This is a genomic window from Peptostreptococcus sp. D1 (genome assembly GCF_900112955.1).
Classification (GTDB): Bacteria; Bacillota; Clostridia; order Peptostreptococcales; family Peptostreptococcaceae; genus Peptostreptococcus.
In genome coordinates, this window is sequence record NZ_FONP01000006.1 from 57,672 (window position 1) to 112,398 (window position 54,727).

General features: G+C 33.4%; 66 protein-coding genes and 1 pseudogene (1 of these 67 running past the window's edge). 3 read left to right on the plus strand and 64 right to left on the minus strand.

The genetic code is table 11. From position 1 onward, the window contains the following. From BM120_RS05900 to BM120_RS05940, 9 genes are all read right to left on the minus strand, one after another. Window positions 1–849, minus strand: the 5' portion of a protein-coding gene (locus BM120_RS05900; protein ID WP_091994064.1) for a PTS system mannose/fructose/sorbose family transporter subunit IID. 69 nt of this gene lie to the left of the window's left edge; 849 of the gene's 918 nt are visible here — the first part of the coding sequence; it begins with the start codon at window positions 847–849; the stop codon falls past the left edge of the window. Window positions 850–869: 20 nt separating this feature from the next. Beyond that, window positions 870–1,682: a PTS mannose/fructose/sorbose transporter subunit IIC gene (locus tag BM120_RS05905; protein WP_091994065.1), complete on the minus strand. Its 813-nt coding sequence runs from the start codon at window positions 1,680–1,682 to the stop codon at window positions 870–872. 15 nt (window positions 1,683–1,697) lie between these two features. Then, window positions 1,698–2,684: a mannose/fructose/sorbose PTS transporter subunit IIA gene (locus BM120_RS05910; RefSeq protein WP_091994067.1), complete on the minus strand. Its 987-nt coding sequence runs from the start codon at window positions 2,682–2,684 to the stop codon at window positions 1,698–1,700. A gap of 284 nt (window positions 2,685–2,968) precedes the next feature. Further along, a complete protein-coding gene (locus tag BM120_RS05915; RefSeq protein WP_091994068.1) occupies window positions 2,969–3,625 on the minus strand; it encodes an HAD family hydrolase in 657 nt (218 codons plus the stop codon). Window positions 3,626–3,670: 45 nt separating this feature from the next. Continuing rightward, window positions 3,671–3,979 (minus strand): chorismate mutase, encoded by a 309-nt coding sequence (locus tag BM120_RS05920; protein WP_091994069.1) that lies wholly within the window; start codon window positions 3,977–3,979, stop codon window positions 3,671–3,673. A gap of 162 nt (window positions 3,980–4,141) precedes the next feature. After that, a complete protein-coding gene (gene aroC / locus BM120_RS05925) occupies window positions 4,142–5,215 on the minus strand; it encodes a chorismate synthase (protein ID WP_242941569.1) in 1,074 nt (357 codons plus the stop codon). Beyond that, window positions 5,187–6,548 carry a 3-phosphoshikimate 1-carboxyvinyltransferase gene (locus tag BM120_RS05930; RefSeq protein WP_091994072.1) on the minus strand — a complete coding sequence of 454 codons (1,362 nt, stop codon included), beginning with the start codon at window positions 6,546–6,548 and terminating at the stop codon, window positions 5,187–5,189. The genes aroC and BM120_RS05930 overlap by 29 nt, the downstream gene beginning before the upstream one ends. Continuing rightward, window positions 6,538–7,605, minus strand: coding sequence for a 3-dehydroquinate synthase (gene aroB / locus BM120_RS05935; protein WP_091994074.1), 1,068 nt, complete (start codon window positions 7,603–7,605; stop codon window positions 6,538–6,540). Before aroB ends, BM120_RS05930 begins: the two co-directional genes overlap by 11 nt. Before the next feature lie 162 nt (window positions 7,606–7,767). Continuing rightward, the gene (locus tag BM120_RS05940; RefSeq protein ID WP_091994075.1) at window positions 7,768–8,733 is read right to left on the minus strand and encodes a cell wall-binding repeat-containing protein; all 966 of its coding nucleotides are present in this window, start codon (window positions 8,731–8,733) and stop codon (window positions 7,768–7,770) included. A gap of 249 nt (window positions 8,734–8,982) precedes the next feature. Here BM120_RS05940 and BM120_RS05945 point away from each other — a divergent pair, with 249 nt between their 5' ends. The 3 genes from BM120_RS05945 to BM120_RS05955 are packed head-to-tail and all read left to right on the plus strand — an operon-like array spanning window position 8,983 to window position 11,517. Then, entirely contained in the window at window positions 8,983–9,819 is an 837-nt protein-coding gene (locus BM120_RS05945) for an energy-coupling factor transporter ATPase (RefSeq protein ID WP_091994077.1), read from the plus strand. Then, the gene (locus BM120_RS05950; protein ID WP_091994079.1) at window positions 9,804–10,721 is read left to right on the plus strand and encodes an energy-coupling factor transporter ATPase; all 918 of its coding nucleotides are present in this window, start codon (window positions 9,804–9,806) and stop codon (window positions 10,719–10,721) included. Before BM120_RS05945 ends, BM120_RS05950 begins: the two co-directional genes overlap by 16 nt. Next, a complete protein-coding gene (locus BM120_RS05955) occupies window positions 10,714–11,517 on the plus strand; it encodes an energy-coupling factor transporter transmembrane component T family protein (RefSeq protein WP_091994080.1) in 804 nt (267 codons plus the stop codon). Before BM120_RS05950 ends, BM120_RS05955 begins: the two co-directional genes overlap by 8 nt. 107 nt (window positions 11,518–11,624) lie before the next feature. Here BM120_RS05955 and BM120_RS05960 read toward each other — a convergent pair whose 3' ends face one another. From BM120_RS05960 to tuf, 55 genes and pseudogenes are all read right to left on the minus strand, one after another. Continuing rightward, window positions 11,625–12,596 (minus strand): phosphoglycerate dehydrogenase, encoded by a 972-nt coding sequence (locus tag BM120_RS05960; protein ID WP_091994082.1) that lies wholly within the window; start codon window positions 12,594–12,596, stop codon window positions 11,625–11,627. Window positions 12,597–12,735: 139 nt separating this feature from the next. Next, window positions 12,736–13,077 (minus strand): 50S ribosomal protein L17, encoded by a 342-nt coding sequence (rplQ, locus tag BM120_RS05965; RefSeq protein ID WP_091994083.1) that lies wholly within the window; start codon window positions 13,075–13,077, stop codon window positions 12,736–12,738. A 40-nt stretch (window positions 13,078–13,117) separates the two neighbouring features. After that, entirely contained in the window at window positions 13,118–14,065 is a 948-nt protein-coding gene (locus BM120_RS05970; RefSeq protein ID WP_091994085.1) for a DNA-directed RNA polymerase subunit alpha, read from the minus strand. 53 nt (window positions 14,066–14,118) lie between these two features. Continuing rightward, window positions 14,119–14,520 (minus strand): 30S ribosomal protein S11, encoded by a 402-nt coding sequence (gene rpsK, locus BM120_RS05975; RefSeq protein ID WP_091994086.1) that lies wholly within the window; start codon window positions 14,518–14,520, stop codon window positions 14,119–14,121. 32 nt (window positions 14,521–14,552) lie between these two features. Beyond that, on the minus strand, window positions 14,553–14,924 hold the full coding sequence (rpsM, locus tag BM120_RS05980) for a 30S ribosomal protein S13 (protein ID WP_091994088.1): 372 nt from the start codon (window positions 14,922–14,924) through the stop codon (window positions 14,553–14,555). A 55-nt stretch (window positions 14,925–14,979) separates the two neighbouring features. Continuing rightward, window positions 14,980–15,093, minus strand: a complete 114-nt coding sequence (gene rpmJ, locus BM120_RS05985; protein WP_002509257.1) for a 50S ribosomal protein L36 — start codon at window positions 15,091–15,093, stop codon at window positions 14,980–14,982. A 29-nt stretch (window positions 15,094–15,122) separates the two neighbouring features. Next, window positions 15,123–15,341, minus strand: coding sequence for a translation initiation factor IF-1 (gene infA, locus BM120_RS05990; RefSeq protein WP_002844171.1), 219 nt, complete (start codon window positions 15,339–15,341; stop codon window positions 15,123–15,125). Window positions 15,342–15,375: 34 nt separating this feature from the next. Further along, window positions 15,376–15,645, minus strand: a complete 270-nt coding sequence (locus tag BM120_RS05995) for a KOW domain-containing RNA-binding protein (protein ID WP_091994089.1) — start codon at window positions 15,643–15,645, stop codon at window positions 15,376–15,378. Between the two features lie 164 nt (window positions 15,646–15,809). Further along, window positions 15,810–16,451 (minus strand): adenylate kinase, encoded by a 642-nt coding sequence (locus BM120_RS06000; protein ID WP_091994091.1) that lies wholly within the window; start codon window positions 16,449–16,451, stop codon window positions 15,810–15,812. 16 nt (window positions 16,452–16,467) lie between these two features. Then, window positions 16,468–17,736: a preprotein translocase subunit SecY gene (gene secY / locus BM120_RS06005; protein WP_091994092.1), complete on the minus strand. Its 1,269-nt coding sequence runs from the start codon at window positions 17,734–17,736 to the stop codon at window positions 16,468–16,470. 29 nt (window positions 17,737–17,765) lie between these two features. Next, complete coding sequence (rplO, locus tag BM120_RS06010) at window positions 17,766–18,209, minus strand: 50S ribosomal protein L15 (RefSeq protein WP_091994094.1); 444 nt, start codon at window positions 18,207–18,209, stop codon at window positions 17,766–17,768. Between the two features lie 30 nt (window positions 18,210–18,239). Next, entirely contained in the window at window positions 18,240–18,425 is a 186-nt protein-coding gene (gene rpmD / locus BM120_RS06015) for a 50S ribosomal protein L30 (RefSeq protein WP_091994095.1), read from the minus strand. An 18-nt stretch (window positions 18,426–18,443) separates the two neighbouring features. Then, the gene (rpsE, locus tag BM120_RS06020; protein ID WP_091994097.1) at window positions 18,444–18,953 is read right to left on the minus strand and encodes a 30S ribosomal protein S5; all 510 of its coding nucleotides are present in this window, start codon (window positions 18,951–18,953) and stop codon (window positions 18,444–18,446) included. Between the two features lie 20 nt (window positions 18,954–18,973). Next, window positions 18,974–19,342, minus strand: a complete 369-nt coding sequence (gene rplR, locus BM120_RS06025; protein WP_091994098.1) for a 50S ribosomal protein L18 — start codon at window positions 19,340–19,342, stop codon at window positions 18,974–18,976. A 24-nt stretch (window positions 19,343–19,366) separates the two neighbouring features. Further along, the gene (rplF, locus tag BM120_RS06030; RefSeq protein WP_091994100.1) at window positions 19,367–19,909 is read right to left on the minus strand and encodes a 50S ribosomal protein L6; all 543 of its coding nucleotides are present in this window, start codon (window positions 19,907–19,909) and stop codon (window positions 19,367–19,369) included. A gap of 28 nt (window positions 19,910–19,937) precedes the next feature. Next, complete coding sequence (gene rpsH, locus BM120_RS06035; RefSeq protein WP_091994102.1) at window positions 19,938–20,336, minus strand: 30S ribosomal protein S8; 399 nt, start codon at window positions 20,334–20,336, stop codon at window positions 19,938–19,940. A 30-nt stretch (window positions 20,337–20,366) separates the two neighbouring features. Then, on the minus strand, window positions 20,367–20,552 hold the full coding sequence (locus tag BM120_RS06040; protein ID WP_091994103.1) for a type Z 30S ribosomal protein S14: 186 nt from the start codon (window positions 20,550–20,552) through the stop codon (window positions 20,367–20,369). Between the two features lie 17 nt (window positions 20,553–20,569). Next, complete coding sequence (gene rplE, locus BM120_RS06045; protein ID WP_091994105.1) at window positions 20,570–21,112, minus strand: 50S ribosomal protein L5; 543 nt, start codon at window positions 21,110–21,112, stop codon at window positions 20,570–20,572. A gap of 24 nt (window positions 21,113–21,136) precedes the next feature. Then, the gene (rplX, locus tag BM120_RS06050; RefSeq protein ID WP_091994170.1) at window positions 21,137–21,442 is read right to left on the minus strand and encodes a 50S ribosomal protein L24; all 306 of its coding nucleotides are present in this window, start codon (window positions 21,440–21,442) and stop codon (window positions 21,137–21,139) included. Between the two features lie 24 nt (window positions 21,443–21,466). Beyond that, window positions 21,467–21,835, minus strand: coding sequence for a 50S ribosomal protein L14 (rplN, locus tag BM120_RS06055; protein WP_091994106.1), 369 nt, complete (start codon window positions 21,833–21,835; stop codon window positions 21,467–21,469). Between the two features lie 22 nt (window positions 21,836–21,857). Beyond that, window positions 21,858–22,112: a 30S ribosomal protein S17 gene (rpsQ, locus tag BM120_RS06060; RefSeq protein ID WP_091994108.1), complete on the minus strand. Its 255-nt coding sequence runs from the start codon at window positions 22,110–22,112 to the stop codon at window positions 21,858–21,860. 26 nt (window positions 22,113–22,138) lie between these two features. Then, window positions 22,139–22,342: a 50S ribosomal protein L29 gene (gene rpmC, locus BM120_RS06065; protein WP_091994109.1), complete on the minus strand. Its 204-nt coding sequence runs from the start codon at window positions 22,340–22,342 to the stop codon at window positions 22,139–22,141. A 1-nt stretch (window position 22,343) separates the two neighbouring features. After that, a complete protein-coding gene (rplP, locus tag BM120_RS06070; protein ID WP_091994111.1) occupies window positions 22,344–22,772 on the minus strand; it encodes a 50S ribosomal protein L16 in 429 nt (142 codons plus the stop codon). A 25-nt stretch (window positions 22,773–22,797) separates the two neighbouring features. Further along, a complete protein-coding gene (rpsC, locus tag BM120_RS06075) occupies window positions 22,798–23,592 on the minus strand; it encodes a 30S ribosomal protein S3 (protein ID WP_091994113.1) in 795 nt (264 codons plus the stop codon). Between the two features lie 18 nt (window positions 23,593–23,610). Continuing rightward, window positions 23,611–23,949: a 50S ribosomal protein L22 gene (gene rplV, locus BM120_RS06080; RefSeq protein ID WP_091994116.1), complete on the minus strand. Its 339-nt coding sequence runs from the start codon at window positions 23,947–23,949 to the stop codon at window positions 23,611–23,613. A gap of 27 nt (window positions 23,950–23,976) precedes the next feature. Further along, a complete protein-coding gene (gene rpsS / locus BM120_RS06085) occupies window positions 23,977–24,258 on the minus strand; it encodes a 30S ribosomal protein S19 (protein WP_091994118.1) in 282 nt (93 codons plus the stop codon). A 33-nt stretch (window positions 24,259–24,291) separates the two neighbouring features. After that, on the minus strand, window positions 24,292–25,122 hold the full coding sequence (gene rplB, locus BM120_RS06090; RefSeq protein ID WP_091994120.1) for a 50S ribosomal protein L2: 831 nt from the start codon (window positions 25,120–25,122) through the stop codon (window positions 24,292–24,294). 24 nt (window positions 25,123–25,146) lie between these two features. Then, the gene (gene rplW, locus BM120_RS06095) at window positions 25,147–25,437 is read right to left on the minus strand and encodes a 50S ribosomal protein L23 (RefSeq protein WP_091994122.1); all 291 of its coding nucleotides are present in this window, start codon (window positions 25,435–25,437) and stop codon (window positions 25,147–25,149) included. Beyond that, complete coding sequence (rplD, locus tag BM120_RS06100; protein ID WP_091994124.1) at window positions 25,437–26,060, minus strand: 50S ribosomal protein L4; 624 nt, start codon at window positions 26,058–26,060, stop codon at window positions 25,437–25,439. Before rplD ends, rplW begins: the two co-directional genes overlap by 1 nt. 26 nt (window positions 26,061–26,086) lie before the next feature. Continuing rightward, window positions 26,087–26,713, minus strand: coding sequence for a 50S ribosomal protein L3 (gene rplC, locus BM120_RS06105; RefSeq protein ID WP_091994125.1), 627 nt, complete (start codon window positions 26,711–26,713; stop codon window positions 26,087–26,089). A 75-nt stretch (window positions 26,714–26,788) separates the two neighbouring features. Further along, window positions 26,789–27,100 (minus strand): 30S ribosomal protein S10, encoded by a 312-nt coding sequence (gene rpsJ, locus BM120_RS06110; protein ID WP_091994127.1) that lies wholly within the window; start codon window positions 27,098–27,100, stop codon window positions 26,789–26,791. A 223-nt stretch (window positions 27,101–27,323) separates the two neighbouring features. Then, window positions 27,324–28,400 (minus strand): restriction endonuclease, encoded by a 1,077-nt coding sequence (locus BM120_RS06115; protein WP_091994129.1) that lies wholly within the window; start codon window positions 28,398–28,400, stop codon window positions 27,324–27,326. An 11-nt stretch (window positions 28,401–28,411) separates the two neighbouring features. Further along, window positions 28,412–29,839 (minus strand): cell wall-binding repeat-containing protein, encoded by a 1,428-nt coding sequence (locus tag BM120_RS06120; protein ID WP_091994130.1) that lies wholly within the window; start codon window positions 29,837–29,839, stop codon window positions 28,412–28,414. 551 nt (window positions 29,840–30,390) lie between these two features. Continuing rightward, the gene (locus tag BM120_RS06125; RefSeq protein ID WP_091994132.1) at window positions 30,391–30,741 is read right to left on the minus strand and encodes a Spx/MgsR family RNA polymerase-binding regulatory protein; all 351 of its coding nucleotides are present in this window, start codon (window positions 30,739–30,741) and stop codon (window positions 30,391–30,393) included. Between the two features lie 23 nt (window positions 30,742–30,764). Then, on the minus strand, window positions 30,765–31,712 hold the full coding sequence (locus tag BM120_RS06130) for a nucleoside hydrolase (RefSeq protein ID WP_091994134.1): 948 nt from the start codon (window positions 31,710–31,712) through the stop codon (window positions 30,765–30,767). Between the two features lie 25 nt (window positions 31,713–31,737). Further along, window positions 31,738–32,772: an ABC transporter ATP-binding protein gene (locus BM120_RS06135; protein ID WP_091994135.1), complete on the minus strand. Its 1,035-nt coding sequence runs from the start codon at window positions 32,770–32,772 to the stop codon at window positions 31,738–31,740. Window positions 32,773–32,840: 68 nt separating this feature from the next. Beyond that, complete coding sequence (locus BM120_RS06140) at window positions 32,841–33,653, minus strand: ABC transporter permease (protein WP_091994137.1); 813 nt, start codon at window positions 33,651–33,653, stop codon at window positions 32,841–32,843. Continuing rightward, window positions 33,646–34,515, minus strand: coding sequence for an ABC transporter permease (locus BM120_RS06145; RefSeq protein ID WP_091994139.1), 870 nt, complete (start codon window positions 34,513–34,515; stop codon window positions 33,646–33,648). Before BM120_RS06145 ends, BM120_RS06140 begins: the two co-directional genes overlap by 8 nt. A gap of 9 nt (window positions 34,516–34,524) precedes the next feature. Continuing rightward, on the minus strand, window positions 34,525–35,775 hold the full coding sequence (locus BM120_RS06150) for an ABC transporter substrate-binding protein (RefSeq protein ID WP_091994141.1): 1,251 nt from the start codon (window positions 35,773–35,775) through the stop codon (window positions 34,525–34,527). Between the two features lie 327 nt (window positions 35,776–36,102). Further along, window positions 36,103–36,975: a M23 family metallopeptidase gene (locus BM120_RS06155; RefSeq protein ID WP_091994143.1), complete on the minus strand. Its 873-nt coding sequence runs from the start codon at window positions 36,973–36,975 to the stop codon at window positions 36,103–36,105. An 89-nt stretch (window positions 36,976–37,064) separates the two neighbouring features. Continuing rightward, the gene (locus BM120_RS06160) at window positions 37,065–37,550 is read right to left on the minus strand and encodes a GNAT family N-acetyltransferase (protein WP_091994145.1); all 486 of its coding nucleotides are present in this window, start codon (window positions 37,548–37,550) and stop codon (window positions 37,065–37,067) included. Between the two features lie 16 nt (window positions 37,551–37,566). Beyond that, window positions 37,567–38,358: an alpha/beta fold hydrolase gene (locus BM120_RS06165; RefSeq protein WP_091994146.1), complete on the minus strand. Its 792-nt coding sequence runs from the start codon at window positions 38,356–38,358 to the stop codon at window positions 37,567–37,569. A gap of 66 nt (window positions 38,359–38,424) precedes the next feature. Then, window positions 38,425–38,922 (minus strand): DNA-deoxyinosine glycosylase, encoded by a 498-nt coding sequence (locus tag BM120_RS06170; RefSeq protein ID WP_091994148.1) that lies wholly within the window; start codon window positions 38,920–38,922, stop codon window positions 38,425–38,427. 176 nt (window positions 38,923–39,098) lie between these two features. Then, the gene (locus BM120_RS06175) at window positions 39,099–39,698 is read right to left on the minus strand and encodes a helix-turn-helix domain-containing protein (RefSeq protein WP_091994150.1); all 600 of its coding nucleotides are present in this window, start codon (window positions 39,696–39,698) and stop codon (window positions 39,099–39,101) included. Window positions 39,699–39,895: 197 nt separating this feature from the next. Next, window positions 39,896–40,417, minus strand: a complete 522-nt coding sequence (locus tag BM120_RS06180) for a hypothetical protein (RefSeq protein ID WP_207645703.1) — start codon at window positions 40,415–40,417, stop codon at window positions 39,896–39,898. 382 nt (window positions 40,418–40,799) lie between these two features. Then, window positions 40,800–43,400 (minus strand): cell wall-binding repeat-containing protein, encoded by a 2,601-nt coding sequence (locus tag BM120_RS06185; RefSeq protein WP_091994152.1) that lies wholly within the window; start codon window positions 43,398–43,400, stop codon window positions 40,800–40,802. A gap of 12 nt (window positions 43,401–43,412) precedes the next feature. Further along, window positions 43,413–44,123 (minus strand): ABC transporter ATP-binding protein, encoded by a 711-nt coding sequence (locus tag BM120_RS06190; RefSeq protein WP_091994153.1) that lies wholly within the window; start codon window positions 44,121–44,123, stop codon window positions 43,413–43,415. Next, entirely contained in the window at window positions 44,120–45,760 is a 1,641-nt protein-coding gene (locus BM120_RS06195; protein WP_091994155.1) for a dipeptide/oligopeptide/nickel ABC transporter permease/ATP-binding protein, read from the minus strand. The genes BM120_RS06190 and BM120_RS06195 overlap by 4 nt, the downstream gene beginning before the upstream one ends. Window positions 45,761–45,769: 9 nt before the next feature. Continuing rightward, window positions 45,770–46,732, minus strand: a complete 963-nt coding sequence (locus BM120_RS06200) for an ABC transporter permease (protein WP_242941570.1) — start codon at window positions 46,730–46,732, stop codon at window positions 45,770–45,772. 146 nt (window positions 46,733–46,878) lie between these two features. After that, the gene (locus BM120_RS06205) at window positions 46,879–48,540 is read right to left on the minus strand and encodes an ABC transporter substrate-binding protein (protein ID WP_091994157.1); all 1,662 of its coding nucleotides are present in this window, start codon (window positions 48,538–48,540) and stop codon (window positions 46,879–46,881) included. Between the two features lie 159 nt (window positions 48,541–48,699). Further along, window positions 48,700–49,866 (minus strand): M20 metallopeptidase family protein, encoded by a 1,167-nt coding sequence (locus BM120_RS06210; RefSeq protein WP_091994158.1) that lies wholly within the window; start codon window positions 49,864–49,866, stop codon window positions 48,700–48,702. Window positions 49,867–49,889: 23 nt separating this feature from the next. Then, complete coding sequence (locus BM120_RS06215; protein WP_091994160.1) at window positions 49,890–51,179, minus strand: MFS transporter; 1,290 nt, start codon at window positions 51,177–51,179, stop codon at window positions 49,890–49,892. Window positions 51,180–51,439: 260 nt separating this feature from the next. Further along, window positions 51,440–53,050 (minus strand): PucR family transcriptional regulator, encoded by a 1,611-nt coding sequence (locus BM120_RS06220; protein WP_091994162.1) that lies wholly within the window; start codon window positions 53,048–53,050, stop codon window positions 51,440–51,442. A 114-nt stretch (window positions 53,051–53,164) separates the two neighbouring features. Then, complete coding sequence (locus BM120_RS06225; protein WP_091994164.1) at window positions 53,165–53,713, minus strand: hypothetical protein; 549 nt, start codon at window positions 53,711–53,713, stop codon at window positions 53,165–53,167. A gap of 621 nt (window positions 53,714–54,334) precedes the next feature. Further along, window positions 54,335–54,727 (minus strand): annotated as a pseudogene (tuf, locus tag BM120_RS06230) (elongation factor Tu); the annotation flags it as partial.

A 54,727-nucleotide genomic window follows, 5' to 3' on the forward strand; every position in this document is an offset into this window, starting at 1 on the left:
TACCTTCTTCTTCAATAACCAGCAGCAGAACAAAGTCAATAAAACTGCCGCAAATCCAGGAATCAATGAATCCAAGTTTTGTTGTAGCGTAGTAACCTTATCAGGGCTTAAACCAGTCGAACCTAGAGAACTATACTGTTCTAGAGCAGCTTTGATACCTTCTGTACCGGCTGGAAGGTTTGCCCAGTCAATATAAGCTCCTTCCGACTGTTTTACAGTTGAAACTACTGATGTGAAACTGATACTTACCCATCTTTGGACAAGAGCACCTATAATAAACATACCTAGAATTGATGCACCCTGAGTTATTTTACCTAGCAAACCACCTGACAAGTCCTTTGTGATTGTAGTACCAACCTTATAACCGAATTCCTGAGTGTACCACATAAATCCAAAACGCATGATATTCCATACAAAGAAAAATAAAAGCGGACCTGTAATACTACCACCTAATGCAAGTGATGCTCCTAATGCGCCAAGTATCGGACGAGCAGTGAACCAGAACACTGGATCCCCTACACCTGCCAAAGGTCCCATCATTCCTACTTTAACTCCCTGGATAGCAGCATCTTCTACTGGAACACCATTCGCTTTTTCTTCTTCAAGTGCTAGTGTTACCCCCATAACTGGTGAAGATACATATGGATGAGTATTATAGAATTCAAGATGACGCTGTAAAGCTGCCACTTGATCATCCTTATTTGGATAAAGCTTCTTTATGGCTGGTATTATTGAAAACGCCCAACCACCATTTTGCATACGTTCATAGTTCCAAGATCCTTGAAGATACTGGTGACGTAATGCAACTGAAAAACGTTCCTTTTTTGATAACTGAATTTTCTTTTCCATATTCACTTCCTCCTTCAAGTCTAATAATCGTTTAATATATCACCAAGTGGGTCACCCGAACCTGATCCTCCACCTGAAGAGCTAACTGAATCTTTTAATCCAAGGTAAATCAATGCTATACTTACACCTATCGCTCCAAGAGCTATTAATGTCAACTGGTTGATAGCTGCCAAAGCAAAGCCTAGTACAAAGAATGGCCACACTTCTTTTGTTGCCATCATATTTATAACCATTGCATAACCAACGGCGGCAATCATTCCACCACCTACAGCCATACCACCTGATAACCATTCTGGCATCTGCTTTAAAGCATTTGTTACTACTTCTGATGGAACAACACAAAGTGCAATTGCAGGTATAGCTATTCTTAAACCTTGCATACAAATTGCAGCGATATGCCACATTTCAATTCCTCTTATATTCCCTTTTTTGGCACTAGCATCCATAAAATGAACTATAGGAATTGACAAAGTACGACAAATCATTGTCAAGAAAAGACCTGCTACTGATAGTGGAACTGCAAGAGCTATTGATGTATTAATAACATTTTGAACATTTACATCTCCACCTTGCAACCCTAATACCATAATGATAGCTGATGCTACAGAAGCAAGAGCCGCATCTGGTGCAACTGCCGCACCAACATTTGCCCAACCAAGAGCAATCATCTGAAGTGATCCACCAAGGATAATTCCTTCTCTAAGATGTCCACTCACCAATCCAATTAATGTACAAGCCACTAGTGGTTGATGGAATTGGAACTCATCCAATACACCTTCAATACCAGCTAGAAAGGCAACTAAAACGATTAATACTATCGTAATTCCAGACATAATTACACCCTCCTATTATTTAGATAACTCATTTTTCGCTTTTTTTAATATATGCTCGATGCTTTCAGGTGAGTCTGAAGGCACCTTACGAACATCTATTTCCACACCTAATGAAATCAATTTTTCAATTGTCTTAACGTCTTCCATATCCATTGCAACAGATCTAGTTATTGCAACCTTTCCAGTAGCATGTGCTATTGAGCCCAGGTTCAATGTTTTGATGCTTACTCCACCTTCAATTGCCCTTAATGCATCCTGTGGATTTTCGAACAACAGCAATGCCTTCGTATTACCAAAACGAGGATCCTTATCAACCGCTATCATCTTGTCAATCGGAACGACATTTGCTTTAACACCTGGAGGTGCAGCCTGTTCAATCATGCTCTTTCTTAAATCATCCTTTGCAACAGCATCTGAAACAGCTATAATTCTATTTGGTCCAACTGATTTTGTCCATGCTGTGGCAACCTGTCCATGCAATAAACGAGTATCAATACGAGCCAATACATATTTAATCTTTCCATCTCCAATAACAGTTCCTTCTGGAATGGATCCCTGTGGTGCTACAGGTACGCTATTTTCTGCTTCTTCAACCTTCGGCTCTAACGAATCCGGTTTCACCCTTACACCATCTCTGCCAGCACCTAAAATATAACTCGCAATTTCGTGTGCTGTTCCCATCGAAAAACGAGCTCCATAAGCCTCGATCAACATAGGTAAATTCATACCTGAAACGATCGCCCACTTATCTTCCTTTCCTTCAAGAAGTGCACTTGCTTGATTAAAAGGTGTTCCTGACCATAAGTCAGTTAAAAATAACACTTCATCTTGATTCTCAAATGAAGCGATGGCTTCTTGCATTTTGACCTTGATATCCTCAGGACCTTCACTTGGCAACAAAGTGCAAGTCTTTACATTTTCCTGTTCTCCAAAAATCATTTTTGAAGTTTGATACAGTCCCTCTGCAAATTCACCATGACTAGCAATAATAATTCCTACCATAATCAACTACCCTTTCTAGAAAATTACTAAAAAACTGATAAAAATATATAAAAACAAATTCCACTTTAAAAATTAAACTTTTAAAAAATTACAGAAAAAATTTTAATTAATATTTTATCAATTTTACACATGCCTTGATACCTATAAAAATTTTTTCATAAGAATTACACTTGGCAAACACACTGTAATAAACATTTTCCCAAATATGTTTTAAAATGAAAAGGATAAATTTTTATATTTGTATCATAATTATTATATTACAACCTTGAAATTAAGTCAACAGGCTATTTTTTCTTTAAGAATAAAATTACATCATCCAAATTTTGTCCCACAAGCTCCACCATCGACAGAACAATCTCATTTGGTTGAATCATATCCGGAATCATTATCGATTTCATTCCTGCTCTATTGGCACCGATTACACCATTTATGGAATCTTCAAGAACCAGACAGTTTTTAGACTCAATATTCAGCTTTTTCGCCGCCAACAAAAATACATCTGGATTAGGCTTCCCTAATTCAACCTCTTCACCGCTCGCAATGGCATCAAAAAAATGCTCCATCTCATGCTTTTCCAAATTGTTATAAATATCTGAAATTCTTCCAGATGATGCCAAACCAATCTTATAGCCATTATCCTTCAAAAATAGTAATATTTCATCAACAAAGGGTTTTTTCTTCGGTCCTACAGTCTTCAATATATTTTCAACGTATTTTATTTGTTCGTCAACCAAGAGCCCTCCATCGATGCTAGGATTGTCCTTATAATATTCCGCATAAAATTCGCGTGCATCTTCCGTCGTTTTTCCAATAACATGATATGTTTCTTCAATTGACATATCAATTCCACATTTTGATGCAAAATGCATTAAGCCTTCGCTATACAATAACTCGGTATCAAAAAGTAATCCGTCCATATCAAATATAACTGCCTTTATCATATTTACCACCTCATAATCAAAGCTTCCTATAATAGTTGTTTCTGATTATTCACATAGAGATTCTTGTATATCTCTGGATTTTTGAATAATAAAGGAAATTATCTCTGTTATATAGTTCTCATACTCGCTATTTGTCACTGCTGATTTTACATTTTCCAGTACACATTTTTCTCTCTCGGGGTCATAAACATCAGTATCGTTCTTCATTTTTATCCTTCCAATTTGCACAGAATTATTCATTCTATCTTCAAGTAACGATACTATCTTTCTATCTATTTCTTCTATGTTTTTTCTACATTCCAATAATTCCTCTGATATATTAGTTTTATCGATTGCAGCTTTTATTTTCATCATATTTCATATCACTCCCATCTTTGTTTATATAAAATATGACGATTTATATCGCCATATTCAAAATACTATAGTCAAGACCCATTGTGTAAACATATTCAAATTTTTGGATATGCAACACATATTTATGTCATCATCTCCAAATTTATAGATTTTACAATACATTTACAATATCATATCCAAAATTGCGATTGCCGTCACTGCCTCAACAGCAGGTAACACTCTTGGAACAATCACAGTATCATGTCTTCCATTTATCGATAATTCAACATTTTCTTTTTTCAAAAAATCTATTGTCGACTGAGCCTTTGAAATCGATGGCGTTGGCTTTACTGCCACTCGGAAAACAATCGGCATACCGTTTGAAATTCCACCATTTATACCACCGTTATAGTTTGTTTTGGTTTTTACAGCTCCGTCTTCAATAAATATTTCATCATTTGCCTCTGAGCCCAACATTTTCGATATATCAAATCCGGCACCAAACTCTACTCCCTTTATTGAAGGAATTGAAAAAAGAATACTAGACAGCACCGACTCTATTGATTCAAAAAATGGTTCCCCCACTCCTGCACTTAAACCAATAACTGAACATTCTATCACACCACCCAAGGAATCTCCTATAGACCTCGCATTTTCGATTGCAGAAATCATTTCCGCTCTCAAATCCTCTCTCAATATCGGAAAATCAGACTTTGCCAATTGCTCAAATGAGGTTTTACACATATCCTCTGGAGTAAATCTTCTATCATCAAGGCTTCCAATACTATTGATATGAGCTCCAACGAAAATACCTCTCTCCATCAGTATTTGTTTTGCAATTGCTCCTGCAAAAACTATTGGAGCTGTCAATCGACCTGAAAAATGACCACCACCTCTATAATCATTAAATCCAGCATACTTTACAAATGCTGTAAAGTCTGCGTGACCAGGACGTGCAATCGACTTCATCATATCGTAATCCTTTGATATTTTATCAGTGTTTTTTATTATTACAGTCATCGGAGCTCCCGTTGTCTTGCCATTAAAAAGTCCTGTTACGATTTTAGTTCTATCAGGCTCCCTTCTCCCCGTTGACATACTTCCACCTTTTGAGGAGCGTCTTGACATTTCAAAAAATATCATTTCATCATCCAATTCGACACCACTGGGAATACCATCGATAACGATACCTATACACTCTCCATGCGATTCTCCAAATATTGTTATTTTAAAGTTTTTTCCCCAAGTCGCACTCACTGATATCACCTCCAAGCATTTTATAATCCTTCCAAAAATATGGGTAAGATTTAGAAACACATTGTGCATTTTTTATTATTACAGGACAATAATGCACTGTTGCAGCAATAGCCAACATCATTGCGATCCTATGATCGTTATGACTAGAAACCTGAATTAAATTATCGTCTATTTTACCATTATTTTTTCTTGAAAAACCTACATAATTTATTTCCATACAAAAGCTACCATCGAAAACACCAATCTCAATATCATATCCCAATTTTTTTAACTCCTCAGCAGTGCTTTGCAGTCTATCTGATTCCTTTATTTTCAATCTGTCAAGCTTCTCAATCCTGCACCTTATATTGGAGCTTGAAAACAACAGTGCAAGAATAGGAATAATATCTGGAATTTGACTGCCATCCAAAACAAACGTGTTATCAATGATATCAGAAAAAAACATACTATCATCCAAAGCCTGAAAATCTTTAATTATTCTCAAAATCGCTCTATCTCCCTGAATCGATGGCATATCAATTCCGTCTATTTCAATATGGCTACCTAATTCGTTAGATACAGCGAAAAAAGCAATTTGAGAAAAATCCGGCTCAATTACCAGCTGGCTAGGTTTATACTTTTGATTGCCAGTTATCCTAAAAATTTTATTCCCCTCATTTTCGATATCAATACCAAACTTCGCCAAAATATCAATGGTCAAATCAACATATGCTTTTGATTGAAGCTTTCCGAATACTTCTATTTCAGTATCAAAATCAAGCAATGGCAAATAAAATAAAAGTCCCGAAATAAATTGAGAGCTCACACCACCATCAATATAAAATTTTCTGTTTTTTAAGCCTTTATTTTCTCCAATAATAATGGAATTATTGTCAATTTTAAAATCAATACCTTCATCCTTAAAAATATTGAAATATACATCCATAGGTCTATTTATCAGGTTTCCATGAGTAATAAATTTTGTTTTTTTTCCAAAAAATAGGGAAATTGGCATCAAAAATCTCAAGGTTGAGCCTGACTCTCCGCAGAAGATACTATATATTTTTTCTTTCATATCGTCAACTATAGCATCAATTCTATCAATTTCTCCTGCACTTTTTTTCCTAGAAAAAATACCTTCAATTACCACTTTTCTTTTGAATCTTTCAATTTTCGCACCAAATTCTATCATTGCATCTATTGTAGCATTGATATCATCTGAAAAATCAACATTGGATATCTCACTTACCCCATCTGAGAGAGATGCACAAATTATCGCTCTGTGTCCTATGCTTTTTGACGAAGGAGGATAATAATATCCACTTAATTTTTTAGGATTTATTTTAATATCCACCTAAAAGCCCTCCTCTAAAAAAGTCCATCTCAACATCCATTATTTTTGATTTTCCAATATCATCTACCAACACAATTTTAATTTTACCATCAATATTTTTTTTATCATGCTTGATAAACTCTAAGAGCTCTTCATTTAATATATTTTCGTCGTATACTGGTAGTCCATAGTTCTTAATTACTGTATCAATTGAATCTAACAATTCTTTAGATATCATATTTTGACCTACTGCCAATTCCAGAATACGATGCATACCGATAGCCACACCTTCTCCATGGGTGTATTTTTCATAAGAATAGTATGATTCTATTGCATGCCCTAAGGTATGACCAAAATTTAAAAGCATTCTCTCTCCCTTGTCAAACTCGTCATTTTGAATAATATTTTTCTTTATATTACAGCACATGGCAATAACAGTCTCAATATAATTCCGTATAGAATCAATGTCGTTATTGGCTAATATTTCAAATAGCGTTCTATTCTTTATTAAAGCGTACTTTATCACTTCTGCCATACCATCTCTAAAAACTCTATCATTTAGAGATTTCAAAAAATCAGGATCTATCACAACCAATTTGGGTTGATAAAAAGTTCCGACAAGATTTTTTCCAAGCTCTAAATTTACACCAGTTTTTCCGCCGACACTGCTATCTACTTGAGAAAGCAATGTAGTTGGTATGTTTATAAAATCAACTCCTCTCATATATATTGAAGAAACAAAGCCCGACAAATCGCCAACAACTCCACCACCAATCGCAATTATCAAATCTCCTCTTCCAATGCTCTTTTCCACAAGCTGATTAATAATTGACTCAGCGGAAGAAATACTCTTTGATTCCTCACCAGGATCCACTACATTTATAAAATACTCTATATTCAATGCTTCGATTATTTTTTCGATTTTTGTTCCATATTCATTCCACACATTTTTATCTGTTATCACAAAAACCTTTTGTGGATTTAACCTATCCCTTATCAATTTATCCAAATTTAAAAAAATACCTTTTTCAATAATAATATCATAGCTCGATAATTTAGTTTGAACATTTATTTTCAAAATAACACCTCCTAGATAAACAGTTATTAACTACCATTTCAATCTATATATGTTATAATAAGCTATAAGACTATTTTTGTAAAGCTGGTATTAATTAAGACCTCAGATAAAAATCTTTCTGAGGTCTTTATAAAATATCTTTAATTTGGTAAGGTTCACTATCTATATATCGTAATTATCTAATTTTTCATCAACAACCATAGATACCGAATCTGGACCACCGACAATTACTACCCTATTAACCTTATTATCCTTCAAGAATTTATAAATAAATTCGTGTACATTATTTTTTGGAGTTAACATAAGAACTGCATCATTTGCTGACATATATCCACTGGCACATAGTGCATCTGGAAGCTTTTCCCCACCAACTAAATAAACTGTTTTTATATCACGATGAAGTTCATTTTTAATATAACTGGCTCTATAATTGGCACATTGTGCAGATACAGTATATTTGTCTTTCCCATCAAACCAGCTTGAATAAGTATTTCCATGAACATGACTAGCTCTTGGTCCACTACCAAAAGCATAGTCAGTACTTGCATCTAAATATTTTGTAAGTATCAAAAAGTGATCCTTTGGACTCATGACAGCTGCTGCACACAACGCCTCTGGATACAAATGTCCTGGAACTTGTCCAGTAACACCTGAACCACTACTAATACCAAACATATTTTCCTTGAATTTCTTGAGCTTTTGACTGGTTTCATATCGGTCCTTACCAGCTATTCTTATAACACTATACTTTTTCATTAATTTGTTTTCTACAGACTTTCCGACAGAATTTTCTCCACCTACTATATAAATATTTTTTACGTGAAGTATGTCAAGTGCTTCATTAATAGTGCTTGGAATCGAATTTTTTTGTACAATTAACACTGGAGCTTTCAATGGCACTGAAATCGTACCAGCTACCAAAGCATCCGGAAACGTTTCACCACTTGCTATTACAGCATATTCTGAAGCTTTAAATTGAGCTTGGGCAACAAATGCTGAGGTATAATATCTATCACTACCGTAAATTCTAAATGTTTCGACTGCATTTGAACTAACTGCTGTGACAGAAATTAACATAAATAAAAATAACGAAAATAACACAGTTTCCAACAAATTTTTTTTACTCATAAAAACACCACCTTTTTTTTATATTATCATGATAATACTTTTTTTACAAAGTGCTTCAACCTTATAAAACGTGTTGGAAGTAGCTATATGTTTGTGGTATAATATAGGTTAGCGAAGTTTAGATATTTATTTAAAATAGATATGAACTTCTGATAAATAATATAAAAAGTTTCCATAATTATCAAAATAAAAAATATTATGGAATTTTATTTGTGTAGATTTATGTAAAATGATTTGGTGGTGAAAAATATGAATAGTATAATCAAGGTTAATAATTTGACATTTGAATATATTAGCGAAGAAAAATCACACCGTGCTATAGATGATTTGAATTTAGATGTGAAGAGAGGCGAATTTGTGGCAATAATCGGTCACAATGGTTCTGGAAAGTCGACTCTATCAAAAAATCTAAACGCAATACTTTATCCAACCAGTGGTGATATTGTAATAGACGGTATGAACACCAAAGATCAAGAAAGTCTTTGGTATATAAGGCAGAAGGCCGGTATGGTATTCCAAAATCCTGATAATCAGATTGTTGCAACAATTGTTGAAGAAGATGTTGCATTTGGTTGTGAAAACCTGGGAATTGAGCCAACTGAAATAAGAAAAAGAGTTGACTCCGCTCTAAAAAATGTGGATATGTATGAGTTGAGAGAAAGACAGCCTCATTTATTATCTGGTGGTCAAAAACAAAGAGTTGCTATTGCTGGAATTATTGCAATGAGACCTGAATGCATAATATTTGACGAAGCTACTGCAATGCTTGATCCTTCAGGTAGACAAGAAGTTATGAAAACTATAAAACGCCTAAACAAAGAAAACAATATAACAGTGCTTTTGATTACTCATTTTATGGAAGAAGCAGTAGAAGCAGATAGAGTAATCGTAATGGAAAAAGGTAGAAAGGTCATCGAGGGTACTCCAAAAGAAGTATTTTCAAAGGTTGATGAATTAAAAAGAATAGGCTTAGACGTGCCATATATGACCGAATTAGCACAATTGCTAAAAAAAGATGATATAGAAATATCCGATGATATTCTGACTGTAGATGAAATGGTGGGTGAGCTATGTCAATTAAAGTAGAGAATTTAACATATATATATGACGAGGGAATGCCATTTGCACATAAAGCACTCGACAATGTGAGCTTTGAAATAGAAAATGGTGATTTTATCGGGCTGATTGGCCATACTGGATCTGGTAAATCAACCCTGATACAGCATTTGAATGGATTGATTAAACCTCATTCTGGAAAAATATTCATAAATGATTTTGATATTACTCAAAAAGATCAAAATTTAACAGAAATAAGGAAAAGAGTTGGAATAGTGTTTCAATATGCCGAATACCAGCTTTTTGAAGAAACTGTGGAAAGAGATATAGCATTCGGACCTTCAAATTTGGGCTTGAGTGAAGATGAAATAAGTAAAAGAGTTAAAAAGGCAATGTCTGATGTTGGTCTTGATTATGATATATATGCTGAAAAATCTCCCTTCGACTTATCTGGTGGTCAAAAAAGAAGAGTTGCTATTGCCGGTGTAATAGCAATGCATCCAGAGGTTTTGATATTAGATGAACCGACAGCAGGATTAGATCCGGGAGGTAGAGATGAAATTTTTGAATTAATCAAAAGCTTACACGACAGCAACGACATGACTATCATTCTTTCTTCCCACAGTATGGATGATATGGCAAAGCTTGTGAATACACTTATGGTCATGAATAAGGGCAGACTTGAATTTATAGGAAGCCCTAGAAATGTATTTAGAGATAATGCTGATAAATTAAAATCCATGGGACTAGATATTCCTCAGGTTTTGGAGCTTGCAATAAAGCTAAGAAAAAATGGATTTAATATAAAAAATGATGTCATAAATATTCAAGAGATTAGAGATGAAATCACTAGATGTATCAAAAACAAAGATTTTTTGCCTGAAGGTAACACGAAAAAAATAGTGGAAAGCGAGGAAACTGAAAATGCTTAAGGACATCACACTCGGTCAGTTTTACCCTACAAAATCTACCATTCATTCGTTGGATTCAAGAACAAAGCTGTTCGCAACACTAATATTTATGGTATCTATATTTGTTATTAATAACCTTTGGGCATATGGAGTAATGTTTATTGCAGTAATTGCAGCTACAAAAATTTCAAAAATTCCAGTAGGATATGTCGTAAGAGGTATAAAGCCTCTTAGATGGATAATTTTGTTTACTTTTGTTATAAATGTACTATTTCTAAGGGGAGATAATGTGTTATGGCAGCTTGGAGTGATAAAAATCACTGAACAAGGTCTAAATACTGCTATTTTTATGGCGATAAGGTTGATTTTGTTGGTGCTTGGAACATCTATTTTGACATTGACAACATCTCCAATTGCTTTGACAGATGGAATTGAAAATGCCTGTTTCCCTCTAAAAAGGATTGGCTTTCCGGCTCATGAGCTTGCAATGATGATGACCATTGCATTGAGATTTATTCCGACATTACTCGATGAAACAGATAAAATCATGAAGGCTCAAATGTCAAGAGGTGCGGATTTTGAAAGCAAAAATATTATAAGCAGGGCGAAAAACATGGTGCCACTTCTTATTCCATTGTTTGTGAGTGCATTTAGAAGAGCGGATGAATTGGCAATCGCCATGGAAGCCAGATGCTATAGAGGTGGAGAAAATAGAACAAAGATGAAGCAAAGTGTTATTGGAAAAAATGATAGAGTGGCAATATTTATCACAATATTATTCTTAGGATTTTCTATAGCAAGTAGATTTATTGTATAATTAAATGTTTTTAAAGAAAGCTACAGAGTCAGTTCAGAGACTAGACTCTGTAGCTTCTATAAAAATATACCATTATTGATTCTTATTAATACTTATAAAATTATTATTTAGTATCCCTTTTTGATATTTTTCAAATATTCTTTCGGCTTACCTGTCTTTATAAAGCTTTCCATATTTTCAATAACCCTATCTGCCAATCGTTCAATATTATTCTCAGAAACCCAACAATTATGTGGAGTAATTATGACGTTTTCATACTCCCAAAGCTTACTTTCGGTAGATAACGGTTCTTCCTCAACAACGTCTAATACTACACCTCTAAACTTCAATATATTTTTCTCCAAATCAGCTTCATTGATCAGATTACCTCTGCCAATATTTATTAGCGTTGACCCTTCCTTCATCAAAAGCATTTTCTCCTCGTCAATTAGACCTGTTGTACTTTCCGTCGCTGGCATTATTCCAACGATAACATCACATTCTCTAAAAAATTCATCGCAATTATTTATAGAAAAGCATCTATCAAAGCCATCAATAAATCTTCCATTTGTATTTACACCCCATAGCTCCACATCAAATACCCTTAATCGTTTAGCTGCTTCTCGTGCTATATTGCCCGTTCCCAAAAAACCAACTCTTTTTCCAGATAATTCAATCCAGCTCATATCGGTTTTCCAAGCTTTACTGTCCTGATATTTAAACATTTTGCGACTGTTCTTATATACCTCCAAAATATACATAACAACACTTTCTGCCATAGGAATAGCGTAGCCTGTAGTATTGTTTGATAAGATAATATCTTTTTTTATCAAATGCTCCACTGGAACTTGATTTATCCCTGCACTTGTTAAATGAATGTACTTTAAATTTTTCATCTTTGTAATATCAAATTGATCGAATCCCATATATGTAAACCACACATCAGCACTGTATATTTCATCTATATTATCCCAGGCTTCCACATCTTCTCGTTTCAAATTTCTAAAATCTCTTTCTGGCACATATATTATGTCATAGCCAATGTCTTCAAGCTCTTTCATTCGCTCTGTACCAAGATTTCTATTTATAAATATCTTCATAGCACCCTCCAAAAATAAAGAATAGTATTTCATTATTCTAATTCTATCATAAAAAAATAATAGCTGTACGAATTTATCAAAATAATTTATAAAAAAAGAGCTGAGTCTAAAAATAGCATCAGCTCTTATAATTAACCAACTATACTAATTCGATTATTGCCATTTCAGCACAATCGCCTCTTCTTGGTCCCTTCTTTATTATTCTTGTATATCCACCATTTCTTTCAGCATACTTTGGTGCTATATTTTCAAATAAATCACTTACTACTGTTTCATCTAGAACATATGCAAGCACTTGTCTTCTAGCGTGAAGATCTCCTCTCTTTGCAAGAGTTATCATCTTTTCAGCCATTCTTCTAGTTTCTTTAGCTCTAGTAACTGTAGTTTCTATTCTTCCTGCTCTCAATAAGCTTGTAACAAGGTTTCTAAGCATCAAGTTTCTGTGAGCAGTTTCACGTCCTAATTTACGGTAAATAGCCATCTTTTTCCCTCCTTTACATATTCAAGATTAAATAGAGATACTATTCTTCATTTGGTCTTAATTTCAAGTCAAGTTCATTCAATTTCTGAATAACTTCTTCAAGTGATTTTTTACCCAAATTTCTAACTTTCATCATATCTTCTTCTGACTTATTAGACAGTTCTTCAACTGTGTTTATTCCAGCTCTCTTTAAACAGTTATACGATCTAACTGATAAATCAAGTTCTTCTATAGTCATTTCAAGGACCTTCTCTTTCTTGTCCTCTTCTTTCTCAACCATTATTTCAACATTGCCAATATGCTCTGTTAAGTCAATGAATAACTTCAAATGCTCATCAAGAACTTTTGCAGCTAGAGATATTCCTTCCTGAGGATTAATACTTCCATTTGTCAAAACTTCAAGCGTAAGTTTATCAAAATCCGTTCTTTGACCAACTCTAGTATTCTCAACATGGTAGCTTACCTTTTCGACTGGCGTATAAATTGAGTCCACAGGCAGAACCCCTATCGGCATACTATCAGACTTGTTTTCTTCTGCAGAAATATATCCTCTACCTTTGTTAATATGTATTTCCATATTTAACTTAGCATTTTCATCCAATGTAGCAATATGTAAATTTTTACTGATTATCTCAACTTCAGGAGGACATATAATATCAGATCCCTTTACTTCACAAGGACCAACTGCCTGAATTCTTAAAACCTTAGGTTCTTCATCATCAATTGTAGCTGATAATTCCTTCAATGAAAGCATGATTTCTGTAACATCTTCTTTTACACCTGGAACTGTAGAGAATTCATGTAACACTCCATCAATTCTAATAGCATAAACAGCAACACCCGGTAATGAAGAAAGAAGAATTCTTCTAAGTGCATTTCCTACAGTAATACCAAAACCTCTTTCCAAAGGCTCAACAATAAATTTACCATATCTATAATCTTCGCTTAACTCGACAATATCAACTTTTGGCTTTTCAATTTCTATCATGGACAAACCCTCCTATAAAAATATTGATCCACTGAGGGTGAAATACCTCAATACTACACTCTTCTTCTCTTTGGTGGTCTACAACCATTGTGTGGTATTGGAGTAACATCCTTTATCATTGTAACTTCAAGACCAGTTGCCTGAAGAGCTCTAATAGCAGCTTCTCTACCTGAACCAGGACCTTTTACAAATACTTCAACAGTCTTTAGACCATGTTCCATTGCAGCCTTAGCTGCAGTTTCTGCTGCCATCTGAGAAGCAAATGGAGTAGCTTTTCTTGATCCTTTGAATCCTAACTGACCTGAAGATGCCCATGAAATTGCATTACCATGTACATCTGTCAATGTTACTATTGTATTATTAAAAGTAGACTGAATATGTGCATGTCCACGTTCTATATTCTTACGTTCTCTTCTTCTAACACGCTGAACTACTTTCTTCTTGCCTTTTGCCATTATTTTTTCCCTCCTTTATCTACTGTATTCTATTATTTCTTCTTCTTACGAGATACAGTTTTTCTAGGACCTTTTCTAGTTCTAGCATTAGTCTTAGTTCTCTGACCTCTTAGAGGTAATCCCTTAGCATGTCTCATACCTCTATAGCATTTTATATCTCTTAATCTCTTTATATTTAAGGCGATTTCTCTTCTCAAATCACCCTCTACAAGATAATCTTCATCAATTATTTTTCTAAGATCATTTACCTGGTCTTCTGAAAGATCTTTTATTCTAGTATCAGCATCAATCCCTGCCTTAGCTAGTATTTCATTTGAAGTAGCTCTACCTATACCATAAATGTATGTCAAGCCTATTTCAGCTCTTTTTTCTCTAGGTAAGTCTACACCAGCTATTCTTGCCATATTCGCACCTCCTACGTTTATTGCTTTATATCAATAATCTATTCCGTACTTGTTACTAACCCTGTTTTTGCTTGTGCTTAGGATTTTCACAAATAACCATTACTTTTCCTTTTCTCTTAATAACCTTACACTTTTCGCATATAGGTTTAACAGATGGTCTAACCTTCATTATTTATCCCTCCTCAGACTATAAATAGCCTACTTCTTACGCCAAGTGATTCTTCCTCTCGTAAGATCATAAGGGGAAAGCTCTATATTCACCTTATCTCCTTCGAGAATTCTTATGAAGTTCATTCTTAGCTTTCCTGAAATGTGACATAATACTTCATGTCCATTCTCTAGTTTTACTTTAAACATTGCATTTGGTAAGGTTTCAGAAACCGTACCCTCCAATTCAATTACATCTTTTTTGGCCATTAACTAACCAAACCTCCATTTCACAAGTTAAGACTTACTTTAACTTATTTATCTCAGTTCTTATATAAGAATCCGTTATTTCTTCTCCATTTGACAATTTGTTTTTAACTTTTTCATTTACAAAGTTACTAACATTTAAATGCTTTATTTTCTTTAGCTTCGGTTTATTAAGCTTTCTGCTTTTACCGTCGACAATTAGTACATATTCCTCATCGACTACTTTGACAATAAAGAATAATCTACCTTGATCTCGACCACACATAGCTTCAGCTAACTGACCTACATTTAAATTTTTTGATAGCATACAACTCCTCCTCATGTAGTCCTTGTTCTATCTCATTGTTTCTGGATTATGCTGTAAAAGCTTGACAAAGTTACTTTTCAGCAATCCTATTGACTTCAAACAGGGCCGACATTTGTTTCCCATGTCCTTTTGCAATAGAAAATTATAAGAACTATTGGCTTTAACTAAGCTAATGCAGCTTTTATATCTTCAAAAACCTTATTTATATCCTGATCGCCATTAATGTTTGCAATTATACCCTTTTCAGTATAATAATCAACTAGTGGTTTTGTTTCAGATAAATAAACTTGTATTCTTTGAGAAACTGTTTCTTCGTTGTCGTCTGGTCTTTGCGTAAGATTTGAACCACAAGCATTACAAATTCCTTCAACCTTACTTGGATTGAATTTCACATGGAAAGTAGCTCCACATGTTTTACAAATTCTTCTACCACAAGCTCTTTCAACAAGTAGTCCTGGATCAACTTCTATGTTGACTACCGTATCCAAGCTAAGATCATTTTCTGACAGATACCTATCTAGGTATTCAGCCTGAAAAATATTTCTTGGAAAACCATCTAGCATGAAGCCTTCTTTGCAATCAGGTTCTGATAATCTAGATGCTACTAAACTACAAGTCAATTCATCTGGGACTAGATTTCCCTGATTCATGTATTCTTGAGCTTTTTTACCAAGCTCTGTGCCTTCCTTGATATTTTTTCTAAATATGTCTCCTGTAGAGATATGTGGTATCTTATAGCTTTCTACTATGTTAGCTGCTTGAGTACCTTTCCCTGCACCAGGAGGTCCAAGTAATATTATCTTCATGTTTATCATCTCCAAACTATTTTAGGAATCCTTGATAATTTTTCATTACAAGATTTGATTCTAACTGTCTCTTTAGTTCTAATGCAACACCTACAACAATCAATAAAGATGTTCCACCAAAGTTTACTGGAACCTTCATATAGTGAGTAATCAACGCTGGTATCAACGCCATGATACCTAAAAATGCTGCACCAACAATTGTCAACTTTGAAAGTATTCCATTTAAGTATTTTTCTGTTGGATTCCCAGGTCTTACCCCAGGAATAAATCCGCCGCTATTCTTCATATTCTTTGAAATATCTTCAGTATTGAAAGATATTGTGTTATAAAAATATGAGAAAACTACTATCAACACAATTTCTATAGATCTATATGTCCAAAATCCTTGGTTTGTAGACAAATTGAAAAACGAGTTGACAGCTTGCTGCATTTTCGGTCCACCAAGTAAAGCTACTGTCTGAGGAAGAGCTAGAATTGAGCTCGCAAAAATTATAGGCATTACCCCAGATTGATTTACTTTCATAGGTATATGAGAGCTTTCTCCACCGTACATTTTTCTACCAACAACACGCTTCGCATATTGAACAGGTATCTTTCTAGTAGATTCACTAATAAATGTTACACCTATTATCGTAAATATCATTACGACAACAACAGCTACTATTGCAGGCCATTTTAACAAGCCTAGTGATGACTTTTCATAGATTGCTATTATATCGATAGGCAATCTAGAAATTATACCTACAAATATTATTACTGAGCTACCATTTCCTAATCCCTTTTCAGTAATTCTATCGCCCAACCACATTACCAGCATACTTCCGGCAACTAGGGTAATTATAACTGTAGTAATAAAGAATGGGCTATTTACCTTTAGTGCACTTCTAACAATTCCCAAAGTTATACCTATCGCTTGGATAATACCAAGAGCAAGGGCAGTAGTTCTAGTGTATTTACTGATTTTCTTTTTACCTTCTTCACCAGATTTTTGCAGTTCCTTCAAACTCTCAAATCCAGCCGTCAACAGCTGTATGATGATAGATGCTGTGATGTATGGTGAAATCCCAAGAGCAAATATAGTAAAATTACTAAATGCACCTCCAGAAAACATGTTATACAACCCTAGCAGTGAATTGTTTTCTACCATGTTTTTGATTACAGATGTATCAATTCCTGGTACTGGTATTGTAGTCCCAAGTCTGAAAACAATTACAATAAATAATGTAAACAGTATTTTTTTTCTTATTTCTTTTACTTTAAAAGCTTGACTTATTTTACTAAACAAAATTAATCACCTCTTTCGTAACTTAGTGATTAAACTTCTTCTACCTGACCACCAGCGTTTGTTATTTTTTCTCTAGCTGATGCAGTGAACTTAGCAGCCTTAACTGTAAGTGCTTTTTCTAAGCTTCCATTTCCTAATATCTTTAGACCGTCTTTTTCAATCTTAGATATTACTCTGTTTTTCTTTAATAATTCTGCATCAATAACTGTTCCAGCATCAAATCTATTTAAAGTTTCAACATTCACTTCAGAGTAAACTTTCTTGAATATGTTATTAAATCCTCTCTTAGGCAATCTTCTTGCAAGTGGCATCTGTCCACCTTCGAATCCTACTCTTACTCCTCCGCCTGATCTTGACCACTGACCCTTCTGTCCACGACCAGAAGTCTTACCTTGACCTGTAGCCGTACCTCTACCAAGTCTTCTTTTTCCTTTTACAGCACCTTTGGCAGGCTTTAACTCATGTAATTTCATCTTCGCACCTCCTTCTCTAACAAAACTTTATTATTCAGTTATCTCAGTTACTTCAACAAGGTGACTTACCTTATTGATCATACCTCTAATCTGAGCGTTATCTTCTTTTACAACAATAGATTCTCTTTTCTTAAGACCTAATGCTTCAACATTTTTTCTTTGATTAGGATTAGTTCCTATAACGCTTCTAACTAGCTTTATTTGTATTTTAGACATTTGAACCCTCCTATAATATTAACCAAGTAGTTCTTCTACTTTCTTACCTCTTAATCTTGCAATTGATTCTGCAGTTTTAAGCTCTTTTAATCCTTCCATAGTTGCATTAACCATGTTTCTTGGATTGTTTGAACCAGTAGATTTTGCTCTAACGTCCATAACTCCCGCAAGCTCAAGTACGGCTCTGACAGGTCCACCTGCTAGAACTCCTGTACCCTGCTTAGCTGGCATTATTAATATCTTTCCTGCACCGAAATGTCCGACTACTTCATGAGGAATTGTAGTTCCAACTCTTGGTACTACTATCAAGTTTTTCTTAGCATCTTCTACGGCTTTTCTTATAGCATCTGGCACTTCCATAGCTTTTCCAGACCCTATACCAACGTGTCCATTTCCGTCTCCTACTACGACTAAGGCTGCAAATCTAAAGTTTCTACCACCCTTAACAACCTTAGTAACACGTCTTACTTCTATAACTCTTTCTTCTAAATCGAATTGAGTTGCATCAATAGGTTTACTATGTAGCATATTTTTCCTCCTTCAATAAATTAGAACTTAAGACCAGCTTCTCTCGCACCTTCAGCTAGCTCTAAAACTCTACCATGATAAATGTATCCACCTCTATCGAATACAACTTCTGTTATACCCTTTTCAGCGGCTCTCTTTGCTACTAATTCTCCAACTTTTCTAGCAGCTTCCTTGTTTCCTGTATATGATACTGCGCTCTTTACAGCTTCGTCAAGTGATGAAGCAGCTGCAAGAGTTACTCTATTTGTATCGTCAATCAACTGAGCATAAATATTCTTAGAACTTCTAAACACGCAAAGTCTTGGTCTTTCAGCAGTTCCTATTACTTTCTTTCTAACTCTTTTATGTCTAGCAACTCTGTTTGCATTCTTATCTACTTTCTTAAACAAAGTAATCACTCCTTTCGTTAATTATTACTTCTTACCAGTTTTACCTTCCTTACGTATGATACGTTCGTCAGCATATTTAATACCTTTGCCCTTATATGGTTCAGGTTTTCTCCATGCTCTAATTTTAGAAGCGTAATTTCCTACTAATTGCTTATCAATACCTTTAACTAGTATTTCTGTCTGGTTAGGTACTTCAGTAGTTATACCTTCTGGATCTTCCATTTCTACTGGATGAGAATATCCCAAGTTCATAACTAAGGTCTTACCTTGCTTAGCACATCTATATCCAACACCCTTAACTTCAAGTTTCTTTTCATAACCTTCAGATACACCTACAACCATGTTGTTGATTAGTGTTCTTGTTAAACCATGAAGACTCTTGTGTTTCTTATTTTCAGTAGGTCTTTTAACAACTATAGCGTTGTCTTCCTTTTCTATTATCATATCAGCATTGAAGCTGCTTGTTAAAGTTCCCTTCGGTCCCTTTACAGTAACTTGATTTCCATCAGCTATTGTAATTTCAACACCTGCAGGAATTACTATTGGTTTTACACCTATTCTTGACATTTTTGCACCTCCTTACATTAAAGAAATCTTACCAAACGTAGCAGATTACTTCTCCACCAACGTTATTTTGTCTTGCCTGCTTATCAGTCAATATACCATTTGAAGTAGATACCATAGCAACACCTAATCCATTAAGTACCTTTGGTACCTCAGCTGCTGCTGCGTATATTCTCATTCCTGGCTTAGATATTCTCTTTAATCCAGAGATTACTCTTTCACCTGATTGTCCGTATTTTAACTGTATTCTTATTATTCCCTGTTTTCCATCTTCTATTACATCATAACCTCTTATGAATCCTTCTTCAAGAAGTATTCTAGCGATTTCTTTCTTTATGTTAGAAGCCGGAACATCAACAGTTTCATGCTTTACAGAATTTGCATTTCTTATTCTAGTAAGCATATCTGCGATTGGATCTGTCATTGTCATAATAAAATCCTCCTTCCGAATTTATCTATCTTACCAACTTGATTTTCTAACACCAGGTATTACACCCTTGTATGCCAATTCTCTAAAGCATATACGGCAAATACCGAAGTCCTTTAATACTGAATGTGGTCTACCACATATAGAACATCTTGTATATTCTCTTGTTTTATATTTCTGCTTTTTCTGCTGTTTTACAACCATTGCTTTTCTAGCCACGTGAATCCCTCCTTTACCTACTTAGAAAATGGCATTCCTAACAATTTTATTAGTTCACGAGCTTCTTCGTCAGTTTTTGCACTTGTAACGAAGACAATATCCATACCTCTTACTTTATCTACCATATCGTACTCAATTTCCGGGAAGATAATTTGTTCTTTAACGCCTAGAGTATAATTTCCTCTTCCATCAAAAGAATTAGGATTTACACCTCTAAAGTCTCTAACTCTTGGTAGAGATACTGAAACTAATTTATCCATGAAATAGTACATCTTGTCACCTCTCAAAGTAACTTTTGTACCTATTGGCATTCCTTCTCTTAATTTGAAGTTCGCTACTGATTTCTTAGCCTTAGTTATAACTGGTTTTTGACCAGATATTATCTGTAGCTCTTCAACAGCTTTTTCCAACGCCTTGGCATTATCCTTTGAATCACCAGCACCCATGTTGATTACTATCTTTTCTAGCTTTGGTAATTCCATTATATTCTTATATCCAAACTTTTCTGTCAAAGCTGGAATAATTTCTTTTACATATTTTTCTTCTAATCTTGAAGCCATTCTATTCCCTCCTTTCGATTATTTTTATAATTGCTTACCGCTCTTCTGAGATACTCTAACTTTCTTTCCATCAACAACTTTGTATCTTACTCTAACACCTTTTCCAGCTTCTGGATCAAAAGGCATTACATTTGATATATGAATAGGAGCTTCTTTAGTAGTTATTCCACCCTGAGGGTTAGTCTGAGATGGCTTGTTGTGCTTTGTTACAACATTTATACCTTCTACTAGAACTCTGTTTTTCTTAGCATCAACGCTTAATACTAGTCCCTTTTTACCTTTATCTTTTCCGGCAATAACAACTACTGTGTCACCTTTTTTAACACGCATCATATGTTCTTACACCTCCTCTAATTATAGTACTTCTGGAGCAAGAGAAACTATCTTCATGTAATCGTGGTCTCTTAACTCTCTTGCAACAGGTCCAAATATACGAGTACCTACTGGTGTCTTATCGTCCTTTATTATAACTGCAGCATTTTCATCAAATGAAATATAGCTACCATCATTACGTCTCATTCCCTGCTTGCTTCTAACTACAACAGCTTTTACTACTTTACCTTTTTTTACAACTCCACCTGGTGTTGCGCTTTTTACTGTTGCAACTATTACGTCACCTACATTGGCGTACTTTCTTCTAGTTCCGCCAAGAACACGTATGCACAAAAGTTCCTTAGCACCTGAATTATCAGCTACTTTTAAACGTGTTTCCTGCTGTATCATCGCAATTCCTCCTTCTTGTAAACTATTTAACCTTTTCTACTACTTCAACTAATCTGAATCTCTTGTCTTTTGATAAAGGTCTAGTTTCCATTATTCTTACTCTATCTCCAATGCTACAAACATTCAATTCATCATGAGCTTTGTATTTTTTAGTTCTTTTTACACGCTTGTTGTATAGTGGATGTTTTACGAAATCTTCACAAGCAACTACAATAGTTTTATCCATCTTATCACTTACAACACGGCCAACTCTAACTTTTCTTCTGTTTCTTTCCATGTCTTAAAAAGCCTCCTTTTCCAATATTAAGCTCTAGCTTCGTTTAACTTTCTTTCAACAAGAACAGTCTTAACCTTTGCTATGTCTCTCTTTACAGTTTTAATTCTAGCTGTATTCTGTAACTGACCAGTAGCTAATTGGAATCTCAAGCTAAATAATTCACTTTTAAATTCATCTAATTTTGACAATAGTTCTTCTGAAGTTAAATTTCTAAGTTCTTTAGCTTTCATCCTATTCACCTACCTTTTCTAAATCTTCTTTCTTAACAAATTTGCACTTAACAGGCAATTTGTGTGCAGCAAGTCTCATAGCTTCTCTAGCCTTGCTTTCTGATACCCCAGCTAGTTCAAACATAACTCTACCTGGCTTAACTATTGCTACCCAATATTCCGGAGAACCCTTACCAGCACCCATACGAGTTTCTGCAGGCTTTCTTGTAATTGGTTTATGAGGGAAGATTTTGATCCAAACCTGTCCACCTCTTTTTATATATCTTGTCATCGCAATTCTGGCTGCTTCTATCTGGTTTGAAGTTATCCAAGATGGTTCTAATGCAACTAGACCGAACTCACCATAAGTAACTTTATTACCTTTGTTTGCCTTACCAGCCAAGTTCCCTCTATGAACTCTACGACGCTTTACTCTCTTTGGCATTAACATGAGTTGTTTCCTCCTTCCGAACTAATTAGTCCTGCTTTGCTTCTTTTTTTGAAGCTCTAGGACCTCTATTGTTACCTCTTCTATCGTTGCTTCTTCCTTTTCTTTCGCCGCCTCTGCCGCTACTCTTCTTATCTCTACCGTTCTTCTTTTCTAATTTCTTTTCTTCTCTTTCAGTTGAAAGATTTCTTCCTGGTAGTATTTCACCGTTACAGATCCAAACCTTAATACCTATCTTTCCGTAAGTAGTATTAGCTTCAGCAAATCCATATTCGATGTCAGATCTTAGTGTCTGTAGTGGAACATTACCTTCACTATATCCTTCTGTTCTAGCCATTTCAGCTCCACCCAATCTACCAGATGCGCTAACCTTTATTCCCTTAGCTCCTGATTTCATAGTTCTACCAACTGCCTGCTTCATCGCTCTTCTGAACGCAATTCTTCTTTCGATTGCCTGAGCAATATTTTCAGCAACTAGCTGCGCGTCTCTGTCTATATTTCTAACTTCTATTATATTCAAGATAACTGATTTTCCAGTTAACTTTTCTAATTTAGATTTAAGAGCTTCTATTTCAGCTCCACCCTTACCTATTACAACACCTGGTTTTGCAACGTGTAAGTCCATTTTAACCTTGTTGGCTGATCTTTCTATTTCTACCTTAGCTAGCCCAGCTGAGTATAATTCTTTCTTTAGGTATGTTCTTAGTACGTGATCTTCTTTTAGGAACTCACCAAATTCTTTTCTATCATTAGCGAACCATCTTGAGTCCCAATCTTTAATAACACCAACTCTTAAGCCGTGTGGATTTACCTTCTGACCCATTTGTGTCCCTCCTTCTTATTAGTTTTCTCTTTCCTTAACAACTACCTCAATATGAGATGTTCTTTTTCTGATTGCTGTTGCTCTACCCTGTGCTCTAGGCATGAATCTCTTCATTGTAGGACCTTGATTAGCAACTATTTTAGCGATATATAATTTATCTGGATCCATTTCATGGTTATTTTCAGCATTTGCAGCAGCTGACTTTACTACCTTTGCAACTATTTCAGATGCATATCTTGGTGTAAACTTTAGTATAGCCAATGCTTCTTTTACGTCTTTTCCTCTAACTAGGTCGCATATCTGTCCTGCTTTTCTTGATGATACACGAACTGTCTTTGCAATAGCTCTTGCTTCCATTTATATTCCTCCTTTCACCTTCATTTATTATTTTCTCTTTGAAGATTTTTCATCGTCCTTGTGACCTTTAAAAGTTCTTGTAGGAACAAATTCTCCTAATTTATGTCCAACCATATCTTCTGTGATATATACTGGTATATGTCTTCTTCCATCATGAACTGCTATTGTGTGTTCAACGAACTGAGGGAATATTGTAGAAGTTCTTGACCAAGTCTTTATAACTTCTTTATTTCCACTAGCGTTCATAGCTTCAACCTTCTTAAATAATCCTGCATGGACAAAAGGTCCCTTTTTAGTTGATCTTGACATTAATATTCCTCCTTCCTGAGTAAATTAAATCTATTACTTAGTTCTTCTAGATACTATTAGCTTATTAGAAGCTTTCTTTTTCTTTCTTGTCTTGTATCCAAGAGCTGGTTTACCCCATGGAGTAACTGGAGATGGTCTACCTATTGGAGATCTACCTTCACCACCACCGTGTGGATGGTCATTAGGATTCATTACAGAACCTCTTACTGTAGGTCTGATTCCCATATGTCTTTTTCTACCAGCCTTACCTATTACTATATTTCCATATTCCAGGTTACCAACCTGACCAACTGTTGCTCTACAGTTGTTGTTTACATATCTCATTTCACCAGATGGTAATCTAAGAAGTGCTTTTGTACCTTCCTTAGCCATCAACTGAGCTGAAACACCAGCAGATCTAACTAGCTGCCCACCTTTACCAGCTTTTAATTCAATGTTGTGAATCAATGTACCAACTGGCATATTCTTTAATTCTAAACAGTTACCCGGCTTGATATCTGCTCCCAATCCTGAAAGAACAGTATCTCCAACTTGAAGTCCAAGTGGTGCTAATATGTATCTCTTTTCACCATCTACATAGTGAAGAAGTGCTATATTAGCTGATCTGTTTGGATCGTATTCGATAGTAGCAACCTTAGCAGGTATACCATCTTTGTTTCTCTTGAAATCTATTAATCTATATTTTCTCTTATTTCCGCCACCTTTATGACGAACAGTTATTTTACCATGAACATTTCTACCAGCATTCTTCTTTAGATTAACTAAAAGAGATTTCTCTGGCTGGTTGCATGTTATTTCGTCTGACTTTAAAACTGTCATCTGTCTTAAGGCAGGAGAAGTTGGTTTAAACTTTTTAATAGCCATTTTTTATTTCCTCCTTAATTCGAATTACATTCCTGTGAAGAATTCTATGTCCTTACTATCAGCAGTCAATTTAACTACAGCTTTCTTGAAGCTAGCAGTCTTTCCAGCTGTTCTTCCCATTCTCTTCATTTTTCCGTCGTAGTTTAATACATTTACTTTTTCAACCTCAACGTCAAATATCTTTTCTACTGCTTTCTTAACTTCTGTCTTGTTCGCACTCTTTGCTACAACAAAAGTGTATTTCTTGTTACCCATTTCAGCCATTGACTGTTCTGTAACGACTGGTTTTATGATTATATCATGTGGATTTGTCATTATGCGTACACCTCCTCCACTTTCTTAACTGCATCTGTAGTTATGATGAATGAATCACAGTTTAGTATATCGTAAACATTTAATGTACTTACGTGACAAACATTAGCACCTTCTATGTTTCTAACTGATTTTACAACATTCACATCGTTGTCAGCAGTTACTACTAAAGTTTTCTTTGCTGCATTTACATTCTTAAATACATTTACTATATCCTTTGTTTTTGGAGCATCTAATTTTAATTCGTCCAAAACTATTATTTCATTTCCTAAAACCTTTGAGGTTAAAGCAGACTTCATTGCAAGTCTTCTAACCTTCTTTGGTAGTGAGTAGCTATAATCTCTTGGCTTTGGTGCAAATGCAACTCCACCACCTACCCATTGTACTGATCTAATAGAACCTTGTCTAGCTCTACCAGTACCTTTTTGTCTCCATGGCTTTCTTCCGCCGCCTCTAACCTCTGCTCTTGTCTTGGCAGACTGAGTACCTTGTCTTCTGTTAGCTAACTGACACTTTACTGCTTCGTAAAGAACGTGCTCGTTAACTTCTATATTAAATATTGAATCATTTAATTCAATTTCACCAACATTCTGGCCTGATACGTTTAATACGTTAATCTTTGACATTTCGTTAATCCTCCTTTCCCTTATGATTAGTTAGCACTAAGAGCTTCCTTAACAGTTACTACTGACCCCTTAGCACCAGGGATAGCACCCTTTATTAATAAAAGATTCTTTTCAGCATCTACTTTTACTACTTCAAGATTCTTAACAGTAACCTTTACGCTACCCATGTGACCAGCTAGCTTCTTGTTTTTGAATACTCTACCCGGATATGAACAAGCACCCATTGAGCCTGGTCTTCTGTGATATCTAGAGCCGTGAGATTCTGGACCTCTACTCTGTCCATGTCTCTTTATTGGCCCCTGGAATCCCTTACCTTTTGATATTCCAGATACATCTATCTTTTCACCTTCAGCAAATAAATCAGCCTTGATTTCCTGGCCAACCTCGAAACCATCTATAGAATCAACTCTGAATTCTTTTAAGCTTCTCTTTAATACTCCTGCCTTAGCAAGATGACCTTTTTTAGGCTTGTTAAGAGCTTTTTCTTTAACATCTCCATAACCTACCTGAATTGCCTGATAACCATCATTTTCCATTGTCTTAATCTGAGTGATTACTACAGGACCTGCTTCTACAACTGTAACTGGCACTACTGAACCTTCTGCAGTAAATACCTGAGTCATACCTAATTTCTTTCCTAAAATCCCTTTCATTTCTACCTCCTACATTCTTACAGCGGATTATCCGTTTTCGGATAATCATTCTAAGATATTACTATCTTAGGCGGCTTATAGCTTGATTTCTATATCTACACCAGCTGGCAAGTCAAGCTTCATTAATGAGTCAACTGTCTTTGGTGTTGGATTAGCTATATCAATTAGTCTCTTATGAGTTCTAATTTCGAACTGTTCTCTAGAGTCTTTGTACTTGTGTACAGCTCTTAGTATTGTCACAACCTTCTTCTCTGTTGGAAGTGGTATTGGACCTGCTACCTGAGAACCTGCTTTTTTAGCAGTTTCAACTAATTTGCTAGCTGAATAATCTAACAACTTATGATCATATGATTTTAATCTTATTCTTATCTTTTCGTTCTTAGCCATTTTAGTCCCTCCTTCTGATTTATTTACCTGGCCAGATAAATCAAACACCGATACACTGTTCCGGGTGTGTCGTAATTTCTTAACCGATTTTTGAATTTATCCACCCAAAACTTGCCCATTCACATGAGCGTACTAGAATATTTTAACAAAAAAAACCTGCTAATGCAAGCTTTTTTGAATATTTTTTTAATTATTTCTTTGTTTTTTATCTACTTGTTTTTACCTATTTATCACCAAATACAAGAGGTGAATATTTTATTAGTAATTTAGTAAGCAACAGTTTATCTATAATTATAATATTATTTTTATTGGCTTCACTTAATGCCTCACTACTAATCTCGTCTGCTGTCGTAATCAACATTTGATAATCGGTAGGATAATCTGATTTCATCTTTATTAGTTGCTTTACCCCTTCAATATCATTTCTATCTACGCCAGATTTACTTTTAACCTGTACTCCAATCAACGGCAATTTGATTTCACAATCATATTTTTCATTATATGATATACTATCTAATATATCATAAAAAATGCCTTTTTGTGGAACTTGAAATACCATATCGTAATCTCCACCACTGCCATTGTATTTTTTTATATCGATAACTTCGTACCCATTTTCTTGAAATAATTTTTTTACTATTTCTTCTAATATTTCGGGATTCCATTTTGATACATCTCCAAATAACTCATCTGAAACATTTTTAAGCACTTTATCACTCAGATCACGTAGTATCTCTATATTATCCTCTGGTTGATCTAGGTTTTTAACGCCTCTTTCGATACAACCAATATTTCCTTCAAGCGCATCTATAAAATCATTATTCCATACCATATTAATAGCACTACGGTAAGCTCTAAACTTGTTAGAGACTATCCTACTATTATTATCTCTGGCATAATTATATTCACCAAGAGTCTTTACACCAATACAACTTCTGAAATCATACTCTCCAGACCACACTTCCGGACTTTTGTCAAAATAATATTTACCTGTGGCTTCAAATATCGTATATTTATCATCATCAGGAAGTTTTGGTACGACAATAATATCCCCTTCCTCAATTTTTGTGATTTTCTGTAACTGATTATATTTGTTTCTAATATATTTTTCATCATCTTCCCAATGTTGTTTCCATGCTGATAAATATTCATCATAATCATTTGCTACATCAATCCCTTTTTTATTGGGTTCCATTATTGACCATCCCTGACGTAAACGACCATTTTGTGCTTCACTTAAAAGTTTTTTTCTTTTTTTATAATTTATCCTAAAAACAAAATATTTTCTATTACTTTCCATTGCTTGTACCCCTATCTAATGTATTCAGTCTGTCTAAAAGTTGATCCATTTATCGCTTTAACATTCTTATTAACTATCTCATAAACAATTCTAAGATTGTCTTGCATTACCTTCTTCGAGGCTTGAGACTCATCTGATGATGGATAATCTGTAGGGAAAAAATACCCCACTTTCTTCACTACATTTCCTTTTTTAATAGTCCCCAACATCAGTTGTCCTATATTCGATTTTTCACTACTATTTACCAAGTCAAAAAATGCTATACCACCTTCATACACTTCCAAATCAGGATTATACTTGTAATGGTATTTAGAATATATTGCGATTTCAGTAGAATTACTCCAACTATTATATTGTTCTTTTACAACCAATCTATCCATATATTTAACTGGTATTTCCAATCTAAACATACCACTCTTATGATTTACATTCACATATTTAGGCTGTGGTTTTGGTTGTGGCTTTGGTTTCGGTTTATTCTTATTATTTAACTCTTCTCTCAACGCCGGACCATAGTACTCATTATCCAGACCATCTATCGCTATACTCACATCTTTTCCAGTAAGAGACTTCGGTCCTCCAACTGCAAATTTTTCTTTGGCATTTTTCGATAAGCTTACAGTTTCATTATTTAATGACTTCGGCGTCAATAAAATATCTGCATTTTTTGCATTTGTGATATTAATTGCCGACATTGCATCTGCATAATTTTCGCCTGATACAAAAGCTAGATTGCTATACTTTGTCTTTTTTGCAATATTTATTGATGTAGAGTATCTATCATTCCCAGATATTCTCTCTCCTCCATCCTGCTTAATAGTATTCTTGCCACCAAAAGTATACTTTATATTGTAGCCATGATTATTGTAGCTTGATTTTCCGTCAACAAGCATAATTCCAAGACCATTCTCTCTTAACAGCAAGTATGAGCTTAATGCATCGGCATAAATTTTTGAACTAGCAACTCCAACATCCTTATATCCTGCAATCTTTAGCGTTTCCAAGTTGGTTTCATATATATTTTCTCCACCAACTCTGATTACCTCTATATTTTGATTAAATGATCTTTGAAACTGCCAAACTATGAAGGTATCGTTTTCTGGATATCCGCCGACGATATACACCTTTTTGATACTTAAATCATCTTCATATCCTGTTTCACTACCATCTGTTAACATAAACTTCGCATTGAATTTATTCACAAGATTCATCGCACTGATTTGATCCTCAAAGGAATACGCTGGTGCAACTACAAGTACGTCAGATTTTTGATAATTAGAAGCCTCTTTTGATGTTATAATCCTATTTTCACCACAAATTCTTTCAAAATCTGCTCGATCTCCATACGTATCTGCTTTTACTGCAGAAACATTCGTAAACGTACAACTGAATAATAAAACCGTTAACAATACACCCATTTTACTTTTAACTAACCTCATGCTTTATACCTCCAAAAATTGCAATTAGTGTAATTCTATATACAATTTTAGTATATATATATATATTGTCAATGATTAAAACTATTTTAAAAATCCGATAATTCCTATATTAATTTGAAAGTGAATAATGTCAATATATTAAAAATCATTTAATATTTTATTGAAATATATTTAAATATTTATTGAAATTTCCTCATACTATTAAATTTATATGTTTAATGATGTTAATATAATTCTGATAAAATACTGTTTTCAATCATGCAGGTAACAGCCTATATAGCTTATATAATAAAGAAAATAGTATATAAAAAAAAGAAAATTTAATCAAAAATAAATAAAAATTAGCCTTCTATGGCAATTGCATCTTAAAGCATAGAAGGCTTTATAATATTATAATTTTTTTCTGCCTTTCAAAAAATTAAGTTCAAGTCATCAACAATCATAATTGCTATATAAAACAGTTTTTATTACCATATTTGGTATAATACAGCAAAACGTGAAAACCAACTGCGTCGAATAATTCAAACCAAACAATTTGACCTATTTTTATATTATTTACCCTCTAAATATTTTTTCACATCGGCTCCCACCAAAACGTCTCCGTTTTCCAATATCAAGATCGGTCTCTTTACAATCATTCCATCACTAGCAAGTAATTGATACTGTTCTTCCTCGTTCATATCTGGAAGTTTTTTTGACAATTCCAATTCTCTATATATTTTCCCACTTGTATTAAAGAATTTCTTCAATGGTAGCCCCGATTTTTCTTTCCACTCTTTTAATTCTTTAATTGTAGGATTGTCCTCACTGATTTCTCTATATTCAAAATCAATATTCTTGTCCTTCATCAATTTCACAACACCCTTGCAAGTTGAACAGTTCTTATAGCATATTATTTTCATTCCTTCCACCTCCATCCTTGACCTTAAAATATGGTCAATATCAAATTTTCGTTTACATTACTACCATTAATAATTTCAGGTATATTTATAATGTTTTCATCCCTAGTAATGTTATAACACATTTTCTTTGATTCTTCAAATTCTTTCAGATCATCGACTATCAGTCGTCCTTCGCTTAGAGATTTTACATTCGACTTATTCAAAAACAGCCTTTTCTTAAATAACTCTGGCTCAAGTAGATATATAGCGGCTATCACATCCCAAAGAACAATCGCTTCATATCCATATAGCTCCTTAAACTCGCCCATCCACTTTTCTATTTTTTCAATAATAAAGGCGTTTTTTCCATATTTTTCAACAGATTTGAACTTTGATTTTTCTAATTCCCCAGTACCAAACTGACTTTTCATACAGTTGTTCCCAGTCAAAATGGATATATTTTTAAAATTTTTTAATACGATATATGCACCTTCATTACAAACGGTGAAATTCAATTCATTCATCATTTTATTACCAAAGTACAATGGCTCTGTCACACCACCCATTATGACAATTTCCTTTATATTATCTACAATATTATTGTCTATCATATATGCATCATATATATTTTGGAGAGAGCCTGTCGCCAAAATCGATATTTCCTTTGGATTTTTATTCACTTGCTCAACTATGAATTTAGCTGCATCATTTTCACACTCATCGACTACCTTATCAAATGACAAATTTACATAGTTTTTCATTTCAAAAGCACCAGAGCCACATACAAGTGGAATTTCTGAACGATTAATTTCAACCAAAAGTTCTCTTGTTTTCAGAAACACATTTTTCACACTGTCGTTTCCATATGTACAAGTGATGCCAAGTAAATCTACGTCATTTCTATTCAAAAGATAAATCAGTGCCAATCCATCGTCTATATCTCTATTATTAATACCCATGGTATTATCACAGTCAAAAATCACCCTTTTCATCTTTATGCCCTTTCTTATTAATCTCTTATTTAAAGAAGCAATATTTTTTAAATGTCATATATACAGCAGCTCCTAATGCATACTTTTCTTCGATGTCATACGAATCAACCTTTATTTTCACACCATTAAAATCTGCCAAATATTGTATCTTTGCCCCAAGATACAGTATTTTGTTAATACTTCCACTTATAACGATATCTTTTTCAAGTCTTGCATTCTCAAATACTTCATACAAGGATTTGCAAATGACCTCTGATTTATCTTTTGGAGTAGCTTTTTCACACTCTATATCCTCTGGCTTTACAAATATAGTTTCAGTCGTTTCTCCTAAGCTATGCTCTAAAAAATTATCTCTCATTAAAAAGCTTGCAGTCTCTCTATCCTTAGGCTTATCATAAATATTTTGAGGTGTATCAAATCCATGTATTCTACCATTTAGAACAATTGCCATTTTATCCCCAAACATCATCGCCTCTTCTTTGTCATGGGTTACCAATATCGTTGTTATTTGATGCTTTTTTTGAAGCTCTATCGTCAGCTCTCTCATCTTTTCTCTCAGGTTTGTATCCAAGCTGGAATATGCTTCATCCAATAGCAATACCTCCGGCTCTGCTGCCAAGGCTCTTGCCAATGCAATTCTCTGTTTTTCTCCACCTGAAAGCTGACTAACCTTCTTGTTTTCATACCCCTGCAAATTGATTTCCTTTAATAGCTTACCTACCATACTATCAATTTGATCCTTGCTCTTTTTTTTCACCTTCATGGAGAATGCTATGTTATCATAGACATTCATATGTGGAAACAACAAATTTTCTTGACTTACTATAACGATATTTCTTTTGTTTGGTGCAAGACTACTAATATCACACCCATTTAGAATAACACTCCCCTGATAGTCATCAATAATCCCAGCTATTATACTTAGTACTGTGCTTTTTCCGCATCCAGATGGACCTAACAGACTAACTCTTTCTCCTGTATTGACAGAAATATTAAAGTCATTCAAAACTAATTTATTCCCATATTTTTTTGTAATATTTCTTACTTCCAATTTATACATAAAAAACCTCTATCTCATTTTACAAAAAACAGCTTATTAAATAATAAATGCTATTAAATAATATCAAATTAAATATAGTTGTAATTTTCCATCTCATTTTTATAGATTTTTTTCAATATGTATTCCATCACAACCAAGGTAAAAAATGTACTTAACACAAATATTATCGCATAAACCGATCCCAGCATTCTGTCACCAGATTGAATAAATGGAAACATATCCATAGTAAAAGTATTTATTCTTCCACCACCAATTAGATACACCAAGAAATATTGGCTAAAAGAAACGATATAACACATCATACCTGCAGATATAATACCGGGTAACAGCATCGGGAATAACACGTGTCTGTATATATAAAGTGTCCCTGCACCCAAAGTATAAGCTTGCTCTATGTGTTTTTTTCCAATTATTAAAAACACCTCTTTTAACATTCTAACCGCATATGGAATACATGGAACTATACTCACCAAAATGACACCCAAATACGTTCTCGCTAAACCCATTCTAATAAATTCCACGCTCAATCCCATTCCTATCGAAACCGGTGGAATGATTATAGGTGAAAACACCAGACTTTCTATAATTTTCTTTCCCTTTATATCATCAAGTGCCAAAGCCTTTGCACATGGAATAGAAATCAACACTGTAATTAATGTAGTCATGCTAGAAATAAATATACTATTTCCTAGAGATGCTAGAACTCTTCCCCTATTTTCAAACACATAATTCCATCCTCTTAGCCCAAAGTCGCTTGGAATCACACTAGGCCATGAATAATTTTTTGAAAAAGATAAAATTATTATCATAGCTATTGGAGCGATAATTGTCAACATTGAAATAGCAACCATAAATACATAAAAAAATCTCTTGTTATTCATCCCTGACACCTCCAAGAACAATTCTTTTAATAAGCAAATTCAACACAGAAACTGAAATGATACAAAAAAGAATTATAATTATGTTTATTGCCATTGCATATGGTCTATTACTAAGCATTGGATTTTGATATTCCACGAAGGCTTGAACTGATAACGCCTTTGGAAAAGTCGATCCCAATAGCATTGGAATTTCATAAGAACCAAAAGAGAATGCGAATATAATAGTAAATGTCGAGATAATTGTTGGCAATAGCATTGGAACAGTTATTCTCCAAAAAGCATAAAGCTTGCTGGCACCAAGATTAATTGCGATCATCTCATGCTTTCCACTCATATTTCTCAATATCGCTAAAACTGACAACAAAACATATGGCATTTCCTTCCATATATAGGAAATAATTATTCCTAGACCATTTTTATTGTACAAAAAATATGCAAAATATTCTTCTGAATTACTCACTCCTATAAAATAGGTCAGCCTTGACAAAAATCCTGTATCCGACAGAAATATTATCGCAAATAAAGCCACTATAATATGTGGAATTATTATAGGTAATTTATATATAAATTCTCTTTTTATTTTTGATTCTACTAGAATTTTCGCTATTATTACCCCTAAAACCACTGACAAAAAAGAAGATACTAATGTTGTGTAAATGGTAAATCCGAAGCTTTTTATAAACTCACTATTGTGAATTATATCAATATAATACTTTAAGCTTATTTCATTCATTCCCGCAATAGGAAAAAATCCGAGGCTTTGTAAAAAAGCCCCGAATATCCCAACTGCCAAAACAAATATAATCAGTATCATAACTGGTAAAACACCAAGATATGATTTTATTTTTTTTATACTTGTCATTATATTCTCCTATTTGTTTGGAATTTCCTCTGCCCATATTTTTTCGATAACTGGTACTAATGCGGAAGGAAGCTCTGGCTGTCTCTTTTTCAACAGCTCAGCCTGTGGTAGAGTTGCTGATCCGATTTTTACACCTGCAATCTCCTTCTTTTGGTCATCTGACAGCTTACTATTATCTATTACAGGTAAATCGCCCCACACTTCTGGCTTGTATTTTTCAAGCTGAGAATCAAAGCTTAAAATTTCATTGATTACCACCATAGCACCCTCCTTATTCGGTGCGTTCTTTGCAATTGCCAAGAAATGTGTATTTCCTATTGTTCCTTTGTCGAAAATACTAGTTTTTGTAGATTTTGGGAAAGTTCCATTTTCTATCATATTTGACGCGAAATTTGGATTGTAGCTTACATCAAATATCACGGTACCATCTGCAAACATATTATCTAACTGAGTAGATTCTGCCGGATACGTCTTTCCATCTTTCCAAAGGTATGGCTTTAATTCCTTTAAATAGTCTAATGCCGGCTTTATTGCAGATCTCACAGCCTCAACATCCTTAGGATCCAAGCCCTTGACCTTATCATACCCAACCTTTTCGTAAATAATATTTCTTACAAACGCAGATCCAGTAAAGTCCGGAGGTGCCGGATAAGTTATTTTTCCTGGATTTGCCTTTGCAGCTTTCATCAAATCATCTGCACTCTTTATTGGTCCCAATACATCTGAATTGTAAACCATCACAACCTGTGCCTTTCCAAACGGAGACTCGTAGCCCTTTGTTTCAAATCCAAAGTCATATTTTACTTCATCAGAATTTATATCTACGTATTTTTCCATATTTGGCAATTTATCTACAAATGGTCCAAATAGTAGATTATTATTCATAGCAGTGTAGAAGTTTTCTCCATTTATCCATATAATATCGATATTACCCTTTTCTTCACCAGCCTGAACACTATTTTGTAGGTTATTCAGTATTTCATCAATGTTCATTCCTGTTCTCTTTAAGGTTATTCCATATTCCTTCTTAACTTTATCTGCCAAATAGTGATCTATCCAATTGTTTGTCAGATCAGAACCACCCCAACCATAGATAGTTACAGTGGTATCTTTAGCTGATTTCTGATAATCCTCATATTTTTTTGCCAAAATAGCCTCGTCACTACTCTTATCTGAAGCCTTATCTCCAGTTGAAGCACAGCCCGAAAGTACAAGCGTTGAAGCCAATAATAATGCCGAAATTTTTGATAATAGTTTCATTTTTCCTCCTTTTTTAATCAAGTTTTTTTCGTGTTACAATTAAATCAATATTAAAATAAATTTCTTCACATAATTATATCATAGGAAGATAACGAGTATTACTTCTTACTGTATAAAATTTTTCTATATTAATATTGATAAAAATCGAGGTTATCTATAATAAATTTGAAATTGCTTATAGCACTCGCTTGATAAGCTACTACTAATACTACTTCATATTTATAATTTGATTCACATAAAAAGTTTGGACAAAATTAATTCCACCTAAGACAAATATATTTTTTTGCTTTTGTTGCAATCAATCTTGTATTAAAAATTTAAAGCTTATTATTGTGGTCTATTTGCATACGCATGACCTCGTGTTACTCTTTGCTTTGGTATTTCCTCAAAATTCATATACTTTCTATTATCATATCTTTTATATCCATTTATCTTAAAGCTATATATATCTCTAAACAAAATAGGTACACCTAAGCTATTATAAAAACTTTCTCCATTTTGAATTTGAAAATGAAGATGGGGCTCTGATGAATTTCCACTATTTCCACACAAAGCTACGACTTGCCCTCTTGATACACATTCCCCCTCCTTAACAGTGAATGAATCTTTTTTCAAATGAGCCAGCAAACTATATTCATTTTCAAAATGCTTAATTATTATATAATTACCTGCAATATTATTCGCATGAACTATAAATTTCGCTCTTTTTAATATACTCGAATCGTCGGATTTATTCATTATCTTAATGACAGTTCCATCCGCAGGTGCAAGAATTTCACGATTATAACAGTAATAGCTATCCATTTTTTGTATATCACCTCTATGTGATTCGTTATTTTCATCCAATATTATAAAATCATATGCATATCTTTGAGCTGGAATATTCCAAGAATGTGAATATTCTTTACTTACACATCCATTTACACATACCCAGGCTCCATCAAAGGGAAGTGAATATAAGCCTTTTGTTTTATATAATTCTAAATTCGGAATCTTACCGTACGTCAATTTAATTTTTAATATTCCTATAATTTGTAGTATTGAATCCTTTATAGTAACGAAGTTAAATGCTAAGTTTAGGAATGCAAAAACTCCACAAAAACATAAATATTTGAAAATTACCGAATCACTAAAATATGTTCCTATCAAACCAACCAATCCAAGCCAAAAAATATTTGACAAATAATAGATAACTTTCAATTAGTACCTCCATTAAATTACATTTTTTATTTCAAACAACATCTACTAATCTCTATATAAATTCAAAATTATATTGTCACATATATGATTTAAAGTATTATTTCAAGCTCTAAACATTTCCATTCTTCACCAAGAATAGTATACTTTTCTGTTTCATCTAAGACTATGTCTTTAAATCCAACAGATTTATAACAGTAATATGCAGACTCGTTATTTTCAAACACACCCAAAGAAAGCTTTTTAACACCAATAATTTCCTTTGCATATTTTATTCCCAGCTGTAGCATTCTTTTTCCGTACCCATTACCACGCTTTTGAGGGTCTACTATTATAAATCCAAATCTCAACTCATCAAAGTTCTCTGAAAGTTTTCTCATTGTAAAAAAACCTACTAGCTCATCATTATTAACAGCTGTAAATGCCATAAGATTATTGACAAGCTCGAACTGCTCTTTATTAATTGGATAATCACCCAAAACACCCGCAGACCACCTATAAAAAGCTCTTTCGTCACTGATCCAAGAAAGGATTGTATCTGCATCATTTTCATTATAAGATCTTAATCTAAATTCCATTTCTTCTCCTTTAAGTTCAAAAATTAGCCGTTTCTATCAAACTCAGATCTGATAGACATCTTTTTATAACTTGTGCAAATCCATTGGAATTTTCCCAAGCCATTGAATGCCCAGCATTTGGAACGATTTCAACTTTAACACCTTGTTCTTGTAGTTCTTCATAATCGACACTAGGTAATGAATTCTCTCCAAAAACAAAATATTTTGGAAATTCAAATTGATACAAAAGATTTCTCCATGATAATTTTCCTCCAGTAACTGCATTAGTAGAAATATCAAAAGCAGCTTTCGGTAACCAGTTTCTTAAAGTGGATGCCCACATTGTATTTCCAGATTTCTCATACTCTATAAGCTTTCTTTTAAAATTATTATCTAAATCATTTTTATCAAGACTAGCAATTTCAAAGCTTGCCGATCCCTGTTTACTTGGATCTAAATTAGACTCACTAAGTATCAAAGCGTGAGCCTTATCCTTTAACAAGCTGCACAATTCTATTGCTATAGATCCACCCAAGCTATGACCAAAAATAATAATTTTTTCTAATTTTAAATCCTCAACAAATTCATTTAAATACTTTGCATGTGACGAAACTGTATATTTAAAAGATAGTGGCTTATCACTATATCCTGCTCCCAATAAATCAATAAGAATTATTCGATGCATAGTTCCTAAAATTGATGCCACTTCCACATAATCAAAAGAACCAGCACATCCTAATCCATGTATAAAAATAATAGGTGTAAGTTCTCCATAAAAATCATTGTAACGAATCTTATAATTACTTCCCCTAATTGTATACTCTTTCATTCTTGCACCTCCACAACGTCTATATTTATTTACGCTTTCTCTATTTTAAAGCAAGGCAAGAGCAGCCTATATATTGTCTTTAATTACCTTCCATTGCTCATATAAATCATCAATTGAAAATCTAGCATTAGCAGGACTTGTAGATGGAAGCTGCATACTCTCAACACCTATTTTCTTTTCATGATATTTTCGATAGTAACGGTAGGATGTCCCTCCATTACAAAAAATATTTTTTATATCCGCCATCTTAAATATAGGGCTTAAATCTGACGCAACTACATTTTGAATACTGGAATCACTTGAGCCGATGATGTCACACTGATAGATTACATCATAGACTGCAATACGATGTCTAAGAAGAAATTCCCGTCTTTCTTCTATATCTGTTCCCAATGACTCTTCGAAAATACGTTCAAGCAAAGTCCAAAAACGATTTTGAGGATGTCCGTAAAAAAATCCGTATTCTCGAGTTTTAATAGATGGAAATGATCCCAAAATTAAAATTTTCGAGTCAGCTTGAAAAAAAGGTCGAAGTGGATGCACTATGGTCTGATGCCCTCTCACTTTTCAATCCCTCCTGCATATTTCATTTGATGTACACTAACAGCTTCAAATTCTAGATACATTTTAATTACTTTCATTCCTCCACCTCAGCTTCAACCTACAATTAAAATCTAAACTCTTTCTTTATTATATTTTAACACTTTGGCACTATATTAATCAACTTCAAAGAATTCTTTTTACAATTGTCCTTTCCTGTCTATTTTTCTTCTAAACAAACCATGCCTATTACAATAATAATAAATCAAGCCTCCACCTCCAATAAAAAACCTAGCTTCAGCATTTCCCTCAGGATATAGCTTTATCATCTCAAATTTACTTGAATTTATATATATGATAAAGCTTATATAGTGATTTTTTTTCATCGGATGATCTATTTTTATGTAAACTTCATTGTCAATTTTTTCAGCAACGACCTCGTGCTTATCGTCAATATTCTCAGCATCCAACGCTGGTAGAGTTACACCACAACAGCTTATCAATACATCTCCCATTGAATTTACCGTATTTCCACATATAGGACAAACATATAGCTTTGATTTCATAATATTACTTGATCTATTTTTATTTGTGATATTCTCTCCAGACAATAATTCGATTATCGAAATATTTAACACCTTTGATATTGGCTCGATTAAAGATATATCTGGAAGACCTTTACCTGTTTCCCATTTTGAAACAGCTTTATCACTTACACCTAGAGCTTCTGCTAATTCTAATTGTGTCATATTTTTTTGCTTTCTTAATTTCTTTATAGTTTCACCAGCTACATAACTCATTACTTTCACTCCTCTTTATTGATATTATCATTTTTAGTGCTGTTAACTTATAAGACTATACTAAGCTTAGCATTAAAAATGTTTAATTACAACCTACGTAAAGTAGAGTAAAAAAGAACAGCCTATTTAGGCTGCTCTTTTTTACTCTAATAATATGTAATACAAAAATTAACAAAATATCACATACTATACTCTCTTTAGTTACTTTCCATATTCTTAATATGCTTTCTAACCTTATTGCCAAATTCTTTAAATCGCTTTTTCTCCTCTGGCCAAATCTTCGTGACTCTATCAACTGCGATAATAAAAATAATCACAGCTGCATAGTCCTTGGCTTTTTCTATCATACCAATACTTTCAAGTATAATCAACAACAAATAAAAAGTAAAAAGAATAGTACGCTTTGGAAGTGCAATCAAAAACTCTATGCCAGCCTTGTAACCGATATAAATTTGACGATTAATACCATTAGACTTTTTCAATCGTCTATTAATAAGTCCGGATATTCTAGCATAAAACCAATCCGAAGTAAAAAACAAAGACTGAATAGCAATAGCTAATAGTCCAATATTACTGGCATATTTTTCCTCATAGCCAAAAGCACGTGCCAATGCGTAAGCCCAATCACCATTATCAATACATATCAGAACAGAAATGTACACAACGGCTAAAGCTATGGCAATAAGCAATAAAGAACGAAAAAATTTCATTATATTCATATTCCCTCACACTCTATTTATTTCACTTTATTATAATATGTTAACTAAGGCAAGTCAAGAAAAGTTCTTTTCTTAATATTTTAGATATATTTACATTTCCATCATCTATAATATACTACACATCTTAATCATTTAATTTGACCAATCCAATTTTTGCTGGACTCTGTATGTAGTAGCAATTTTCTGTTATCTGTTATTTGAATCAATTCGTACACAATATCATCTCAAATCACGATATATTATATCAAAAAACAAATTATCAATAAATTATACCATAATTATATGTGTAATTATCAGAAATTATGTGTTTAATCATTATACAAAAATTTCGTAAATATTTATAAAGCTTCCACTACATTCTAGATATTTCTTCAATCTCAATCTACTTAAAATATAATTTTACACAAGCGTTGATATTCTCATTCATATTGTTTATATCCACAAACTCGTAATATGAATCCATTAAATTTGTCAAAACAAAAGTTTCTCCCTTACCAATCTTTGCATTTTTACCATGATTGACATTTGGATTGCTTTTATCATTTTTTTCAACAACCATATCCCACTCATGCTTCGGATCTTCCTTGTCATCATTTTTAACATATATTCCCAAAGCTATTTTATCACCCTTTTTCAACTCCTTAATGTACTCCTGAGGTATTTTTAAAGTATGATATCCAGCCTTTTCCATTTTTCCTGATAAAATCTTCGTTTTATCTTCCTCTAGCTTATTATCTATATCTTCTACATCTTCAAGTTGCTCTTCATTAAATTCTCTACTATACTTGTCAAAATTATTTATATAATATACCTCATACTCTGCATTTGGCTTTGTTGTATAAAATCCCACTGAATCCATAATTTGATTATTTTCAGAAATTGAATATTTATTAAAAAGTATTGTCTTATCTCCATACTTATCTGGACTTACAAATCCTGTAAATGCGTAGTCATCATATTGATAAACCCCTTTAAACTCATCTGTATTCCTTACATCTGTAAAAACATATGCATCACTACATATTCCACTACTTTTATATGACACAAAGAAATACCCTTTATCACCAAAATATTCTGTCTGAGAGTCTTTTACAATCCATGCGCCATCAATGTCTGGTCTATTTCCAGCTGGAAAATTTTCTTTACTAAAATTATCGTCCCATCCAACTATTGCAATAGCATGATTTGGATTCGCATTATAATCCAATGAAGAATATGCCTTCTTTTCACTATTATATGTACTGCTATTAGAATAAGGGAATGTTTTATTTCCGTCATGAGCCATATATATGTTAGAAACTACTGCACCATTATTTTTTATTGCTTCTTTTATCTGTTTCATTAAAATATCGTCATTTGATGCAATTTTACTATTATCAACGGTTTTTAAAAATTCAAATCCTAACACCTGTCTAACCGGCTTTTTCACGACAGGATTCTTGGCTTCATTTCTCACTGCAATTTCTGTTTTATACTCTCTACTCATATCTTCTATTAAAGATTTTTCCTTGTCATTCAAATAAGGAGCTGGAACAAAATCATGTCTTATCGGAATATACTTATCATCAGCTTCAAGAATTGGACCTCTTCCAGAAATAAAGTACGAAAGATCTGATTCTCTATTTCTTCCTTCTCTAACGTTTAACTCACGTCCCTTGTCCTTAAAAGAAAATCCATGTCTATTTTCCATATTATTTTCAGATAAGTCTAGCTCCACACCCTCTTTCATCTTTATGTGAGATTCTAAAGCTGCCATGCTTGCAAAGCTTCTACATCCACCATCGTAAAATTGATTTTTAACTGTAGTCACATATGAGTTACCATTAACGTTTCTCAAATCAAATCTTACAGGTAATCCAGTCGTCTTTTCTAATTCAGTATCTTTATTTCCAATGCTCTCCTTATCTTCATCATTCTTTACTTCAGCCTTATTATCATTTTTATCATTATCTATCCTATTATTGTCACTAGGTTTTACAGCATAAAACTTTGACACAGCATTTTGAGCAAATCCAGCTTTCTCATCATTATTCTCAGCATTTTTTCCAGTTATTTCAGATTTAGTTCCATTATTTATCACTCGTTTTCCAACAAATACTATCTCCAAATTTGATGATTTTTTTGCTCTAATGTATACATCATAGGATTTTTTGCCAAATATTATAGGAGATTTTGATTTAGATGCGTATGGACCCGCTACCAAACCATCAACTAAATACGAATCCTCAGATGATGCAATAAATACCTTATTTCCATCAAAAGAATTTAAATACGTGCTTATTATTTTTCTGTTTGTGTCATTTCTATCCACTCCACTTACTCTTACATAATTCATTGCTTTCAAATCATTATTAGAAACCGAGCTTTCACCACCAATTACAGTTATTTTGTTACTGTCTATTCCCGAGTTCTTTATTTTTTTATCAAAAACAAGTATTGCGTAATTTTCTATGCATGAAACAGGTGATATTGATATTGCATCTGATATAGAATTTCTACCTACAACAAATATTCCTTTCACATTTCCTAGCTTTTCCCTTACCCTTATTGATGTATCAACTCTGTCTTCTCCGTAAATTCTTTCAACAGACACTCCTTTTTGGATAATAGAATTTTCAATTTTTTTTGATATGGAATTTGTTCCACCCGCAATAATTACTTTCTTTACTCCACTTTGTTCAAAAAACGCTTCCACCTTTTTAGAAAGTGAAACTCCTGTGTTTAAAACAATTGGTGCGTTTAACTTATTAGATAATGGTCCAAATACGAGCGAATCAATAATTTTATCTTGTTCGCCTGATGCCAAAATTACAGTATCAATATTTTTATACTTCTCAGCTATTTTTATAGATGTTTCTATTCTATCAGCTCCACCTATCAATGTTTCTGTTATAGCGTAGCTTCTAAAATTAATTGCACTAGCTACCATAAACAATGATACAAAAAAATAAATAAAATTTCTTTTCAGCTTTATTCTTCTCATAAATACTACCCCCTACATAAATATTTTTCTATCACAAATACAATCTAATACATCTTTATCATGTGAAATGAAAATATACGTCAAATTCAATTTATCCTTCAAATCCAACATTAAATTTAATATGCTTGCTTGAACGGATACATCCAATGCAGACGTAATCTCATCGCAAACTACTATCTTTGGCTCAAGTATTAATGCTCTAGCAATAGATATTCTCTGCAGCTGTCCACCACTAAACTGATGTGGATATTTTTCTACATCTAACTCCTTTAGACCACATAGCTTAAAATACTCTATTACCTTTGACATGGCAGCATCTATGTTCATATCCGTTTCATGAATCAATAATGCATCCAATACACTTTTTCCAACCTTTATTTTGGGATTTAAAGCTGAATACTGATCCTGCATAATTATCTGTATTTTTTTCTTCACATAAAGCTTAGAGTACTTGTTAATATTTTCCTTTTTTGAGTCTTTTATTTTTTTATAGACTACCTCTCCATCTATCACTATTACACCTGAATCTGGACTCTCAATATTGACAAGACATTTTGCAAAGGTTGATTTTCCACATCCAGAATTACCAACTATTCCAACAATTTCACCTCTATTTATTTCAAAATTAAAATCCTTCAAAATATTTTTTTCTTTATTTTTACCAAATATACCCTTTGATTCAACATACTTTTTATTTATATTTCTTGCTTCTAATATTTTCATATGCTTTCAAACCTACCTTTGAAGTTATTGGGATTTGGTATTGCCGATACTAATGCTCTAGAATACTCATTTTCCTGCTTTATGAAAAATGCCTTGCAATCCTTCTTTTCAACAATTCTCAAAGCTTTCATTACTACGATAGAGTCTGCAAAGCTTTCCAATCTCTTTAAATCGTGACTTATAAACAATATTGCAGCATTCATATTTTGGGAAATATCTTTTAACAGTCCAAGTATTTCTGATTTTAAATCATCATCTATTGCAGTGGTCGGTTCGTCAGCAATAATTATTTTGGGTCTTGCTGCAATGGCACATGCAATTTGCACCCTCTGCTTCATGCCTCCACTTATCTCATGAGGATATTTATAATAAACCTGTTCTGAATTTTCTAGCTTTACAGATTTAAACAACTCAATAACAGAATTATAAATATCATCACCCTTTTTATCACTGTGAAGTCTAAACATTTCTCCAACTTGCTTTCCCACAGTGAACGTTGGATTAAGCGACCTAGAGGGTGATTGAAAAATTGCAGATATTTCACTTCCTCTTCTCCTTTCAACCATCTCTTTGCTCGCACTCAATAGATTCTCACCTTCAAAAATAATACTTCCTTTGACACAAATATTATCTGGGTTTAACCCTACTATTCCCATTGATGCTATGGTTTTTCCACTTCCAGACTCCCCGACTAGAGCCGTTATTCTTCCTGGAATAAGCTCAAAATCCACTTCTACTTCGATTTCTTTTTGATCTATAACATTTTCAATAGGATTGAAATATATCCTAAATCCTTCCCCAACGAAATTTATTGCTACTACAATTAACACAATCAATATACCTGCTGGCAGCCATGTCCACCAATAGCTTTGCAAAGCTCTCATATTTTGTGCTGCAGTCAAAATATTTCCCAAGCTTGGCATCGGATCTCTAACACCCAATCCAAGAAAACTCAAAGAAGCCTCCATCAAAATTGCATTTGCCATTGAAATAGTTGATGCAGCTATAATCGATGGAAAAACATTTGGAAGTATATCTCTAATTATTATACGAAAGCTGCTGAAACCAATAGCTTTTGAAACAACAACAAAATCTCTCTTTTTTAATGACAGAGTTTGGGCTCTGACAATTCTTGCCACCTCCGTCCATGATAATAGAGATATTATTAGAACCAAATTACGTATAGAGGGCCCTAGTATTGATGCAAGTGAAATTGCAACAATAAAAAAAGGAAAACACATCAGCACATCTATCATTCTCATAATAATAAAATCAATTTTTTTACCTCCGTATCCGGACAAAAGCCCCAAAACTGTACCTATTGCTATCTGTATTGATGTTGCAAGCACTCCGACCAACAATGATATTCTTATACTATACAACAGCCTAGTAAGCATATCTCTTCCTAGATTATCCGTTCCTAAAATATGCTCCTTGGATGGTTTTGCATTTATACTATATAAATCGATGTCAGAGTATGAAAATTTAGTCATAAATGGTCCTATTAATGCTACTATTGACAGAATAATCAATACAGCACAGCCAAATGCTATATATACATTTTTCTTGCTAATGTCGATTTTAAAACAATTCGATAGAAATGATTTATTTGTTGATAATGTCTTTTTATTTCTCATATTCTTCACCTACTCAAGCTCTACTCGTTTATCAACCAATATATAAAATACATCTGCCAATATATTTGATATTAGTATGACAACTGCCGTTATCATAAGAATCCCCATAATCAATGGATAGTCTCTATTTTGAACTGCATCATATCCTAATCTTCCAATCCCAGGCCAAACAAAAACTGTTTCAGTCATTAAAGCTCCAGAAAATAGTGTCGGAACCTGTATAAAAAAAACTGTAATTATAGGAATTAAAGCATTTTTTAGACCATGCTTCAAAACAGCTTTTTTAAAGCTCATCCCCTTTGCCATTGCATTCTTTATATAATCCTTATCCAAAATCTCAATCATTGCAGATCTAGTATACCTAATAAACGATGCCATATGAACCATTATCAAGACCACCGATGGTAAAATCAAGTGTAACAACATATCTAAAACCTTATCAATTCCCGAGTAATTGTATCTGACATTATACATCCCCGATGATGGCAGTAAGGATAAGTCATATGAAAAAATCTTTATCAAAATTAACGAAAAGAAAAACGCTGGAATAGATACACCTACAAAAGAAACCACAGTTATTATATCATCTATAGCTGTATTTCTCTTAAGCGACGAAAGCATCCCTATTGCCACACCTAAAATACTACTTAATATTAATGACAATCCCATAAGCAAAATTGTATTTCCAATTCTATTAGCTATTATTTCTATTACTGGTCGCGAAAATTTTATTGAATATCCTAGGTCAAATACCAACGCCCTTTTTACCCATTTAATATACTTAATAAAAAAGGTGTCGTAATATCCAATACTTTTCAATTTAGCCTCTATAAGCTCTGGAGGCGTGTTTGGACTGACCATGTGTAGGTACGGATTTCCCGGTTGTAAATTAACTAGGGCAAAAATTAGTATTGATATTCCAAACAATACAAACAATGAAATCATGAGTCTTTTTGCAATATAGTTTTTCACTTTTACACCTCTAGCTCATTATATTAAAATCCAGTAAAATCATATTTATGGTGATTCTACTGGATTTTTATTTTACAAAAATAATTTTTGTGTAAATTTACGAGGTATAATATTTTCTGAAAATTCACCTCAAATTATTATGCTACTTACTGTGCTACTACCCAATTTTGTGCATCATCAAAATCTCTGAACACAGATGGATTGAATCCTTCTAATTTTGGAGTTGTTCCTATTACTATTTCTTGTTCAAATAAATATGCCCAAGGAACCTGCTCATTCATATATTCAGCGAACCTCTTATATGATTCCTTACGTTTTTCCATGTCTGTTGTAGAAGTTCCCTCCTCAAGAATTGCTTCTAATTCCGGAGTTGTAAAGCCTACAATATTCCATCCCATCTTTCCTTTTTCATTGCTCACAGCCGACGCTGACCAATACGGAGTCATATCTGGATCAATTGCAAGATTGTTACCCATCATATACATATCGAATTCGTGGTTGGCAACAACTTTTTCCATCAATGCAGGAAACTCCATTTTATTCAATTCAACTTTTATACCAACCTTTGATAAATTTTCCTGAATAACCTGTGCCGCCTGTTCTCTAACTGAGTTGCCAGTTGGAACATCAAGCTTAAACTCTAGCTTTTTACCAGATGAATTAACCATTACATCTCCCTTAAGAGTATATCCAGCTTCATTTAACAATTTTTTTGCATTGTCAACACTATAATCATACTTATTGAATTTTGCATCGCTTGGATAAGCCCAAGAACTAGACAACATTGGCGCATCCTTGACTTCACCATTACCTTCTATAAGCTTGTCTACCATTGACTTTCTATCAATTGCAGTTACAATAGCTTGTCTAACTTTTACATCCTTAAATATTTCATTTCTGTAATTCATTCCCATATACTGGAATAGATTGTTTTGATGTCTATATATTTTACTTCCTTCTTTTTCAAGAGCATCTATATCTGATTTCTTCAGGTTTGTTATATCTGCAATGTCCACGTCACCGTTCTTTAAATCAGCAGCAACTGTATCTTCACTAACTACTTTCAATACTATCTTAGAGGTTTTTACATCACCGCCAAAGAAAGTATCATTTTTTTCAAATTTTGCATCCTGTCCTTCTGTAAAGGATGATAATTTGTATGGACCACTTCCAACAGGATTTGCCATAAGATTCTTTGATTCTTTCCACTTAGATAAATCCACAGATGACCAAATATGCTCTGGAATAATTCCCATAGTTCCTAATTTTGCCAATGCTGGTCCATATGGCTTAGAATATGAAATTTTCACAGTTACATCATCAACTGCTTCAATCCCCTTAACATTATTTTCTTTTCCATTTTTGTATTCATCAACTCCAACAATATTTGTAACAAAATCACTATATTCCCCATCATAATTTTTATTTGCAAGTGTTGTAAAGGTAAAGACAACATCCTTTGCTGTTAACGGTTTTCCATCAGACCATTTAACATCTTTTTTAATTGTGAAAGTGATGTTCTTTTGATCACTAGAAACCTCATACTTTTCTGCTAAATATGGTTGAACACCTTGCTTATCGTCTAGCTTTAGCAATGAAGTGTATATCATCTTACATACTGCATCATCATAAACCGAATCAGTCAATAATGGATTGAAAACACCTGACGGAGATGTTGAGATACCATATACTATAGAATCCTTTACCGCACCTTTATCTCCATCTTTATTAGCACATCCAGACAATATGCCTATTGACAATAGCATTGCCAGTGCTATAGAAGATAACTTCTTTAATTTTAAAGTCATAATAACCCTCCTAGATTATAAAATAATTATTTCATTAATAATTTTATAATCCAAGAGGGTTATATGTCAATATAAATAAAATGGTATAGCTATATTGAATTGAAACCTTCTGTTATTATAGATAATACCTATAAACTGCATACTATATTTATATAAATATCAATACAATTCACTATCTAAAAAATCCAATGCAAATTGTGCAAACATAGCGGTTCCATAAACCATGTAATCTTCATCTATTTTAAATTTTTCGTGATGTGGAAAATAAACACTTCCCTTTTCATCGTTTTTAAAGCCCATATTTATATACACGCCCTTTGCATGCTGGAAATAATATGACATATCCTCAGATGCCATAAGAGGCTTCATAAGAATATTTTTACCTTTACCCAATACCTTTTCACTTGTCTTTTGAGCTAGCCTTACCAAATCATCATCATTTTTCAGACTCAAGGTACTTTCTTCGATATCTATACTAGCTTTGATTTCATAAGCATCTGCTATTGCATTGGCGTGTCTTATTATAGCCTCGTGAACCACTTTCCTAGCAGCAGGATCAAAATATCTCATAGACATATCTATTTCAGCATATTTTGAAATGATATTAGCCTTTGTACCAGCATTTATTCTTCCAACGGAAACTACGACTGGCTCCTGCGGCGCAACATTTTTTGTTACTATACCTTGTATATCAGTTACAAACATACATGCTGGATGAATCGTGTCCTTTGCCAATTGAGGTGACGAGCCATGACCAGACACACCTTCAAATTTAACATAAATTGTATCACAGCCAGTCAATCTATAACCACCCTCGATGTTGGCAAATCCTGTTTCCATCGTCGGCAAACCATGCATAGCAAAGCAACCATCTACATTTTCCATTCCGCCGGCCTCAATTATTTTTTTAGCACCAGAAAAATTTTCCTCTCCCTCTTGAAAGAAAAACCTTACTTCACCGCTTATCTTATCCTTCATTCCAGAAAGTATCTTTGCTGCTCCCAAAAGCATAGCACTATGAGCATCATGACCACAGGCATGCATTACTCCACTGTTTTTTGACTTAAAGTCTACCTCTGATTCTTCAACAATAGGCAGTGCATCCATATCAGCTCTAAGAGCTACTATTTTTCCATCTTTATTTCCAATTAATCTGGCAATAGTAGATGTATTCCCTACTTTTTCTATCTCAAGCCCCATCTTCTCCAATTCATCAATAATCAATCTCTGAGTATCATACTCTTGATTGCTAAGCTCTGGATTTTCATGAAAGGTACGTCTAATTTTTACAACGTAATCCTCTATCGATTTTGCTTTATTTAACATTTTATTCTCCCTTACAACAAACCCTATCCTTTATAAATATTTTCACCTCTAGTTTCCTTCGTAAAGAATGAAGCCAATGTGCTCACACATACAATAATAATAAGCACCATGAAAGCATTTCTATACCCAATTTCTGGTAAGGCTTTGTTAGCATCAATTATTTTGCCCATTACAACCGGTACAACTGCTGCTCCCAAGAAACCAATACAATTGACCACACCTGTAGCTACTCCTGAAAGATTTCTATCATTAACTTCATTACCAACCGTCCAACACATTGTGAATCCAGTCATTACAAAACCAAATATAAATAAAAATGGTGCCAAGAACGATTGCGGAACTTTGAAAAAGATGAAAAGTATCCACCCCAATAAAGTTATAAGTGAACACAATATCAGCGGAATCTTTCTATTTTTAAATTTATCGGACAAATATCCTATCACAAGTCCACTTACTGCAGATCCTATAATTGCAAATATTATATAATTTGCTGCATCTATCTTTGAAATACCATATACCTGCATTATAAATGATATTCCATATGTTCCGAATAATATCACGTATCCAGTATATAATCCTATATATGTAAGTGAAATAACCCAAGTTCTCCTGTTTCCAATAACAGATTTTAATGCATCAAATACATTTATATTTACAGATACCTGAGGTCTATTTTCCAATTCATCCATTCCCGGCAAGCCTACATCCTTTGGATCATCTTTCACAAATATAAACGCAAGAATTGCAAACAATAGCATTGCAACTCCCATATACACAAATGTACTTCTCCAACCAAAATGACTAACAGCTATTACAAGTGGCGTCTGTGCTATAACAGCACCAAGATTTGCTGCCAATCCAGCAAATCCTATCATAAGAGCAAAATTCCTTGAATAGAACCATCTTGACTGAATTTTTATCAGACAAATGAATATGACCGACACTCCAATTCCAACGGCAAATCTTGAAATATAAGCCACAGAAATATTAGGTGCCATTCCAAATACAACCGAGCCAACAGCTGCTAATAACGAGAAGATAAACACAGTTTTCTTTGGACCTAATTTATCAGCTAATACTCCCGATGGAATTTGCATAATAAAATATGCATAAAAATACATAGAGCCTATATTTGCAAATTGAGCTACACCCACATTAAACGCTTCTTGTAAATCGTTTTTTACTACTCCTGGAGCCATCCTGTGAAATGTTACAAATACATACATAATTGCCAAAATACTCCAAACTATCCACCTATAGCTTTCAACTTTTTTTATTTTTTCGGTTTTTGTCAATTCTTTCATAAATTTCATCACTACCCTTCAATTTTAATATATTCTAAAGCGGTCTTTCACTGTGAAAGTTATATCTTATGAACGTTCTGTACATCTATATTTTAATATACTTGAAATTGTTTTCAATGTACTTATAGTACAAAAAAATACAACTATTTTTATCTTCGAGATATATAGTGATATTTAAAGAATTGACTATATTTTTTCCATAATTTATTTTAATTGTTATTATTTCTTCATTATTTCTTCATTATTTATATATATACATAAATCATAATCTATTCACTCATTTTATATATTTTTAAAGCCAACGAAATATCCGTCCTTGCTTCTGTTTTATTCAAATCCTTATCGAGTATTTCAGCTATTTTTTTATATCGATATTTCATAGTATTGTAGTGAATATACAATTTCTCTGCAGCAATTTTTAAGTTCCAGTCACAATCAGCTATTTTTTGTAGACTTGAAAATAGCTCTGTATTGTATTGTACATCATAATCCAGAATCTTCCCAATACTAGACTTGCAAAAGCTTAGAGCATCCTCATTCTGATATATAGAGTATAATATTCTGTACACACCTAAATCCTTATAATGAAGAGCAAAGCTCGAATTATAAATGGTTCTTCCAATTTTTATTGCCATTTGCGCTTCTTTATAGCTTTTATAAACATTTATAATATCCTTTTGTGGCTCTCCAATCCCTACACTAACCGTAAAATCGAATTTATTTCCTATTGTATTTCGAATTTCTTTGCTCATTTTCTCTAGTATTTCATCAATTTTATTTTCTATGTTGTTTTGAATTAAGAACACTACAGTATCACTAAGATTGACATAAACTGAATCGACAAAATATGACTTTACCACTCTGACAGCAGTACTAAGAATATTATCTCTAATATCATCCAAATCGTTATTTATATCTCTCTTTTCATCAGCATTTCCCATCTTTATATACTCGTCCTTAAAGTTGTCTATATCTACAATCAAGGTTCTAAAGATTTCCTTAAATGTCCAACCAAATGACTGAGCTCTCTTTTCGATTTCTATTTTCGATTTGATGTTGTTTGTAATTATATCTCTTACAAACTCATTTTTGTGTCTATTTTCAATCTGCATACTAGATAGCTTTTTCTGTGTGTCCAGTATCAAAGCAGTGTTGGCATGTGCCAAGGCATTAAATTCATCCTTATATATGTCACCCTTTTCTCTGCTTAAAAAAACAATATATCCAAATATTTTATTATTCATGCTAATTCTATAGGATTCTTTTTCTATTAAAAGCTGATTGATATTTATACGTTCTAAATCTAGCTCTTTATAGCAGTTACTTTTACAATGATACATTTCATTTAATTTCATATCATAGTAACAAATTTCTTCACCCAATATTTCAGATATCACCTTTATTATTGTCAACGTATCGCTCTCATTCATTACTAGGTTGGTAAAATCGCTCAAAATTTTCTCAGACCTACGGATTACCTCTGACTGGAAGTTTATTATTTTCGACAAGGTAGGATTAATAACATCAACAAATGACAATTCAACTGGCACAGAAACTATTACAAAACCAATTTCATTCCCCAAATCAATTATATTTTGAGGTATATAATCAAAGTATCTGTTTAGCTTTATAAAAAGTGCAACTATACCTGTATCATTCATTTTCCTTATCAACTCTTCAAATTCGGATTCATGCTTTTTAAATATATATCCACTCGACAGTACTATTTCTCCTCCAACCGACCAAGGAAAAGGATCGGGAGAATCCATTATAGTTATTGAATTAACCTCCTTATCCAAAGCAGAATCACCAGCTAAAACTACAAAATCCTTAAATTCCTCAGTATTCAATATATCTCTTATCGTGACTCTTTTATTCATCTAGACGCCTCCCTTCATAGTATTCAAAAAATAATCGGGCTCCAGTTATGCCCGTAGATTATACTTATATTTAAGTATAATTGTTTTAATTTTTGCCTCTGATAAATACAAAAACTAATGCCCAACTGATAGCACCTTATAGTTTCCATATTCATCCGGAATCAAAACTATCGTCTTCATTTCATCTCCTTCGTTATACGCCGTATATTTATCTTTATGATGGATAACTTTAAAATATACATCCAAAACAACCGGATTCTTATATTTTTTAACCTCACCCTCTTCATTTTTTATTACTAGAGGATTTGATAACATATTTATATGATCTGAAGGCTTTACATATTCCATTTTACATTCTTTTATATGTCCTCTTAAATATTTAAGCTGTTGCTTTATTTCTTTTTCTTCGGTAAAATCCTTAACTAAAAAATATCCCTGTTCAAAATATCCTGAATACTCAGTGTATCTCTTAGCATCCTTATTCATATCTGAATATACATATTTAAGCTTATCTTCACTAGTTAAATTTTCAATATACCTTTGGCAAACATCAACTGGATTTTTTTCATATAATTCTCCTTGCTGTTTCGGCTCTTCCTTGCTACAAGCCACAAGAGTAATAATCATACAAAAAGACAGTACACCCATTATTTTCTTTATCATGTTACCCTCCTTAATGAGTAAACTAAAAAATTATGATTTTTCCAGAACGTAACACAAATATAGATAAAAGTCAATGCATTTTTCATTATTTATATACTATCGCTTAAAAAAATTAGCACTGATGATTTTCGAATTCATTTCACGATGAATTTGAAAACCGTCAGCGCAATACTATACAACCAATTTTTTTAGTCTAACTTTTGGAGGACATCTCAAATTAAGGTGTTTTTTATTATAAATATTTATCAATAAATTTGTTTTTTATATACTCTAAAAGGAATATTGTACACGCCATGATGATAAGCTTAAGAATATTATCAATCACATATATTCTTTTATTATGAAAATTAAAGAATATAATAATTATAAGTAAATTTAAAAAACCTGATATTAAAAATTTCTTCATTTTTCAAATCCTACTTTAATTATTAGCTAGTCTGATTCCATCACCAACTTTTTGAGTATAAACAATTTTATTAAATTTAGGAAAACTATAGAAATTAGAAAATAAAAAAACAGTTAACATAGTTAATGATAATACTTTTTTTGCGAATTTCATAATTAAAACCCTCCTAAAAAATAAGCTACAGTTCAAATTGAACTGCAGCTTAAAAAGTAAAATTATTCGATTATACTTGCAACAACACCTGAAGCTACTGTTCTACCACCTTCTCTGATGGCAAATCTCAATCCTTCTTCAACACATATTGAGTTGATTAGGTCTACTTCTATTGTTACGTTATCTCCAGGCATTACCATTTCTATTCCTTCTGGTAATTTACACTCTCCTGTTACGTCTGTTGTTCTGAAATAGAACTGTGGTCTATATCCATCGAAGAATGGTGTATGTCTTCCACCCTCTTCTTTCTTCAATACGTATATTTCTGCTGTAAACTTTGTATGTGCATTTACTGTTCCTGGCTTTGCTAGAACCTGTCCTCTTTCGATTTCTGTTCTCTGCACTCCTCTCAGCAATGCTCCTATATTATCTCCAGCCTCTGCTTGGTCTAGTAG

Coding starts and splice junctions, on each gene's coding strand:
- BM120_RS05905 (WP_091994065.1), bottom strand. CDS start 1,682: ATGTCTGGAATTACGATAGTATTAATCGTTTTAGTTGCCTTTCTAGCT.
- BM120_RS05910 (WP_091994067.1), bottom strand. CDS start 2,684: ATGGTAGGAATTATTATTGCTAGTCATGGTGAATTTGCAGAGGGACTG.
- BM120_RS05915 (WP_091994068.1), bottom strand. CDS start 3,625: ATGATAAAGGCAGTTATATTTGATATGGACGGATTACTTTTTGATACC.
- BM120_RS05920 (WP_091994069.1), bottom strand. CDS start 3,979: ATGATGAAAATAAAAGCTGCAATCGATAAAACTAATATATCAGAGGAA.
- BM120_RS05940 (WP_091994075.1), bottom strand. CDS start 8,733: ATGAGTAAAAAAAATTTGTTGGAAACTGTGTTATTTTCGTTATTTTTA.
- BM120_RS05945 (WP_091994077.1), top strand. CDS start 8,983: ATGAATAGTATAATCAAGGTTAATAATTTGACATTTGAATATATTAGC.
- BM120_RS05950 (WP_091994079.1), top strand. CDS start 9,804: ATGTCAATTAAAGTAGAGAATTTAACATATATATATGACGAGGGAATG.
- BM120_RS05955 (WP_091994080.1), top strand. CDS start 10,714: ATGCTTAAGGACATCACACTCGGTCAGTTTTACCCTACAAAATCTACC.
- BM120_RS05960 (WP_091994082.1), bottom strand. CDS start 12,596: ATGAAGATATTTATAAATAGAAATCTTGGTACAGAGCGAATGAAAGAG.
- rplQ (WP_091994083.1), bottom strand. CDS start 13,077: ATGGCTATTTACCGTAAATTAGGACGTGAAACTGCTCACAGAAACTTG.
- BM120_RS05970 (WP_091994085.1), bottom strand. CDS start 14,065: ATGATAGAAATTGAAAAGCCAAAAGTTGATATTGTCGAGTTAAGCGAA.
- rpsK (WP_091994086.1), bottom strand. CDS start 14,520: ATGGCAAAAGGCAAGAAGAAAGTAGTTCAGCGTGTTAGAAGAAGAGAA.
- rpsM (WP_091994088.1), bottom strand. CDS start 14,924: ATGGCAAGAATAGCTGGTGTAGACTTACCTAGAGAAAAAAGAGCTGAA.
- rpmJ (WP_002509257.1), bottom strand. CDS start 15,093: ATGAAGGTTAGACCATCTGTTAAACCTATATGCGAAAAGTGTAAGGTT.
- infA (WP_002844171.1), bottom strand. CDS start 15,341: ATGGCCAAAAAAGATGTAATTGAATTGGAGGGTACGGTTTCTGAAACC.
- BM120_RS05995 (WP_091994089.1), bottom strand. CDS start 15,645: ATGCTATCAAAAAATTTAAATGTAGGTCAGTTAGCTGAAGCTATGTGT.
- BM120_RS06000 (WP_091994091.1), bottom strand. CDS start 16,451: ATGAAGATAATATTACTTGGACCTCCTGGTGCAGGGAAAGGTACTCAA.
- rplO (WP_091994094.1), bottom strand. CDS start 18,209: ATGAAATTACATGAGTTAAAGCCTGCCAAAGGTGCTGTAAAAGGAAAA.
- rpmD (WP_091994095.1), bottom strand. CDS start 18,425: ATGTCTAAAATACAAATAAAGCTAGTTAGAAGCGTTATAGGAACTAAT.
- rpsE (WP_091994097.1), bottom strand. CDS start 18,953: ATGCTACATAGTAAACCTATTGATGCAACTCAATTCGATTTAGAAGAA.
- rplF (WP_091994100.1), bottom strand. CDS start 19,909: ATGTCAAGAATAGGTGTAAAACCAATAGTAATTCCTGCAGGTGTTGAA.
- rpsH (WP_091994102.1), bottom strand. CDS start 20,336: ATGACAATGACAGATCCAATCGCAGATATGCTTACTAGAATAAGAAAT.
- rplE (WP_091994105.1), bottom strand. CDS start 21,112: ATGGCTTCAAGATTAGAAGAAAAATATGTAAAAGAAATTATTCCAGCT.
- rplX (WP_091994170.1), bottom strand. CDS start 21,442: ATGCGTGTTAAAAAAGGTGACACAGTAGTTGTTATTGCCGGAAAAGAT.
- rplN (WP_091994106.1), bottom strand. CDS start 21,835: ATGATACAGCAGGAAACACGTTTAAAAGTAGCTGATAATTCAGGTGCT.
- rpsQ (WP_091994108.1), bottom strand. CDS start 22,112: ATGGAAAGAAACAGAAGAAAAGTTAGAGTTGGCCGTGTTGTAAGTGAT.
- rpmC (WP_091994109.1), bottom strand. CDS start 22,342: ATGAAAGCTAAAGAACTTAGAAATTTAACTTCAGAAGAACTATTGTCA.
- rplP (WP_091994111.1), bottom strand. CDS start 22,772: ATGTTAATGCCAAAGAGAGTAAAGCGTCGTAGAGTTCATAGAGGGAAC.
- rpsC (WP_091994113.1), bottom strand. CDS start 23,592: ATGGGTCAGAAGGTAAATCCACACGGCTTAAGAGTTGGTGTTATTAAA.
- rplV (WP_091994116.1), bottom strand. CDS start 23,949: ATGGAAGCAAGAGCTATTGCAAAGACAGTTCGTGTATCATCAAGAAAA.
- rpsS (WP_091994118.1), bottom strand. CDS start 24,258: ATGTCAAGATCAACTAAAAAGGGACCTTTTGTCCATGCAGGATTATTT.
- rplB (WP_091994120.1), bottom strand. CDS start 25,122: ATGGCTATTAAAAAGTTTAAACCAACTTCTCCTGCCTTAAGACAGATG.
- rplW (WP_091994122.1), bottom strand. CDS start 25,437: ATGACAAATCCACATGATATAATCATAAAACCAGTCGTTACAGAACAG.
- rplD (WP_091994124.1), bottom strand. CDS start 26,060: ATGTCAAAGATTAACGTATTAAACGTATCAGGCCAGAATGTTGGTGAA.
- rplC (WP_091994125.1), bottom strand. CDS start 26,713: ATGAAAGGGATTTTAGGAAAGAAATTAGGTATGACTCAGGTATTTACT.
- rpsJ (WP_091994127.1), bottom strand. CDS start 27,100: ATGGCTAAGAACGAAAAGATAAGAATAAGATTAAAATCATATGATCAT.
- BM120_RS06115 (WP_091994129.1), bottom strand. CDS start 28,400: ATGGAAAGTAATAGAAAATATTTTGTTTTTAGGATAAATTATAAAAAA.
- BM120_RS06120 (WP_091994130.1), bottom strand. CDS start 29,839: ATGAGGTTAGTTAAAAGTAAAATGGGTGTATTGTTAACGGTTTTATTA.
- BM120_RS06125 (WP_091994132.1), bottom strand. CDS start 30,741: ATGAAAATAATATGCTATAAGAACTGTTCAACTTGCAAGGGTGTTGTG.
- BM120_RS06130 (WP_091994134.1), bottom strand. CDS start 31,712: ATGAAAAGGGTGATTTTTGACTGTGATAATACCATGGGTATTAATAAT.
- BM120_RS06135 (WP_091994135.1), bottom strand. CDS start 32,772: ATGTATAAATTGGAAGTAAGAAATATTACAAAAAAATATGGGAATAAA.
- BM120_RS06140 (WP_091994137.1), bottom strand. CDS start 33,653: ATGAATAACAAGAGATTTTTTTATGTATTTATGGTTGCTATTTCAATG.
- BM120_RS06145 (WP_091994139.1), bottom strand. CDS start 34,515: ATGACAAGTATAAAAAAAATAAAATCATATCTTGGTGTTTTACCAGTT.
- BM120_RS06150 (WP_091994141.1), bottom strand. CDS start 35,775: ATGAAACTATTATCAAAAATTTCGGCATTATTATTGGCTTCAACGCTT.
- BM120_RS06160 (WP_091994145.1), bottom strand. CDS start 37,550: ATGGAATTTAGATTAAGATCTTATAATGAAAATGATGCAGATACAATC.
- BM120_RS06165 (WP_091994146.1), bottom strand. CDS start 38,358: ATGAAAGAGTATACAATTAGGGGAAGTAATTATAAGATTCGTTACAAT.
- BM120_RS06175 (WP_091994150.1), bottom strand. CDS start 39,698: ATGAGTTATGTAGCTGGTGAAACTATAAAGAAATTAAGAAAGCAAAAA.
- BM120_RS06180 (WP_207645703.1), bottom strand. CDS start 40,417: ATGAATATAATGAAATTTTTTCGTTCTTTATTGCTTATTGCCATAGCT.
- BM120_RS06185 (WP_091994152.1), bottom strand. CDS start 43,400: ATGAGAAGAATAAAGCTGAAAAGAAATTTTATTTATTTTTTTGTATCA.
- BM120_RS06190 (WP_091994153.1), bottom strand. CDS start 44,123: ATGAAAATATTAGAAGCAAGAAATATAAATAAAAAGTATGTTGAATCA.
- BM120_RS06195 (WP_091994155.1), bottom strand. CDS start 45,760: ATGAGAAATAAAAAGACATTATCAACAAATAAATCATTTCTATCGAAT.
- BM120_RS06205 (WP_091994157.1), bottom strand. CDS start 48,540: ATGACTTTAAAATTAAAGAAGTTATCTTCTATAGCACTGGCAATGCTA.
- BM120_RS06210 (WP_091994158.1), bottom strand. CDS start 49,866: ATGTTAAATAAAGCAAAATCGATAGAGGATTACGTTGTAAAAATTAGA.
- BM120_RS06215 (WP_091994160.1), bottom strand. CDS start 51,179: ATGAAATTTATGAAAGAATTGACAAAAACCGAAAAAATAAAAAAAGTT.
- BM120_RS06220 (WP_091994162.1), bottom strand. CDS start 53,050: ATGAATAAAAGAGTCACGATAAGAGATATATTGAATACTGAGGAATTT.
- BM120_RS06225 (WP_091994164.1), bottom strand. CDS start 53,713: ATGATAAAGAAAATAATGGGTGTACTGTCTTTTTGTATGATTATTACT.